Genomic DNA, 57,671 nt, shown 5'->3' on the forward strand with positions numbered 1-57,671 from the left:
TCCATTGTGGTTCGGCATTACAATAGTTGCTATTACCTCCATGAAATACAATATTTGAAGGTACGTCATCTATGCCATCTCCATCAATGCCACTGATGTCTGTGGCCCAGCCCATCAATGTGGCATCATAATTTGAGGTTGATAATTTTACTAAATTAAACATCTCGCTCATATCAAATACTGCGCCTATATCCCATGACCCAAGATCTTGATCAAAACTGTCAGCTTCTGCAAACATATTTCTCATAGTTGTAACTTTTGAAACATCCCAACTACTAATGTCTTGGTTAAAACTATCGGCTCTAAAAAATACAGCGTTCATATTAGTAACTCTTGAGACGTCCCATGAGCTTATGTCTCTATCAAATGATACCGCATCTCTGAACATCCCAAACATGGAAAATACAGCACTAACATCCCAGTTACCAATATCTCCATTAAATAGTGGTGCAGCTCTAAACATGTTGCCCATATCTGTGACAGCACTGACATCCCAATGAGAGATATAATCTCCAGTGAACGCTGTAGCCCCTCTAAACATATCCCAAGCCTCGATAACATTACTTAAATCAGGTGCATCTATGCTGGCATTTGAAATGTTAAGATTTGTACAACCTCTAAAGGCACTGGCCATGCTCGTCCATTGTATACTTCCCCATTGTTCAATTCTCAGGATTTTATCTTTATCTCCACCATTGTTAAAGAAAATTCGTGGGAAATCTCCTTTAATAGCCACTGTATAGATTCCCGGAGAACCATAATCGTGGGTAGCATCACTAGTTATATTGGTGCTTTCCGCATTAAAGGTAACGCCGTCGTAGGTCCAATCAACCTCATAGTTGTATCCAGTTCCTGTGGTTGGAATGGTAATTTCGGTAGATCCTGATGTTCCCGGGTTAACCGTATTCCAAGTCGTAACGAATACTAGATCTGTACAATCCAGACCACCATCTGTGATATCCCAAGAATATGAGGTATCCAAATTTGTCCACGCCAATTCTGCATTGCAGAATGTACTATTACCACCATCAAAGGGAATACCAGTAGGGATATCATCAATACCGTCTCCATCCAAACCACTGCTATCTGTAGCCCAAGCTATTAACATGGCATCATAATTAGTTGTCGAAAGCGTGACGCCAGTGAACATGCCTCCCATTGTCCCAACACTGCTTAAATCCCAATCACTTAAATCTTGATCAAAACTAGTGGCACCATTAAACATGTCAAGCATAGAAGCAACATTAGAGACATTCCAATTGCTGATATCCTGATTAAAACTTGTAGCACCCTCAAACATACTGGACATCACAAATACATTTGATGTATCCCAATTTCCAATGTCATGGTTAAAGGCAGTTGCACCTTTAAACATGCTAGCCATATTACCTACATTAGAGACAACCCAATCACTAACATCTTGGTTAAAGCTTATAGCATTATTAAACATGTCAATTGTTGTGTTTACATTGGATACATCCCATTCGGAGATATCACTATCAAATGATGATGCTTCCCTAAACATCCCAAACATATTAGTAACATTGGATACATCCCAATCACTTAGGTCTCCGTTGAATGCCGATGCTTGATAAAACATGTACTCCAGGTCGGTTACATTGCTAAGATCAGGTGTATCTATAGTTGGATTTGTGATGTCCAGATTACTACAACCTTGAAACGCGCTGGCCATACTTGTCCATGGATTCGTGCCCCAATTTACAATGGTCAGAATCTTTTCCCTATCTCCCGAACCATTAAAATAAATACGCGGGAATATACCTGTGATGGTTACAGTGTACTCGCCTGTACTAGCATAGGTATGTGTAATATCTTCTGTAACTCCTGTGTCAAAGCTTCCATCTCCCCAATTTATAGTGTAATTATAGGTCTCTCCACCAAAAGTAGGGATGGTAATTTCATTAGCATTTGAAACTCCAGGGTTATCTGTTTTCCAAGTGGTTACAAAGGCCTTAGAGCAGTCTAAACCGCCGTCGCTAATGCTCCATGAATATGTTGTATCCAAACTTATCCATGCGACTTCTCCATTACAATAAGTACTACCGCCGCCATTAAAGGTAATGCCTGTAGGAATGTCATCAATACCATCTCCATCTAATCCACTACTATCGGTAGCCCAACCTATTAATGTGGCATCATAGTTAGGAGTTGATAAATTAGCACCACTAAACATGTTTCCCATATCACTTACAGAGCTAATATCCCAATTGCCGATATTTTGGTCAAAGTCAAAAGCATTAACGAACATACTTCTCATATTGGCTACATTAGATACATCCCAAGTGCCAATATCCCTATTAAACGATGAAGCTCTATCAAACATCTGCCTCATTATTGTTACAGCACTTACATCCCAACCTGAAATATCGACATCAAACATTGATGCCTCACGAAACATGCCTAACATACTGGTTACAGCACTGACATCCCATAAGCTAATGTCACCATTGAATACAGGGGTATTTCTAAACATATAATCCATGTTGATAATATTACTGGTGTCCCAGCTAGACATATAATCTCCAGTAAACGAGGTGGCATCGCGGAACATATCAAATGCTAATGTAACGTTACCTAAATCTGGCGCATCGATACTCGGGTTTGTGATGTTTAGGTTTGTACATCCTCTAAATGCACTAGCCATACTAGTCCATTGTATTGCTCCCCATTGCTCAATGGTTAGAATCTTTTCTCTATCTCCTGTACCATTAAAGTAAATACGCGGGAATGTTCCGGTTATGGTTACAGTGTACTCGCCCGCACTGGCATAGGTATGCGTAATATCTCCAATAACTCCAGTGTCAATGTTTCCATCGCCCCAATCTACGCTGTAATTATAAGTCTCCCCTCCAAAGGTTGGGATGGTAATTTCATTATCATTTGAAATTCCAGGGTTTTCCGTATTCCAAGTGGTAATAAAAGCGTCAGAGCAGTTCAAACCACCATCGGTGATGGTCCAGTTGTACGTTGTATCTAAACTTATCCATTGTGGTTCTGCAATGCAATAGATGCTATTACCTCCATCAAAAGTAATACCATTAGGAATATCATCAATGCCATCCCCGTCCAAGCCACTACTATCAGTAGCCCAACCTATTAAAGTTGCGTCATAATTAGATACGGACAATCCCGTATTCAAAAACATTTGACTCATATCGGTCACGCTGGTCAAGTCCCAACCGCCAAGATTATGATCAAAGCTAAAAGCTTGGAAAAACAAATCTTTCATGTTTGTAACAGCACTAACATCCCATGAACTAATGTTTCTGTTAAATGATGTAGCCGTTCTAAAAGCACTCTGCATATTGGTTACATTGGATACATTCCATGACTCTATATCGCCATTGAATGATGTAGCAACTCTAAACATAAAGCCCATGCTAGTAATAGTACTCATGTCCCAGTGAGAAATATAGTCTCCTGTGAATGCTGTAGCATTTCTAAACATATTAAAGGTTTCGGTCACACCACTCAAATCAGGCGCATCTATACTTGCATTTGTAATATTAAGATTGCTACAACCGTAAAAAGCGTTTGCCATACTTGTCCATTGGATAGTTCCCCATTGCTGTATGGTCAGGATTTTGTCTTTATCTCCTGAACTGTTGAAATAAATACGAGGGAAAGCACCTCTAATAGCTACTGTATAAGTGCCCTGAGCACCATAATCATGGGTGATATTAGTAGTGACATTCGAATCCTCCGCATTAAAGCTTATCCCATCATAAGTCCAATCCACCTCATAGTTGTAGCCTCCTCCGGTTGTTGGAATGGTAATTTGTGTATCAGTTGAAGTTCCCGGATTATCCGTTTTCCATGTGGTTACAAAATAGTCACTTGAACTACAGGCCAAACCACCATCTGTAATGGTCCAATTATGTGTCGTATCTAGAACTGTCCAAGCATAAGCACCATGGCAATAGGTACTTGAGCCACCATTAAAGGAAACATCAGATGGAATATCATCTACACCGTCTGCATCCAATCCACTACTATCTGTAGCCCAACCTATTAATGTCGCGTCATAGTTAGGCAATGATAGTGTAGCTCCTAAAAGCATATTATTCATACTTGTTACGCTAGTCAGATCCCAATTACTGAGAGCATGATCAAAACTGGTAGCACCATTGAGCATATTTGCCATATTTACAACTGAGCTAACATCCCACGAACCAATATCTATATTAAAGGTTGACGCACCCAAAAACATACTCAGCATACTGTCTACGCTCGATACATTCCAACCGCTAATGTCGCCATTAAACGAAACTGCACCTGAGAACATATTTGCCATAGTGGTGACTTTAGACACATTCCATGAACCGATATTCTGGTTGAAGCTGGTTGCACCACCAAACATGCGAAACATACTGGTTACATTCGATACATTCCATGATCCAATATCACCATCAAATACTGATGCATTAAAAAACATATTGTCCATGTTAGTGACCTTACTTACATCCCAATGCGAAATAAAATCTCCAGTAAATGATGTGGCTTCACGAAACATATCAAAAGCATCAGTCACATTTTTCAATTCTGGTTCATCTATACTTGCATTTGTGATGTTAAGATTACTGCATCCTCTAAAGGCACCTGCCATACTAGTCCATTGAATGCCTCCCCATTGCTCTATGGTGAGAATTTTATCCTTATCACCACCATTATTAAAGAAAATACGCGGGAAGTCTCCTTTAATAGCAACCGTATACGTACCTGAAGCGCCATAATCATGCGTTATATTACTATTAACATTGGTGTCTTCTGCATTAAAGGTTACACCGTCATAGGTCCAATCTACTTCGTAATTGTAGCCTCCTCCAGTGGTTGGGATGGTAATTTCGGTAGGCCCTGAACCTCCAGGGTTATTTGTTTTCCAGGTGGTGATGAAAAAGAGACCCGAACAATCCAGTCCGTCATCTGTAATAGTCCAGTTATATCCTGTAGGTACTGACGCCATTAATAAGGTGCGCTTCGCTTCACTATCGCAAAAATTACTGTCACCCGCATCAAATACCACATTAAATGGGATATCATCAATACCATCACCTGCAACACCACTGTCATCAGTTGCCCATCCTATTAAAGTGGCATCATAATTAAAGGTTGACAATCCGGCACCTATAAACATGCTTCCCATACCTGATATGTTTGTTATGTCCCAGTTGCCCAAATTTTGATCAAAGCTGGTTGCATTAGAAAACATCAACAACATATCACCTACATTGGAGACATCCCAATTACCAATATCCTGGTCAAAACTTGGGTTATTTTGAAACATCCCAGTCATATCGAAGACGTTTGAGATATCCCAGTTACCAATGTCATAATTAAAGTTTGTGCCTCTCAACATAAACCTCATGCTTGTAACTGAGCCAACATCCCAAGAGCCAATATCCTGATTGAAACTTGAATCTGTAAACAAACTGGTCATATTGGTCACATTGGATACATCCCAAGAGCCAATATCTTGGTTAAAATTAGTAGCACCTGCAAACAATGAAAACATTGTTGTCACAGCACTTACATCCCAAGACCCAATATCTCCGTTAAAGGATGAAGCATCCCTGAACATATTGTTCACCCTGATTAAATTGCTCACATCCCAGTGTGAGATATAATCACCGGTAAAGGATGTTGCTTCACGAAACACGTCAAAGGCGTCAGTAACATTACTTAAATCGGGAGCATCTATGCCTGGGTTTGTTATATTGAGATTGCTACAACCAAAAAATGCTTTTGATATGTCTGTCCAAGGATTAGTTCCCCATTGTTCTATGGTCAAGATTTTATCCTTATCTCCTGAGTTGTTAAAATAAATACGTGGAAATAGACCTGTAATGGTCACCGTGTAGATGCCTGCATCAGTATACACATGCGTCATGTCGCCCGTTAGACCAGAATTTGATGTTGTATCGCCCCAATCTACATTATAACTATAGGTTTCGCCCAATGCTGCCGCTGTTGGTATGGTAATTGACCCTCCCGCTTCGACCTGCCAGGTGGTAATAAATTCGGTTCCTGAACAATCTACACTTAAGCCATCATCAGTAATGACCCAATCGTAACCCGAAGGTCCGGCTGCAGTTAATATGTCTCGTGCATTTTCACCATTACAGTAAACACTGCTACCAGCATTAAATGGAATGCCAGTTGGAATATCATCAATCATGTCGCCGTCAAGACCACTGCTATCTGTAGCCCATCCTATTAATATGGCGTCATAGTTTGCTATAGACAACGAAGCACCAGAAAACATGCCATTAAGAGTGGTGACATTAGTCAAATCCCAAGGACCAAGATTCTGATCAAAACTACTAGCGTTTAAGAACATAAAAGGCATATTGGTTGCAGCACTTACATCCCAAGAGCCTATGTCTTGATTAAATGAGGAAGCATCTCTAAACATACCAATCATTGAGTTTACAGAACTCACATCCCAAGAACCAATATCGCCATTAAATGCTGTAGCCCCTCTAAACATATTGTCCATATTAGTAATGCTGCTCACATTCCAATTTGAGATGTAGTCTCCAGTAAAAGACGTCGCATCGCGAAACATATCGAAGGCTTCTGTAACATTACTTAAATCAGGGTTATCTATGCTCGGGTTTGTAATATTGAGATTACTACAGCCTCTAAAGACACTAGCCATACTCGGCCACTTGACATTTCCCCATTGTTCTATAGTGAGTATCTTATCTTTATCGCCGCCACCGTTAAAAAAAACACCTGGAAACGTACCGGTAATGGTCACCGTGTATTCCCCTGGAGCTGCGTAGGTATGGGTAATATCTCCTGTGACACCAGTTGACGAAGTTGTGTCACCCCAATCTACGTTATAATTGTACGTTTCTCCAACAAAGGTTGGTATGGTAATTTCATTATTGGCAGAAGTTCCGGGATTGTCTGTTTTCCAAGTGGTGATGAATACTTCGGAACAGTCTAACCCACCATCTGTAAAGGTCCAACCGTAACCGGTTGGTGTATCTGTGTCTAACAGTATGTGTGACGATTCTCCAGCACAGTATGTACTGTTACCGCCATGAAATATGATGTTGGTGGGAATATCGTCTATGTTATCAACATCACTACCACTGGTATCTGTAGCCCAGCTTATTAAAGTAGCATCGTAATTGGCTGTTGATAATGAAGCTCCGTCAAACATCAGATCCATGTTAGTGACATTAGACAAATCCCAATTACCAAGATTTTGATCAAAGCTGGTGGCGTTAAAAAACATACCAAACATGTTTGCAACGTTTGAAACGTTCCAGCCACTTATGTCTTGGTTAAAACTGGTAGCACCACTAAACATGCCTTCCATAGTGGTTGCACCTGAAACATTCCAGCCACTAATATCGCCGTTAAATGAAGTAGCATTGCCAAACATATTCATCATATTGGATACAGCACTCACATTCCAATTAGATATATAATCTCCAGTAAACGACGTAGCACCGTTAAACATGTTTTTCATATTGGTTACAAAACTCACATCCCAATTGGAGATATAATCTCCAGTAAATGATGTAGCTCCAGCAAATGCCTCCTCCATGCTAGAGACTATAGCTAAATTGGGCGCATCTATACCAGGGTTTGTAATGTTAAGATTACTACAACCTTTAAACGCATCCTCGAAGGTTACCCATGGGGCGGTTCCCCATTGTTCAATAGTCAATATTTTGTTCTGATCTCCCCAAAAAAAGAAATTCCATTCTAAGAATAAAGCGTTTATGGCTACTGTATAGGTTCCAGGCACACCATAGTCATGGAAAGTTGGGGAAGTGTAAGGCAAGGGGTCAGGGTTAAAATTTACACCGTCATAATCCCAATCAACAAAATAGAAATTGTTGTCTCCGTTAGCAGGAATAAATATTCTAGTTGAAGTTGTTCCTCCTGGATTATCTGTTTTCCAGGTGGTGATAAATAAATTTTCGTTTTGCGCATTCAAATGAGTTAAACAAACTAATAATGCAATTAGTAAAGGGATTGTCTTTTTCATCTTATGTGTTTTTGTTATTGATTAATATCTCTTGCTCTAATTCTTTCAGTCTTTTTAGTTCTTCCTCGAGTCGCTTATTTTCAGCATACACTTGATTTTCTTTTGAACTAAAAACTAGTCTCTTAATGAATTTTATGATCTTCAAAATTTTTAGAATTAAAATGATCGTTGTTTATTACTTGATCGAAACCAAAAGTATAGTCCACTCCATGAAAAAGAAGAATTTTCATTGTGGACAAATTATGGACAAACGGCATCAATAAACTTTTAATTTATTGATAATCAAGTTTTTATAAAAATTTTTAAGAATCTTTAAAATGCTCTAAGGAAAGCATCTAAATCTGTATCTGAAGCCATATTGAGCTTCTTTCGAAGGCGATATCGACTTTTATAAACTGAAGAAATGTCTACATTTTGAAGTGTTGCGATATCATAATTATCTAAATTCAATCGAATTAGTGAGCACAGTTTGATCTCTGTTTTTGATAGATCAGGGTAACGCTTTAGTAAGGAATCGTAAAACTCATTATTCAATACATCTATTCGCTTTTGAAACTCGAAATTACTTTCCAGTACATTCTTTTTCTCTTTAATCTCTTTTTCAAGATTAACAATTGCAGCTCCTTTTTTTCGGCCTTTGGCTTCTTTAATTTCTATCATTTTGGAAATGAGATAATCATTCCACTGTTGATTCCTAGAAATGTTAGTAGCAAAATCAGTGAGATCTTTCTTCTTGTATTCAATTTCGGTTTGCAGTAATTGGTTTTTATAATTGGCTAGATTTACCTCTCTCCACTTAAATGTATAAACAAGAAAAGCCAACAACATCATTACTACTAAACCAATGTAAAACCAAACAGACTCGTAAAAAAACTGTTTTACAACCAATCCATATGATAATGAGGCTAGTACCTTGTTTCTTGTTTTGTTTAGAGCTTGTATTTCCAAATTATAGGAACCAGATTGCATGTTTAACAATCGTATTTCATGTTTATTACCAATATCGATCCAGTCCGCATTATCTAATCTGTATCGGTATAAGTAGTCAATATTTAACCTTGGTTTTAGAACTCCAAAATCGAGAACTAGGTTTTTACTTCTTGCAGGAAGTGTCAGGGTTTTAATACTGTCTAATTCTGTTCTATTTACAATGGTTTTTACTTGATTTTCATCCGTATCGTATTTTTCAATTCTCACCATTTGTAATAGGTGATTGTACTTGTCCTTATTGAACGAGGTTATTAGTGAATCTGGATGAAAATAATTTAAGCCTTTAACGGTTCCTACTAAGAAATTACCATTTTCTAGCTTAAGTGTGCTAAATCTATTGGCTTCAAAATGACTTAAGCCATCTTTAACACCAATTCTAATGGTCTTTTTGGTATCTGGGTAAAAGACAACGATTCCAGCAAATGTATTCAACCAGATTCTTTCTTTATCATCTACCAAAATACTGGCTATACTGGCTGAGAATTCATCTTCGTATAATTCTTGAAAAGATTGCGTAACAATATCAAAAGCGAAAAGCTTTCCACTTCTTGAACCTAATAAGAGTTGATTGTCTCCATATTCTAACATGGAAACCAAATAATTATCTGCTGTATTTTGGGTTGGCTGATATAGTACTGTACTAAGATTTTTAATATGCTTTAAACCTTGACTAGTAGCTGCATATGTAGAATTCTCCTTTAAAATTAAATTTTCGTATTTAAGACTATCATTTTCAACTAAAGTATTGAATTGATACGTTTCCTTATTGAATGTTTGTAATGTACCACCTACATCAGCATAAACGATGTTCTCTTCATTTTGATTCATGGCCGCCAGGTTGTCATTAGTCCGAAACTTTCGAGCTATACCTGTTTTATAATCCACCATTATTAAGTTAGCCTTGTCATTGCTCCAAAGTATATTATCAACAAAAGATATATCGCGATTTTGCCGTGGTGAAATTTTAAGCTGGTTTATTATAGGAGAATATTCACTAACTTTTAATTTTTTTAAATCAAGAATATACCATCCGTCAAAATCTGTAGCTACGAGGACCTTATCACTATCCAATTGTACCATACTTCTAATACTAAAATCGTGAAGAAAGGTTCCTACATCGTCCGTATCAAAACAGAATATTTCCAAAACATTATGATTATCTAACACAACTTCTTTAGTGAGGTCTCTTGAAGCAAAAACGTGTCCTTTAATAACGTCATTATCAAACCTATGCAACCAAATAGAACCTTCCTCTAAACTTGAGATTATTTGAAGTTGTGTACGCTTATTATCAAATTGTCTGAATAAAATATTTTCCTTTCTATCCTGAAACATGGTTTGCTCTACAAAAACATCTTCTCCACTAAACAGATTTGAATCAACTAATTCTCCTGATTGATTATTATACCTATAAATTATTGGGTCATTTGGGAAAGTCATATAAGCGGAAGATTCTTTATGAAAATGACCTTGCATGGCATTGTCCTTATAAAATGGAGAGTTGGAATCTAGTGTTTTGCTTTGCAACCTACCATCTACTTTGGTAAACAACTCTGGTTTAAAATTAAACTTGGAAATAAGAAGATCTTCTCCCAACTCCAATATACGCGCTTTACTAATGTATTCATTGGTATTCATTTTACCAACAGGGGTAAATGTATCATCCTGGTTTAAATAGTACATTAGATTACCGTTTGGGTCTTGTTGGATGAATAAGAATTTATCCTGTATGTTCCAGATTTCGTATATTGAATTATTATCTAGATCGGGCAACTTAATTTCAGAAAAAAGTAAACTTCCCGCGTCTAACTTGAATAGCTTAGCTGTACTTTGGGACTCCAATTTTACATAAAATGAATTGTTTGAAGCTTTGTGTAGAACCAAATCTGTAGTCCCCTCCAAAACCAAATCAGGTATCTCGACATTGTAAAAGGCTTCACCATTGAACCTTTGAATGATTAGATTTCTATTGTCTAATTTATAGTTGCGTGATTCTGTACTAACCCCAGATAACCACAGCCAACCATCATCATCAAAGACCATAGAACTAAGCTGATCAATGTTGTAACCGTCTTTTTCGCCTAATGTTATGTGGAAATAATCAGACTTTTTTGTGCTAATACTTTGGGCAGACACAACACCAACGGTAAGAAAACATATAATTGTGCATATGTTATATTTAAAATATTCTATTCCATATTTCATGTTGGGAAGCACACTTTGAATCTGTTCTTAAATATAAGAAATAGCTATTTATACTTACTAGGATTTTGAAGTAAATGATACAGGTACAGAACAACTATTCCAAACTATTTGCCAATACAAAAAGTAAGACTATTTATTTAATAAGACTTTAAATAAAATAAGTACATATTTGATACATCAAAAATCTAGATTAACCAAACTAACTATATATAAAACCTCCTTATCTTTATAATAAGGAGGCTGACATTGCTGTTGGTTACCCCTTTAACTGTACAACAGCATATGTGCTCGTTATAAGTATTTGAATTGAACGGGGTAATCTTGGTTTCAATTATCGCTTAATTAATCTCAACGTTTGAATTGATGCATCCTCGCCATACAATCGCATTATGTAGACCGATGTCTCCAACTCTGATATCGAAATCTCATTGAAGTCTCTTGTCACGGTCTTTATCAACTGTCCACTTAAACTATAAATCTCTACACTTTCTAATCTATTGATATCGCCTCTAACCGTTACAACATCCTTAGCCGGATTTGGATATAGGCTAAGCTCAAGAGTATTATCTATCACCTCACCTATTGAAAGTGAAGAGAAAATAAAATTATTGTTCGCTGTGTCAGTTTTACCATAATAATCCTGTGTGCCATTGCCATCATTCAGATCAGCATTGATTACATTGTCTACCACAAAACCAAATCCTGCCAACGCCAATGCTATAGGATCGTTATTCTCTAGTATTTCTATCTCACCACTAGTTGGCATGTTATCTACTATAAAGGATAGTACTGGTATCCCAACACCTGTAGTATGAGGTGTAGTCAATTCTGAACTCGGCACTGGAAGAGAGAATATCCATAGGTCTTTGGTTCCATCACCTATCCCGAAGTTGCCCTGCAATACACTTCCTGTAAGGGCTGTGTTTACTTGCCAACCTGTTCCAAAGAGTTCAGTAAAACTGCCAGCTGCTATGCTATTCCCTGATGTGATCGCTAGAGTGATTTGCATGTCTGCCATGTTAGGGTCAGAATTGTCAAAATTTGGTGTGGTCACAAAGGTGAACTCATAAGGGTTAGCCGTGTTATTGTAATCACTAACGATACCAAATTGGTAGCTCTGTGCTGTTAGTGATAGGGTCATTGCCATCAATAAAGTCTGTAATATTGTTTTCATTGTTTTTTTGTTAAAGGGGTTATATGGTTTAATCATTGTTGAGTATCTGGTTGTTTCTTTGATCCATTTCCGTATCAAAGCCTATTCGCGCTGAAGGCACCATTGCTGGTAACTGCTCTAGGATGTTATAACCGTAGAATTGTAAAATTAGGTTGATAGGATGGTTTAGCACATTGTCTCTAAGTACGTTGGCATCATTCTCTGCACCGATGATGTTCGCTCCTCCCGTGAGATTGACGTCCTCGTTGGTGTAGCCCGATACCGTAAAGCCATAGAACTGAATGATCTGGTTGATCGGATCGTTGAGGATTGCGTCTCGGATCGTATTGGCATCATTTGGTGCACCGATGATGTTCACCTTACCATCCCCGTTGGCATCACCTGCCCACATTCCTTGCACTCCCGATGGCATGCCAAAACTCGTCTGGGCATTGGTGCCAAAAGTGGCAACACTGCCATCGGTGAAGTCGACCGTTGTGGCTGTTGCGTTTAGTGCTACCACTGAGGCGCTCATAATACCCAAGTGGTTGCGGTGCTTGATGGCTATATAATAACTGCTTGGGGATTGGACGAACTCCACTGGAGAGGACCCGTCAACATCCACCACGTCTCCATCGCGCTGCAAGAGCGCCGACCTGCTGTCGATGATGGTCGTATTGGAACTTCCGTCCCTCAGCTCAAGCCAGACCCAGTCAACTATCGCATCTGGTCCTGTGGTCGTGAGCACTGATCCGTTCATGGTTAGTCCATCTCCATATGGGCTAGTTGTTGGGACATAACCAGACAGCCTTAGATCATCACGCATTAAGCTTTCCTCTCCAAGATTTGGATTAAGACTTGCGCCTTGAAGGTAAACCTGCGGACTAATCTGTATAAAATTACAATCCAAACCACCATCGGTAATCGTCCAACCATATGTCGTATCTAGACTTATTCGTGCTGCTTCCCCATTACAATACGTACTGTTTCCACCGCTAAATGCCTCACCAGTTGGGATATCATCAATGCCATCGTTAGCTATACCACTACTATCTGTAGCCCAACCAATTAAGGTGGCATCGTAATTTGCCGTGGATAGCGTGGCATTAAAAAACATATTATTAATAGAATTTATACTGGACAAGTCCCAGTTGCCAAGGTCTTGGTCAAAACTTGAGGCATTGCGAAACATATTGTTCATATTTTCTACGCCACTTACATTCCATGAACTGATATCGCCATTAAATGCGGATGCCCCCTCAAACATTAGTTGCATAGTGCTTACGTTGGATACGTCCCAGCCGTTAAGATCCTGAGTAAAACTTGTAGCACCTCTAAATAGCTCATACATGTTTGTTATGTTTCCAACATCCCAAGAGTTAATATTTCCATTAAAGGAAGTAGCATTTCTAAACATACTAGCCATGTTTGTCACATTGCTTAAATCTGGTGTATCTATATCAGGATTTATAATGTTGAGATTACTACAATCCACAAATGCCAAATCCATACTCGTCCATGGGTTGCTCCCCCATTGTTCTATGGTAAGAATCTTATTGTTATCTCCAGAAACAGCAAAGAATATTTGTGGGAACTGCCCCCTTATGGCTACCGTATATTCGCCTATAGCTCCATAATCGTGCGTTATATTGCCTGTAACATTGGTACTTTCAGCATTAAACGTAATACCATCATAGGTCCAATCGACTTCGTAATTATAGGTGCCTCCAGGAAAAGTAGGGATGGTAATTTCTGTATCGCTTGAAGCTCCTGGATTATTCGTTTGCCAGATAGTTACAAATACCACATCTGTACAATCCAAACCACCATCGAGGATGGTCCAATTATATGTTGTATCCAGACTTATCCAGGCAGCTTCGCCGTTACAATAATTACTGAAACCGCCATTAAAATCAACACCTGAAGGCACATCATCTATGCCATCATCAGCAACACCACTGCTATCTGTAGCCCAGCCTATTAAAGTGGCATCATAATTGGCTGTGGATAATGTCGCAAGAGTCAACATACCACCCATAGAAAATACATTTGAGATATCCCAATCACCTAGATTTCGGTTAAAACTAGTTCTATTAAGCATGCGCAACATAGCTGTTACATTAGATACATCCCATGCAGTAATATCTCCATTAAATGCTGAGGCCCGATAGAACATATCATTCATGGAGGTTATATTACTGGTGTCCCAGTTTGAAATGTAATTCCCTGTAAAAGATGTTGCATCTTCAAACATGTCAAATGCCAATGTAACATTACTTAGATCTGGGGCATCGATATTCGGATTGGTAATATCAAGATTACTACACCCTTTAAATGCATTAGCCATACTCATCCATTTGATGCTTCCCCATTGCTCAATTGTGAGAATTTTATCTTTATCACCTGCGCCGTTAAAATAAATTTGAGGAAAGTTACCTCTAATGGCTACCGTATATTCGCCTATAGCTCCATAATTATGCGTAACATCACCAGTTACATTAGTGCTTTCGGCATTAAAGGTAACACCGTCATAGGTCCAATCTACGTCATAGTTATATCCTGTTCCTGTGGTTGGGATGGTAATTTCTGTATTACCTGAAACTCCGGGATTATCCGTTTTCCACGAGGTAACAAATACTTCACTCCTACAATCCAGTCCGCCATCTGTAATCGTCCAGGAATGTGTGGTGTCTAGACTTGTCCAGGCTGCTTCACCAAGGCAGTATTTACTGCTACCACCATGAAAGGTAATGCCCGAAGGAATGTCATCAATACCATCGTTACCCAAACCACTGCTATCAGCAGCCCACCCCATTAAAGTGGCATCATAGTTTGCGGTAGAAAGCGTTACACCATCAAACATATTCTCCATGTTTACAACACTACTTATATCCCAATCACCGAGGTTTTGATCAAAGCTAGTAGCATTATCAAACATACCGAACATAATGGTGACATTGGATACATCCCAACCACTTATATCTTGGTTAAAACTAGTGGCACCACTAAATGTAGTGACCATAGACGTTACAGAACTGGTATTCCATCCACTAATATCGCCATTAAATAGTGAAGCACCTCTAAACATACTATCCATGTCAGTGATAGTACTGGTGTCCCAATTAGCAATATAATCCCCTGTAAAAGACGTGGCATCACGAAACATATCAAAGGCTTCAGTAACATTAGAAAGATCTGGCGCATCAATATTCGGGTTGATTATATTGAGATTGGAACAGCCATTAAACGCGTTGACCATACTGGCCCATTGATTTGTTCCCCATTGATCTATGGTTAGAATTTTATCTTTGTCACCGGAATTTGCAAAGAATATATGCGGGAATAGACCTCTTATAGCCACCGTATAAGTCCCTGGTTCACCATAATCGTGGGTAATACTGCCTGTGACATTGGAATCTTCTGCATTAAAGGTGACACCGTCATAGGTCCAATCTACTTCGTAATTATATAAGCCATCAGCAAAAGGAATGATTGGTATGCTAATCTCAGTAGGGCCTGACGATCCTGGGTTATCCGTTTTCCATGTGGTCACAAACACCTCATTAATACAATCTTGCCCACCATCGGTAATGTCCCAGGAATACGTGGTTTCCAGATTTCCTCTTGCTGTTTCACCAACACAATACTTACTATTTCCGCCATTAAAGCTGAATCCTGATGGAATATCATCAACCATATCCCCATCTACACCACTGCTATCTGTTGCCCAACCTATCAAGGTGTCGTCATAATTTGCCGTGGATAATGTAGCTCCATTAAACATGCCATTCATATCAAGAATGCTCGATAGGTCCCAATTACTGAGTTCTTGATCAAAACTGGTGGCATTTAAGAACATCCCTATCATACTTTCTATGTTACTCACATCCCACGAACCAATATCTCTATTGAACGATGATGCATCTCTAAAGGTGCCTACCGTAGAAGTTACAGCACTGACATCCCATGCTCCAATATCACCGTTAAAGGATGAAGCACCTCTGAACATGTTAATCATATCGGTGATATTACTGACGTCCCAATTGGACATGTAATCCCCCGTAAATGACGTTGCATCACGGAACATATCAAAGGCCTCGGTAACATTGGAAAGATCTGGTGCATCGATATCAGGGTTTGTGATGTTGAGGTTAGAACAACCTCTAAATGCATTTGCCATACTAGACCATTGTACACTTCCCCATTGTTCAATTCTGAGGATCTTGTCTTTATCGCCTCCATTGTTAAAAAATATACGTGGGAAGTCACCTCTAATCGCTACCGTATATTCGCCTGGAGTACCATAATCGTGGGTAATACTGCTTGTAACATTGAAATCCTCGGCATTAAAGGTGATACCGTCGTAGGTCCAATCGACATCGTAGTCATACCCGCCACCTGTAGTTGGTATGGTAATCTGTGTAAGGATTGAGGTTCCTGGATTGTCAGTTTTCCAAGTGGTTACAAATACTTCATCTACACAATCCAAACCGCCATCGGTAATGTCCCAGTCATAAACCACAATTGCCGTTAATAAATTATGAGCTTCTAGAGCAAAACAATACTTACTATTACCTCCATTAAAAGTAATCCCTGAGGGAATGTCATCTATACCGTCATTATCTACACCACTACTATCCTTTGCCCAACCTATCAAGGTGTCGTCATAATTTGCCGTAGATAATGTAGCTCCAGAAAACATGCCATTCATCTCAATAATGCTCGACAAATCCCAATTGCTAAGCTCCTGATCAAAACTAATGGCATTTAAGAACATCCCTATCATACTTTGTACGTTACCCACGTTCCATGTTCCAATATCTCTATTGAACGAGGCGGCACCATTAAATGTATTGACCATAGACGTTACAGCACTGACGTCCCATGTACCAATATCACCGTTAAATGATGATGCGCCTCTGAACATGTTAATCATGTCGGTAATATTACTAGTGTCCCAACTAGCAATATAATCTCCAGTAAACGAGGTGGCATCACGGAACATATCAAAGGCCTCGGTAACATTGGAAAGATCTGGTGCATCGATATCAGGGTTTGTAATATTAAGGTTAGAACAGCCTCTGAACGCATTTGCCATGCTTATCCACTGGGTGTTTCCCCATTGTTCAATTCTGAGAATTTTATCTTTATCGCCTCCATTATTAAAAAATATACGTGGGAAGTCACCTCTAATCGCTACTGTGTATTCGCCTGAAGCACCATAATCGTGTGTAATACTGCCAGTGACATTAGAATCCTCGGCATTAAAGGTGACACCATCGTAGGTCCAATCCACATCATAATCATAGCCGCCACCTGTAGTAGGTATGGTAATTTCCGTAGAACTTGAGGTTCCAGGGTTGTCCGTTTTCCAAGTGGTGACAAACGCTGATTCGGTGCAATTAAACCCCCCATCAGTAATGGTCCAGTCATAGGCCACAAGTGCCGTTAATAAGTTATGCTCTGGTTGGGCAAAACAATATAAGCTGTTTCCGCCATGAAAGTTAATATTCGAAGGAATATCATCTATGCCATCGTCATCTATACCACTACTATCATTAGCCCACCCTATTAAAGTGTTGTCATAATTTACCGTGGATAATGTAGCTCCATTAAACATATCAAACATATTGTTTACACTAGACAAGTCCCAATCACCAAGATCTTGATCAAAACTAGAAGCATTAAAAAACATACGTAGCATGGTGATCACATTTGAAACATCCCAACCACTGATATCCTGATTAAAACTAGTAGCATTCTCAAACATGTTGTGCATGCGTGTAACATTTGAAACATTCCAACCACTGATATCGCCATTAAATGAAGTGGCATTATTAAACATGCCTTCCATACTATCAATCGTACTTACATCCCAATTGGAAATATAATCACCTGTAAATGAGGTAGCACCTTTAAACATATTCTGCAGGCTTGTTACATTGCTTAGGTCTGGTGTATCGATATTGGGGTTGGTAATATTGAGGTTAGAACAACCTTGGAAAGCACCATCTAAAAATATCCATGGACCATCACCCCATTGCTCTATGGTCAATATCTTTTTATTATCAGTAGGAGACGAGATATTATCACCACCAAAGTCAAGATCTGCTATCACACCACTTATAGCTACTGTATAAATACCAGGAGTGCCATAATCGTGTTCAGCAAAACCAACTTGATAAAGCTCTAATTCAGGGTCAAAGGTCACACCATCATAAGTCCAATCTACAAAATAGAAATTGCTAACTCCATGAGTGGGAATTCTAATGCTCGTAGAATTTGTTACTCCTGGGTTGTCCGTTTTCCAGGTCGTAATGAATAAATTTTCGTTTTGTGCTTTTACATTTATGAAGCACAATAGTAATGTAATGAGTAAAGGGGTTGCTCGTTTCATTTTATACGTTTTTATTTTCGGTTAATAGTTGCTGTTCTAACTCTTCCAACTTTTTGAGCTCTTTTTCAAGACGCTTATTTTCAACTTGTATTTGTTTTTGATCTGAACTAAAGTCACTTGACCCAAACAGTATTCTTTTTATAATTTTTAGAATTTTCAAAGGCTCTAGTTTTAAGAATTCGAAATGATTAACTCTTCCGATTTTAATCTTCATTAAAAGTATACTAGCATGTATGAAAATGAAGAATTTTGGCTATAGACAAATTATGAACAAAACAGATATTAATATTTGCAAACATCTGTTTATCAATATTTTAAAAAATATTTTAGAAACCTTTTAAAAACGCATCTAGATCTGTATCTGAAGTCATATTGAGCTTCTTTCTAAGGCGATATCGGCTTGTGTAGACAGAAGAAATGTCTACATTTTGAAGTGTTGCAATGTCATGATTATCTAAACTAAGGCGTATTAATGAACATAACTTTAGTTCGGTTTTTGAAAGATCTGGATAGCGTTGCAATAGCGAATTATAAAACTCATTACTTAGCACATCAATGCGTTTTTGAAAGTTAATGTTACTAGCCATAACATTGTTCTTTTCTTTGATTTCTCTTTCCAGATCGACTAAAGCAGCTCCTTTTTTTCTGCCTTTAGCCTCCTTAATCTCTTCCATTTTGGATAGTAAATAATTATTCCATTGCTGATTCTGAGATATATTAATGGCAAAGTCTGATAAATCTTTTTTCTTATATTCAATTTCCGTTTTAAGGAGTTTGTTTTCCATTTTTGTCAATTCTATACGTTGCCTTTTGCGCATTATATTTTCTCTATATAATAAAATCAACAAAAAGCCTGCAACTACAGATATGGAATACATCATATAAGCAACAAAACTGAGGTACCATGGAGGTTTTATTGAAAAGGCGAATTCTCCTATTTCGCTTTCAATACCGTATATATTTTTAGCTCTTACCTTGAAAGTATAATCTCCTCCTGGTAGGTTTGTGTATTCTTTCTTGTTCTTCACAGACCAATCGGACCAATTATCGTCATAGCCTTCTAAAGCATATTGGTATTGTGTTTTTTCTGGCATATCATAGCTCGTAGACGCGTAAGAAAATGAGATGGCTTTTCGAGAATAATTATACGTATCGGGCTGTCGTATTTTTTGATCGTCTAACCAATTGCCACTATACACCAACGAATCTTCTTCTATCAATACTTGCCTTATTAAAGCATGGTATTTAGCACCGTAAGGGCGTTTAATCTTAGAATTATATGTTATTAAGCCATCGAGCTTGCCTAAGTATAATCGATCAGTGTTATGTGGGTCAGAGAATAAGCTAATAAAGGTAGTACCGATAGTTCTATTCAATTCTGGCACCTCTTGCCATGTATATTGATCGTTTTCGGGGACTAGTTTAACTATGCTATTTTCTGTAGCATTAGTATATATCCATAAGGATTTATCAATAGCTTCTCTGATAATATTAACTGTTACAGTTGTATCAGCTAATCTAGGATGAAGTCTATCGTCCAATACCAATTGTCCAGTGATGCTATCAATTTTTCGCAATCCCACACTTGTGGCAAACTCTACTTTATTATTGATATAATATAATCTGGAGCGAAATACGGTAGTAGTATCTTGTTTAGTGTAGCGCTGTTGAATTATTTGTAAAGTATCTTGACTATTAATCTGTCCTTGATCTAAAGATCCTGATTTTAAATCTGGTATTTCTAAGCGTAAGTAACCATTATTACGGGTTCCTAACCAAACGACACCTGGAGCTTCTTCTTCAATTTCTCTAATTTGTTCTTTAACTTTAGGATAAACATATATTGGCTCCCATTTGTTTTCTACTTTACGCAATATGGCAAATCCATAGCTATTGCCTCCACTTCCGATGAAAACAATATTAGGGTCAAACCGAGATGCTTTCACCTTTACAGGAACCTCCTTATCTATAATTTTCAAAGCTTCATTATTTTCAAATTCAAAAGTCCCTAGATAGGGGAATGCAGCCATAAGTTTATCTCCATTTGATTCTAATGAAAAAACATTGTCTGTTATATCAGATACTTTTTGGAAACGGGTTGAGACACTATCTGAAGCCATCTTGTAAACACCTAAATTTGAAGCTATGTATAATTCCCCTTTGTGCACCTTAAAGTCTTTCACTCTACCTTCTAATTGAGATTCTACTCCAAAACATTGTAATGGACTAGGCGTTTCTATTCTTGAAACCCCTTGGGAAGTTGCTAGCCATAATCCTCCTTGAGAATCGATGTAAGAGCCCAAAATATTGTTGCTCAACAATCCTAAAGACTTATTAATTTCTTGTAGAATTTGACCTTGTTCATTAATAATCAATAATCCTGCTTTATTGGTAGATAATGCCAAGGTACCATCAGATAATCTTTGTATATCGTATATTCGATTAGTTGCTAAAAGGTTTTCCAGTTTCTCGCTTACGATATGTCTTCTTACCGCAGTTCCATCATAAGCAAAGAAGCCATTTGATAAGGTACATATGAACAGTTCGTCACTGTTTTGAAAAGGAAGAACTCTTAAAACTTCTTTTTGAAGTATGCCTTTCCCTCCATAGATGGGTTTGGCTTCATCATTTTCAAAAGTCATTATACCTTTCCGATAAACCCAAAAGTACAAGTCATTATCAATAATTGATACACCATTGACTTCTTCCTTTGTATCTATGGATTCATAATTTAATGTAGTGGCTACACTATCACCTTCAATCTCATCGGGGTTGAAGCTTAAAATATGACCTAAGGACTGAACATAAACCCGACCTTCAAAATAATGAATACTCCAAATATCTTTTAATTCATTGGAGAGTTTTGGAAGGCTATTCGTTAGTGACATGAATTTCAATTCTCCGGTATGGTCGTTGTCCAAGTATCCAAAATCGCCTTGAGCTCCGTAGTAAATTCTACCGTTAGGATCTTTCCCCAAAGAACGTACAGTAGTTTTATTTGGTGTTTCGTATAGCCTCCATGTGATACCATCAAATGTCAACAGGCCACTACTATTGCCTACATAGATAATCCCTTTTTCATCTTGAATTATGGCCCAGTTTTGCCTATGCGCGTTATAATCTGAAGGCTCGTAATGCGTCATGTAAGGCACACCGTAAAGTCTATGGCTTGTTGAATCTTTCTGTGCAAAAAGAGAAAGACTAATAATGATAAAAAAAGTACAGACGAGTTCCTTGAGCATAGCTAATCTCATGGCCTTACTAATTATTCGCAAAACCTAGGCTAAGTTAATAAAACTTTATTCTAGAATATAGTTTCACCTCATATAACTATGTATTATTAGAGTTAAAGCAGTTGATTTTTTATTAATAATTACTTCCTTTAATTATATTTACAAAAAAAGCAATGATGAGATATAGATATACCTACCTCGCAGTATTAATGATACTACTATTTTCTGGATGTCAGTCCGATGACGACACAACTTCTCCTCCACCTACACCAGATTTAACTGAAAATATAGATGTGTATAATGCCAGTCTCGTAGAAAACAATTTGGTTTTGGCTATAGAAAATGGTGGCGAAGTATCTTACCTACTCGATAAAGCTGGAAACAGGGTAAAGGAATGGAATTTTGACAGTAGATTAGGTAATGACCTTGAGTTAATGGATGATGGCCGCCTTATTGGTATGTTTAAAGCTGAAGGTCCTGATTTTAGTTTTGGTGGTTTTGGTGGCTTATTAAAAATCTTAGATAGTGATGGCAATACGGAATGGGAATACACTTACTCTAATGCTAATGAATTAGCGCACCATGATGTAGAAATGCTTCCTAATGGAAATGTACTTTTTATTGCTTGGGAAAGAATAGGTTCGATTGCTGCTGCTGGTGAAGGTGTAAATAGTACTGTTGATATTTTTCCTGAAGTTCTCTTAGAAATAAACCCAAGTAATAATGAAATTGTTTGGCAATGGCACAGCATGGATCATATAGTTCAGGACATGTTCCCAACAGCCAATAATTTTGGTGATGTTAGTGATAATCCTCAGCTAATTGATATTAACTACAATATTGTTGAAAATGGAGACATTATGCATGCCAATGGTATTGATTACGATCCCATCAACGATCTTATTTACTTTAGTATAAATGGCTATAGTGAAGTTTGGGTTATAGATCATAGTACGACTACGGAAGAAGCTGCAACAAGTTCTGGTGGTAACTTTAACAAAGGTGGCGACTTAGTCTACAGGTTTGGTAATCCTGAAGCTTATGATAATGTTGGTACGCGCCTTTTCTATAACAATCATTTCCCTAATTTATTAGAAGGCAATGAGCCTGGAGCAGGAAATATTTTAGTCTACAATAATGGCAATGACGTTGAACAATCTACTGTTTATGAATTGGATTTACCTGAGCCACTTAGTTTGACAGCCAATGCTAATAATGAGCCTGCTATTGTATGGAGTTTTACTGATCCTGATCTATTCTTTGGTAGAATTTCTGGAGCTGTACGTTTACCTGGAGGAAATACCTTGATTGCTGAAGGTGATTTTGGTTTATGGGAAGTAACACCTCAAGGACAGGTTGCCTGGAAATACAATGGTCTTGGCACAAGTTTTTGGAGATGCTATGGTTATAGTCTAGATTCTGAAGCGATATCTAATGTAGGGCTATAAAAAAGCCTCAAGCATAAACATACTCAAGGCTTTTCATAATTGCCCGACTGGTTAATCGAAATCAAAACGTATACCAAGTGACACATTATTTTGATCTACAGATTGGTCTTTGAATATTGTGTTGAGGTCGTATTTAAGATACAAACTTGTATTGCCTACTCCAACATATCCACTAAGTCCATAGACAAAATCTGACGTGTTGTAATTGCGACGTATCTTTTGCTTTACTCTATCTCCATCTTCTTTGAACTTTAGCTTCTGCTGTGTGCCTATTCTGAATCCTGCATATCCTCCAATACCTACTTTGAATTTCTTATACGTGCTGTATCTAAAGTAAGTCTTACGCTCTATTTTACGTGAAGGCCCAAACTCCAAGTGAACAGGGAATACAAGATTAGTCACTCTAAACTCGGATTTCCTAAGATCTGTTGGAAAGGTTTCCAAAGTTGTCATGTCTCCATTTTGAACAAAATACTGATCGTCTTTTGGGTTTAGTTTATTCCATTGAAATGAGAATCCATACTTAAGGCGAAGTGCATTAGATTCTTTTAATAATCTATACTTCCAAGCCCAACCCAGTTCAACAAAACCTGAACCTCCAATTTTGTAAGGTGTATCACTTAGCCCTTTTCCTTCTATTATGGAGTTGTTGAGTCCTATGGCAAATACTAAATCGCTTGTTGTTCTTCTATCATATTTTCGAGGTTTGTTCTTAGATCGGATGCTAAACCCTGTGAATTTTCCTATGCTAACTCCTATCTGGGTAACTTCAACATTATCATCTTTGTAGTCTTCTTCATTACGTTCTAATAAAGCAATTTTATTATCTATAATTGCCAATCTATTCTCAATATTTAAAGCGCGTTTTTTTGCTAATTCCTTTTTTAGCTTGTCGGCTTCTGCTTGTGTTAACTCCCCTCTTTCTAAGCGCTCATTAACGGATTCAATCTCTGTCTTAAGGAACTCTCGTTCTTCTTTTTTGATCGTTTCTTTAAGCTCTTTCAAAGATTGAATCTTGTAATAGTTTTTTGTTTCGGTACTATCTTTTGAGACTTCTTGTGCTTCTAATTGTGTTGCGCTAAGACATAGGATTAGCAGCACTACATATTTAGTAATAGTGTTCATAATTGTTGTTTTTAATTGATGTTGAATCGGTCACTCCGAGAGCTTCAGTGACCTAATGCTATTGTTTTTGATGACCGAGGCTCTCGGAGTCATCATTTAACCTAACTTAATTATTACGCTCGGCGACTGCAGTTTTGACCGAATCGTAACTATTTTTTAAGGCGTCAAAAACCTTAGCCCTAAAGGATTGTTCTAATTCGCCTTCAACGTCTTGAAGCAATGCGTCTGCATCTACGGTTTTAGAACTCTCATTAAATATCTTGTTACTTAATAATTCTTTTTGTGCCAAATTGAGCAGCGAATCTATTTCGCGATCTGTAGCTTTCGTTCCATTGTCATTTAGTGTTGTAATTTGAGCAATGACATCTTTTACTTTTTGCTCTTCAAAACTTAACTCTGCCTTATTTAGAGCAACAACACTTTCCTCTTGTTCAGTTTCTTTCTTGGTATCATTGAATGCTACAAGCTCTTTCTTTGGTGTTTTAATGACCTGATTTGCTTTTTGTTTTGCCTTTGGTTGCTTCAGAATATTATCTGGTTTAACAGCATCTTTTTTCTCTTCAGGTATAGTGATTTCATCTTCAACGTCATTCTTCTCTACATCTTCTAAAACGATAGCTTCCTCTATTGTATCGTTAGTATCTTCGGTAGTATCTACAATTTCAGGAGTAATAGTTCCTTCTTCATTGTTAATGAACATAACGCCACTAAAAATGAGTATCGCTACACTTGCCGCTATTCCTATCCACCAATAGCCAAATCTTTTACTCGATGATTCTTGTTCATCCAATCGACCTGCTAGTTTTGACCAAGCTTCACTAGATGGCTGTATAGTTCGCTTTTCGAGCTTTTCTTTCATGTTCTCCTCAAACTTAATTGGTGCCATAACTCGTTGTATTTAATTCTTTAATTCTTTGTTGTAGCAATTGTCTTGCTTTAAATAATTGAGACTTTGAAGTCCCTTCAGAGATGTTGAGCATCTCTGCAATTTCATAATGCTTATAGCCTTCAATAGCATACATTACGAATACCATTCTATAACCTTCTGGAAGCTGATCTATAACCTCTTGTATTTGCGCCACTTCCATTTCAGATTTAATATTATTAGAAGAATCTTCGTTGACTTCAATCTCTTCTACAGAAAATTCTATATTTTTTTGTTTCCTGATGAATGAGATAGATTCTCTAATCATTATTCGTCTTATCCAACCTTCAAAACTTCCGTCTGCTTTGAATGATTTCAAACTCTTGAAAACTTTAAAAAACCCATTGAGCATTGCTTCCTCTGCTTGTTGTAAGTCTTTGATATAATATCTACAGACGCTTAGCATTTTTGGTGCATGGAGCTCATATATTATATGCTGTGCTTCGCGATTGTTTTTAATCGCTTTTTTTATAAGCTGAGCTTCGTTGTTATGCAGTTGAATAACTTTCAAAAGAGGGTTCATTTAGTCTTCTATTTATAAAGACGCAAATATTGTGCAAAGGGTTGCCTGAGGTAAAAAATTATTTTTTCCTATCTATTACATAATTAACCATGAGCTCTAAAGAAGCCTTGTACTGTGAGTCTTCGTAGCCAGAAATTAACTGTAATGCTTCGTTTTTATAAGCATTCATTTTTTCGATGGCATATTCCAAACCTCCATTTTTCTTTACAAAGGCTATGACTTCCTTTACGCGCTTTTTGTCTTTATTATGATTCTTGATAGAATTGATGAGCCACTTTTTTTCTTTTTGAGAGCATTTATTAAGAACATGGATTAGTGGTAATGTCATTTTCTGTTCTTTGATGTCTATTCCTGTTGGCTTGCCTATTTTTTCTTCTCCATAGTCAAATAAATCATCTTTAATTTGAAAAGCCATACCAATAAGCTCACCGAACTTACGCATTGTTTCTACTTCGTTACTGGCAGGTTTTACAGATGCTGCTCCCAAACTACAACAAGCTGCTATTAAGGTTGCCGTTTTCTGACGAATAATTTCATAATAGACAGGTTCAGTAATGTCCAACTGTCTTGCCTTTTCAATTTGGAGTAATTCGCCTTCACTCATTTCTCTTACTGCCACTGAGATAATTTTTAACAGATCAAAATCATTATTATCAATAGAGAGTAAGAGTCCTTTGGATAAGAGATAATCACCAATGAGGACTGCAATTTTGTTTTTCCAAAGTGCATTAATGGAGAAAAATCCGCGTCGCCTATTGCTATCATCTACGACATCATCATGAACTAAAGTAGCTGTGTGTATTAATTCTATTACTGAAGCACCTCGATAGGTTCTCTCACTCACAGTACCATTATTGAGCATTTTTGCCACCAAAAACACAAACATTGGTCGCATTTGCTTTCCTTTTCTGTTGACGATATAATGAGTGATACGATTGAGCAATGCTACTTTACTAGACATAGATAATTGGAACTTTTGCTCAAAAAGATCCATCTCAAAAGCTATAGGCTGCTTTATTTGCTCTACAATTTTCAATAAAATAGAATTAAAATCATAAGTCTAGCAAACTTAAAAAAAATAGTGCCGTTCACCTACATAATCTGTATTTTGAAGGAAATAACACACAATACATACAATAACTAACTGTATTTTAGTAGCTTTACTTGTTGTTAATTAATCTAAAAAATCTTGTTTATGAAAAAAATTACGCTATTGGTAGTTAGCTTATTAACTACTTTTTTCGCCTTAGGGCAAGAAACTATCTCCTTTGAGTCTGCAGAAAGTTATTCTCTTGGAGATATTAACACTCAAAATAATTGGTCTGTCACTGGTTGTGGACCTGGTTGTTTTGTTGCTAATCAGGATGTATCTAACGAACAATCCTCTGATGGTTCGTTTTCTCTAAAAATTGATCAAGATGGTGCATTCTCTGGTCAATCCAATCCTGTTGTAGGTGCATTCTATACATATGCAGCTGAAATACCTAATGCTTCTGCTACTTTTTCTGCTGATATGTTTATAGACACATTTGATTCTGCAAATACTTCAGATTATATATTTGGTTTAGTAAATACTACTGAAGCCGTTTTTAGAACTTACATTCGATTTACTTTTGAAGGTAATATCACAGTCTTAGTAACTGAAGGTGATGCTGTACAGCTAGTGGATACCATGCAAGATTGGACTCCGCTAACCTGGTTTAATGTTAGAATAGAAATAACAAATGATGCTGTAGAGTTTTTCATCGACGATGTTTCTATTTACTCTGGTACATTAGCAACATCTGGATCTATTGAGCAAGTGCAGTTTGCTCATGATAATTTTGCTGGTTTTGCTCATATAGACAACTTTAGAACTAATGATGAAGATTTGTCAGTTGAAAGTTTTGAAAATAACGCATTTAGTTATTTCTATAACAAAACCACTAAATCTCTAGAGTTAGACGCTTCTAGCCCATTACAGAATGTTGAGATTTATAATATACTTGGACAAAAGGTAATTAGTAACACACTAAACCAAACGTCTGAATCTATTGATTTACAACAATTAACTAACGGCGTTTATTTAGCTAGAATAGAAACTGAAAATGGTTCTAAATCCGTTAAGTTTCTGAAGCAATAAATCTAGTTTGAAAGTCATAAAAAAGGCGGCATCTAGCCGCTTTTTTATTCCTAATGGTAGACAATTTAGGTTTCTGTTAGAATAAGGTTTTGGTCTCACAATAACCTTATGAAAAACGTTAAAATAACCTAAATTAGCCCTTGTCAATCATTTTATTTTTAACTTTAAATCTATTAATCTAATTTTCAAATCAATTTTTATGAAAAAAATTACTCTATTAATCTTGGCTTTTGTAGCCTTTAATTTTAATTATGCACAAGACACCTGTGCTACTGCAACAGTAGTAACTGCAGGAACTACTACAGTCGCAGCTGTAGATGGTACTGAAGTTCCGGTTCCAGAATGTGCAGCGAATGCGGCAGACCCAGATCCAAGAACAGCTGGAGAGTGGTTTGTTTACACAGCTACTATAGACGGTATTACCAATGTAACAACTGATTTACCTCAAAATGCAGGAGGAGATACCAGAGTTCATATTTACACAGGTAGTTGTGCCGCTTTAACTTGTTTTGCTGGCAATGATGATATTGCAGCAGGCAACTATTTATCTGATGTTACATTCCCTGTACAGATGGGAACTACTTATTACATTGCTTGGGATGACCGTTGGAGTGCAGCTGGTTTTGATTTTGAATTGACAGAAACTCCTGTAGATTGCAGCACAACTAGCCCTTACACTTATAACTTTGCAGATTTCAATACTTTTGTTGGTTGCTATACTATAGAAGATGCCAATACAGACGGGACTTCTTGGGGTTATAATAACGGAAATGATTTTGATGGTGATACTGTAAATGATCCTGTTGGATTAGTATTTCCTCCAAACCCAACTGTAACTAAAGACGATTGGTTATTTACACCTGCATTTAATGGTGTTGCAAATGCTGAGTATGAAATTACTGTAGTATACAATGCTTTCGATAACCCTGTAGCTGCTGATGAGTCATTTGAAATTGTTGTTTTAGATGCTCCTTCATCTACAGCTGGTACGCAAAGTGTTATAGGTAGTTATTCTGGGATTACTCAAAGTGGAGCTGGTGTAGCAGATCTTTTACCAAATGCATATACTGATAGTGCGACATATACGCCTACGGCAGATGGTACGTTCTATTTTGCTATTCACACTACTACGCCAATGGCTACTAGTGGTATTTTCACTCTATTCAGTATTAGTGTTAATGAGACATTAAGTATTCCTGAATTTGAGGCAAATGTGTTTAAGCACAATTATGATAAAAACACTGAGTCATTATCTTTAGAATCTTCTAATCTTCCTTTGACAGGTATAGAAATTTACAGTATTCTAGGACAAAATGTGTTATCAAACACACTTTCTTCTAATGAAGAAACTGTAAACTTATCTTCTCTTACTGATGGTGTTTATTTAGCTAAAGTAAGTATTGAAGGTGGTTCTCAAACCATAAAGTTTGTTAAGCAATAAACATTCAATTATACAATAAAAAAAAAGCGGCTTAAGAGCCGCTTTTTTTATTGTGTTTTATTGGCCAATTGACCACATGCTGCATCAATATCTTTTCCTCTAGATCGCCTTATGGTAACCGTTATATTATTGGCTTCTAGTATAGATGTATACATATCTATGGCCTTAGAACTTGCTTGTTGAAACTCACCATCATCGATAGGATTATACTCTATAAGGTTTACTTTGCTTGGCGCAAACTTGCAAAATTTAATTAAGGCATCCACGTCTTTCTTAGTATCATTGATACCTTCCCACACAACATACTCATAGGTAATTCGATTCTTAGTTTTTGCATACCAATATTCCAAGGCCTCTCTTAAATCTTTCAAAGGAAATGTCGCATTAAAAGGCATAATGGATGTCCTTACCTCATCTATAGCTGAATGTAAAGACACTGCAAGTTTAAACTTTACGTTTTCATCAGCCATTTTTTTAATCATCTTTGGGACGCCAGATGTTGATACTGTAATCCGCTTTGGTGACATTCCCAATCCTTCGGGAGACGTAATTTTATCTATGGCTTTGAGTACATTGTTATAATTCATTAATGGTTCTCCCATTCCCATGAAGACAATATTACTCAATGGTCTATCGTGATACAATCTGCTTTCATTATCGATCGCAACCACCTGATCATAGATTTCATCTGGATTGAGGTTTCGCATTCGTTTAAGCCTCGCTGTAGCACAGAACCTGCAATCTAAACTGCATCCAACCTGAGAAGACACACAGGCAGTTGTTCTGGTAGGTGTAGGAATAAGAACAGACTCAACTGTTAACCCATCATGAAGTCGTACAGCATTTTTTATGGTCCCATCACTACTTCGCTGCATCTGATCAACTTTGATATGATTAATTACAAAGTTGTCTTCCAACATTTGCCTTGTAGCTTTAGAGATATTGGTCATGTCCTCAAAGCTATGTGCAGATTTCTGCCATAACCATTCGTAAACCTGATTTCCTCTAAAAGCCTTATCTCCTTGACTCTCAAAAAAATCTCGAAGCTGCTGTTTTGTAAATGCTCTTATGTCTCTTTTTTCTGCTTTCACTGTTACAAAAATAAAAAGCCTTGATTAAATCAAGGCTTTCCTTATTTTATTAATCTTATGTTAGATGATCAACATTGCATCTCCATAAGTATAGAATCTATATTTTTCTTTTACTGCTTCTTCATAAGCACGCTTGATAAAATCGTGACCAGCAAATGCAGAAACCATCATTAATAGCGTAGATTTTGGTGTATGGAAATTGGTAACCATACTATTAGCTATGCTAAAATCGTAAGGTGGAAAAATGAACTTATTTGTCCATCCGTAGAATTCATTTAGAGTTCCTTCTGAAGACACCGAACTTTCTATCGCTCTCATAGATGTTGTGCCAATAGCACAGACACGTTTCTTATTAGCAATAGCATTATTTACTATATCTGTAGCTTTTTCGTCGATAGTAACTTCTTCACTATCCATTTTGTGCTTCGATAAATCTTCTACTTCTACTGGATTGAATGTTCCAAGACCAACATGTAATGTTACTTCTGCCTTTTCTATTCCTTTAATTTCTAATCTTTTCAGTAGGTGTTTAGAAAAGTGCAATCCTGCTGTCGGAGCAGCTACAGCACCTTCGTTCTTTGCAAAAATTGTTTGGTACCGCTCTTCGTCCTGAGGTTCTACTTCTCTTTTGATATATTTTGGAAGCGGAGTTTCTCCAAGCTCATTAAGTTTATTTCTAAACTCTTTGTATGATCCATCGTATAGGAAGCGTAATGTTCTACCTCTAGAGGTTGTGTTATCTATAACCTCAGCAACTAACGAATCGTCATCTCCAAAATAGAGTTTATTTCCTATTCTTATTTTTCTAGCAGGATCAACCAACACATCCCATAATCTCTGTTCTTCATTTAATTCTCTTAATAAAAATACTTCTATCCTTGCTCCAGTTTTTTCTTTATTTCCATATAATCTAGCTGGAAACACTTTTGTGTTATTCAAGATCATTACATCACCTTCATCAAAATAATCGATAAGGTCTTTGAACTGTTTGTGTTCAATAGTTTGTTGCTCTCTATTGAGCACCATTAATCTTGCTTCATCTCTGTTTTCTGCAGGATGTTCCGCTAATAATTCTTCTGGAAGGTCAAAATTGAAGTGTGATAGTTTCATCTATTAATTTTTTTCAAGCTGCAAATATACAATCTCGAAGTAGGCCTTGTCAAGTATTTAATGAATTATTCTTTAGACTTAATGCCTATTTTTTCTAAGTCTGTCCAAAAATCGGGGTAAGATTTGGAAACAACATCATGTTCATTGATGGTTATTGGGACTCTAAGTGCCAAAGGAGCAAAAGCCATCGCCATTCTATGGTCCTTATAAGTGTCAATAGCAATATCCTCTTTTATTTTTTTTGAAGCGAATAACTGAAGGGAATCATCTGTAATATGAACTTTAGCACCTAGTTTCTCTAATTCAGTTTTTAAAGCCACTAATCGATCTGTTTCTTTTATCTTCAATGTGTGAAGCCCTGTGAGATCACATCCTATGCCGTGTCCAAAGGCAGTAACAGCTATAGTTTGCGCAATATCTGGAGCGTTAGATAAATCTAGATTGATTATGGTATCGTCGTTAACGTCTTCAATTTTATTTAATATGATGGCGTTATCAATAAACGTCGTCTCAACTCCAAATTCTTTATATATCTCTGCCAGAACTGAATCTCCTTGTAATGAGTCTTTTTTGTATGATGATAATTGCAGCTTAGTCCCAACTTTACTTAGAGCTACAATGCTATAAAAGTAAGATACCGAAGACCAATCGGATTCAATGACAAGCGTATCTGTTTCTATTTGTACTTCATTAAAAGGCTCAACCTCGATTACATTCTCTTCAAAATTTGTTTTGACTCCAATTTCATTCAATAAAGCCAATGTCATTTTGATATATGGTACTGAAGTAATCTTTCCTTTTAAAGTCAGCTTCAATCCATTATTTAGCGAAGGTGCAATAAGCAATAATGCTGATATATATTGGCTACTTACATCTGCCTTTAATTCTACTTCCTTTTCGGTTATGGATTTACCTTTTATTTTGAGTGGAGGACAGCCTTCTGTTTCTAAATATGATATCTCTGACCCAAGAGATCGAAGTGCTTCAACTAGTATCTTAATTGGTCGCTCTTTCATCCTTGAAGAACCTGTCAATATCACATCACTTTCACTACGTGTAGCAAAGTAAGCTGTCAGAAAACGCATTGCTGTCCCTGCATGGTGAATATCAACTAGACCGCTTTGATTCTTAAAAGCAGCTTGCATTAGTTGTGTATCATCAGAATTGGATAGGTTTTCAATCTGTATTGCAGGATAAAGGGCTTGTAACAATAAAGCTCTATTGGACTCACTCTTTGAACCCGTAATACTTATAGTTTGATTATTTAAAACTGAAGATTTATGAAGATGTTTTTGCATAAAATCTAATAGTCGCGTTTACTTTAGCTTTTCATTATTATGGTGTCTGTCATGGTCGCGCTTGGTCTTCTTGTCCATCTTTTTATCGAAAGCGGCTTGCAAGTCAATCCCTGTTTGATTGGCAAGACATAGCACTACAAAAACCACATCTGCTAATTCTTCTCCTAGATCTTTATCCTTATCACTTTCTTTTTCGCTTTGCTCCCCATAACGCCTGGCAATAATACGTGCTACCTCTCCTACTTCTTCTGTAAGTTGTGCCATGTTAGTGAGCTCGTTAAAATATCTCACGCCATGGTTTTGAATCCAGTCGTCAACAATCTTTTGGGCGTTTTTTATATCCACTTTATATTCTTTTTAGTACGATCTTTTCTGATATCTTTTCAATATAAGCATTAAAATATTGTCTGAATGCTGTATAGTCGTTTGCAGGAACAAAAGAGTAATTGAAATTAAACCCTATGCGCAATTGAATATAATTGCCATTCTGCATTATTGTATATTTATAATCACTGATATTGTCTTCTGAAAGTTTATAGGATACACTTTCTGGTAATGATTCTACTTCATATCCTTCTGGCAACATTATGTTTACCATATAGTTTTGAGAAAAAGGATGTACAAAGTCTATTGGGTAATCTCGGGTTTCTTCTTTAAATGGCGTTTCTTCTATGGTATAAAACAGCAATGGTGAAACGTACAATTTGTCTCCAATCTCTTCAATGAGTTCTTCCGAAGAAAAGTCGAACTTCTTTACGTAAGGCTTTGTAACTTCTTTTTCGTTTTGAACTTCGAGGTTTTCAACTACCAATTCTATGTCTCTGTCTTCGAGCTTCTCTATCTTTTCTTCTGTTGTTAATTTTAGCTCTCTCTTTCTCATATTCTGAGCATAATGGAGCGTACAATGATCTCTTATTTTACCTTCTACAGAAAGATCTGGATTGATTTTGTAATTAATAGACTTAGTTTCTACTGAAGGTGAGCTTTGTTGCAGAGAAATCCATGTAGAACTACCATTTTTTCTTATTAGTCTACCACGCCAATTCATTGCTCTTTCTGGTAACAAATTAGGGATGCAATAAGGGTCTGTTGCATCTAGTAAAATGGTTCCATTCGGGATTTCGATTACAGATACTACATAGTTAAACCCGTCTAGAGTAGCAGTAATAGGAATTCCGTTAGCTTTAGTACTTACCAAAACTGGGTTGGCGTTTAAGCCAGCATGCCTTAACATTGATGTTAGCATTAAATTGATTTCTGCTACGTTTCCACTGCCTTCTTTATAGGCTTTTTTCACACCATCGTTTACAAATTTACCTATGTAACCATTCCATTTTACCTTCGATTTTACAAAAAGAAATACTGTTGCTGCTCTTTGCATAGGATCACTAATCCCCGATAAAGCGGCATCTAATTCGCTTTCATAATACGATGCTTTTGCTAACTCACCTCCAAAACCTTCACTTCTGTAAATGGTTTTTGCAATCTTATCCCAGTTTGAAGAATAGTCGGTAATCTGGCCTCTTGGACTTTTATAAAAAGTGTACTCCCAAACCATTTTGGCTATATAGTTATTGAGGTTGTCAACGAAATTTTCTTGCTTTAATGGAGGAATATTTTCTAAGTTAATGTCAGTAATATTTTCCTTAAACTCGAAGTCTGATGAACTAAAAGATGTTTGTGTTACATATCCATCTGACCTATTTGCATTTGTGATTGTTTCTTTTCTATCTACTGTTGAGTCTACAAAATTTGGATAGAATGCTGCTTTTGGGTTTATGGTCTTTTTGAAATTAAAAAACTCAGGGATTCTTACTCTAATATCTAGTTTTTTGATTGGGACAAGGTCTTGTAAATAGATATCATCTATTACGCCGATAAATGGCGACTCCATTTCGTATTTTAACTCCACAACTGAGCCTTCTTTGACATTAGGCAATGCAAATGAGGCTTTTTTCCAATATTCATTTACTTCTTCGTCAAATATACCTTCATTCTTGAGTTTAGTTTTTTCTACCTTACCATTGTTAAGGTTATATGTATATCCTTTTATTCCAAATAACTTTGTCCTTTTGGTAGTGCTTTCATTATATAATCTTACGGAATAATTCGCTCTATCTAAGCCTTCTTTATTATATATCTTAACCCTCATCTGCACTTCTCTTACTTGTGTAAACCCTTCTTGCTTATCGAATCTATAATAAATCCTTTCGCTTTTATATAGAATTTCAGCATCGGCGTTCGGATTTATCTCCGATGCTTGAGATTCTAACTCTTGCTTAGAGACTTTTCCAAACTTAAAGTTTTGTGAATGGATACTGGTAGCGATTAATAGTAGAGCTAGGGTAAAAAATGTTCTCATGTATTGGTTAATTTACTTTTAATACGATTTTTGATTTATCTGCTTTGGCTATTGCTTTTCTAAAACTTCTGAAGTCATTATAACTAGCTGCATCAAACAATCCTTTGTTCAGTGTCAGTTCTCGCTTTACAGTAATTATATTGTCTTTTTCTTGAGCAACTTCGTATTTGTAACTTCCAAACTCGTTTGAAATTTCAACAGGTTTTGGAATTGCTTCGACAGTAGTGTTTTCCGGGATTTTTAAAGTGTAGTAATCTTTATCTGTTATACCTCTATCTATTTTAATATCGTAAATCCTGTTTTTATCTCTTGGAGGTATATAACTGAGCTTATTGAAAAAATTAGGAGAAAACAAAAATCTTCCTCCAGAATTCTTAGCGTAATTACTTGCGCTAATTTCTATTTCTTCTGAAAAACGAATCTCGTCTTTGTCATTAGATAGTTTGATGTTTTCAATTTCTAAACGGTTGATGTCTTCCCAGTAATCTTCTTTATAAACTAATTTCTGATCGGATGGTGTCTTTCTTTCAATTGAAGAATGGAAATAATAGCGTGTACCTTCAGTATTTATATTAACATGCCCTGTAATATCACCTGAGTCGGAAAGCTCAATTTCTGCCGTGGTGTGTTTTAGATTATCTGAAGCTTCGTATGTCTTGGTGTGAATAATTTTACCTCCTTCTGGTGTGATTAACAAGGCATCTCTATCATCGGTAAAGTTCGCTATATAACCAAACGGTGTTGTTTGGCTGGTACATTCTAACCATATATAATCTTCTTCATGTGGTACCGCTAAAATGACATGGTTACCTTCTGTTACCGAAAATTCTTTATCCATATTTCTAATTGATCTCCCTCCATAAATTACAGTATAGTATGCTGGAACATCGACAGCTTCTAATAAGGCTTTGGTGTAATTTGAAAGTCCTTTACAATCACCATAACCCAATCTATCTACATCTTCGGCAATAATTGGTTTCCATCCTCCTATACCTACTTGTACACTGATGTATCGGGTTTTGTCTTGTACGTATTGATATACTCTTTTCGCTTTTTCGAGATCAGAATCTGCATCGCTGACTAAGACTCTGACCTCATCAATAACTTCTTGTGGAAGATTTCTGGTATTACTAATCAATTTGTCATTCATCCATTTTCCGAAATCATTCCAATCTTTGTTGGATCCCTTTAATCCTTTCATATCAAACTCTTCTAGAGCTACCTTCATGTAAGGTACAATGCTTCTAAAATCTGGACTGTATACTTCTCGCTTTATTGCTTTTAGGTTTTCTGCAACAAACACCCAATCAGACTCCTGATTAATATTGAAGCCTTCAAAATTAGTTTGCTTACTTGCTAAATTAATTCCAGACGTGTTTATGATTTCATACTTGGAATGTTCTGTACTTACTTCATATCCTTCAAGTGGTAACCACCCTGTAATAAATGCGGTCATCGAATACTCAACCTGACTGGTATACTCTACTGTATATGGATAAGAAACTGCTGTATATTCTAAATATTTTACTCGATTGTCTGAGTACATCGTACCTCCATCTACGGCACTTACATCTCTAAAATCATTTTTCTTAATACGTTTTATTTGCTTACCGTTCTTGTCAAAAATCTTTACTTCTAGCTTTTTGATTTTACGTGTGTCATTATAAAGTTCTGCTGCATCAATGTAGCGCTCACCTTTAGAATTTAAAACCGTAACGACTCTTGTAATATCCTTGACCATTTTGTTGTAAGCACTTATCGTAATGGTAGTTCTAGACTCCCTAATTACAGCATTAGCATCTTCAGTAAGGCTTTCATCTATGGCTAGGCTTGAATAATCAGTAGTTTGTGAAAAACTAAAACAAAAAAACAGTAGTAATGTGTAGGTTATATAGGATTTTTTCATTGTTTAATCGGTTGCAAGACAAATCTATAATAATTCAAAATACTATCTTTTAAAAAATAGTAAAGAATTCTATTCTTTGTTTTTGGAGTCAATAATTATGGTTACTGGGCCATCATTCAATAAATCCACTTTCATATCTGCGCCAAACTCACCTGTTTGAATGGATTTTCCTAAATCTGTTTCCATTTGTTTCACAAATGCCTCATATAAAGGAATTGCTACATCTGGTTTTGCTGCCTTAATATAGCTAGGTCTATTTCCTTTTTTTGTACTGGCATGAAGTGTAAATTGGCTCACGACTATAATATCTCCATTGTTGTTTAATATAGAGTTATTCATAACGCCGTTATCATCATTAAAGACACGTAGGTTTACAATCTTATTGCTTAGCCAGTTGATATCCTCTTGTGCATCATCATCTATGATGCCTAGCAATACCAAAAGTCCTTGGTTTATTTTGGCTACAACTTCGTTATTGATCGTTACTGAAGCATGTTTTACTCTTTGTATTACTACCTTCATGCCTTAGTCATTATCATAATTATCTGTTCTGTAATGCTCATCTTCTCCTTCTAAAATCTGAATATAACTTCTGTAGCGAGAATAGGCAATCTCATCATTTTCCAAAGCCTCTTTTACAGCACATTTGGGTTCTTTTAAGTGTAAACAATTATTGAACTTACAGTCTTGTTTTAATCTGAAAAACTCTGGAAAATAATCTCCAACTTCTTCCTGGTCCATATCTACAACACCAAAACCTTTAATTCCTGGCGTGTCTATGATTTTGGCATCAAAACTTAAGTCGAACATTTCGGCAAAAGTTGTGGTGTGCTGACCTTGCTTATGTTGCTCAGAAATCTCCTTAGTTTTAAGATCTAACTGAGGTTCTATTTTATTGACTAAAGTAGATTTTCCAACTCCAGAATGCCCAGAAAACATTGATACCTTACCAGACATCATCTCTTTTACCTTATCGATATTTTTGCCTGTTTTTGCTGAAATCTCTATACAATCGTATCCTATCTTCTTATACAAACTCGACAGATACTTTACTTCAAACATCGTATCCTCGTTATAGGTATCTTCTTTATTGAACAACAATACAGCTTTAATAGAATACGCTTCTGCGGTAACCAAAAATCGATCTATAAAACTTGGAAATGTTGGTGGATTATCTATAGTCACCAACAGGAATACCTGATCTATGTTGGCTGCAATAATGTGCGTTTGCTTAGACAGATTTACCGACTTACGCACTATATAATTGCGCCGCTCATGAATTTGGTTAATAATTCCTGTAACCTGATCATTCTTAGATTCGAGCTCAAAAGTAACCTGATCGCCTACTGCAATGGGATTAGTGCTTTTTATTCCTTTGATTCGGAATTTGCCCTTAATCCTGCACTCATAAGTTTTACCGTTTGGTGTCCTAACGATATACCAGCTTCCTGTTGATTTGTAGACGGTTCCTGTCATTAGTTACAAAGATGTAAATAATATACAAAACAACGCCATATTATAGCAAGAAGTCGTTAATCGTTGATAATCTTCTCTTGGTGATTGATCGATTCCTGGTGAATGGCTTTAAACACTCTCAAGATAAATTCCTCACTCAAGTTCTTCTCTTCGCCTTGTAATATCATCTTGCCCAAAATCTCATTCCAACGTTTTGTTTGCAGTACTGCAACATTGTGCGCCTTTTTAAGCGATCCGATTTCATCAGCAACTTTCATACGTTTTCCAAGCATTTCTATAAGCTGATGGTCAACCACATCGATTTGAGTTCTTAGTGTATTAATCTTGTTCTTGAATTCTGCTGCTTCTCCAACTTCTTTTCTAATACGAAGATCTTTTGTCATTTGTATCAACGTATCTGGTGTGATTTGTTGCTTAGCATCACTCCACGCTTTGTCTGGATTATGGTGTGTCTCTACCATAAATCCGTCATAATTAAGGTCTAATGCTGTTTGACACAAGTCGAAAATGATATCTCTCCTACCAGCAATATGAGAAGGGTCCAAAATTAATGGTAAGTCTGGAAATCTATTTTGAAGATCAATCGCTAATTGCCATTCTGGATTGTTTCTGTAACGGGTTTTCTCATAGGTTGAAAACCCTCTATGAATAACACCCAAGTTTTTGATGTCAGCTGTATAAAAACGTTCTACTGCACCTAGCCATAATGCTAAATCTGGGTTAACTGGGTTTTTAATCAGTACAGGTTTATCAGTACCTTCTAAAGCATCCGCAATTTCCTGCACAATAAATGGGCTTACTGTTGTACGCGCACCAATCCAAAGAATATCGACATCGTGTTGTAATGCTAAATCTACATGATTGGCATTAGCTACTTCAGTAGTAATCAACATACCCGTTTCTTGCTTTGCTTTTTGAAGCCACTTAAGACCCAAAGCGCCTACACCTTCAAAATTGCCTGGTCTGGTTCTAGGTTTCCAGATACCTGCTCTAAGCACTGTAGCATCACTGTCTTTTAGTTGATGTGCTATATTTAAAACTTGCTCTTCTGTTTCTGCACTACATGGCCCCGCGATAACTAATGGGTGCTCCAACCCAAAATTGTCTAACCATGTTCTTAATTCTTTCTTGTTTTCCATAGTATTTGAGTAATCTCTTCTTTTAAACTTTTATAATACCTTCCAATATGTCTCTAATATGATTAATTGCTTTCATTTCGTCGTAAACACCATCAAAATCTCCTGATTCCATAAGTGCTTTAAACGCTTTGAGGTTTTCGATATATTCTTCTAATGTCTCAATGACATTGGTTTTATTTTGCCTAAAAATTGGTGTCCACATATCAGGCGAACTTTTTGCCAAACGCACAGTACTTTCAAAACCACTGCCAGCCATATCGAAGATGTCGCGTTCATTCTTTTCTTTTTCAATCACAGTTTTTCCTAGCATAAAGGAACTAATGTGCGATAAATGTGATACATAAGCGATATGCTTATCATGGGCTTTTGGATTCATATATCGAATTCGCATGCCTATAGTTGAAAACAGATTCAAGGCTTGCTCTTGAAGCTTGAAAGCGGTTTCTTCAACTTCACAAATAATATTGGTCTTACCTTCATATAGGCCATTGAATGCTGCCGAAGGTCCAGAAAATTCTGTTCCAGCGATTGGGTGGGTTGCTAAGAAATTGCGTCGCTTGGGATGTTGTTTTACTTTCAGACAGATATCTTCCTTCGTTGAACCAACATCAACAACCAAAGCATCATCCCTTACCTCGTCTAATATCTTCGGAAGTAACTCCACAGTGGCATCTACAGGAATTGCAATAATCACTAGGTCTGCATTTCCTAAATCCGAATAATCTGTCTTATGATCAATGATGTTTCGCTGTAAAGCTTCATCTAGATGATCTGAATTCTGATCAATCCCGTGAATCACTTTTTCTGGAAAATGCTTCTTGATGTCTAAAGCAAAGCTTCCGCCTATTAATCCAACTCCTATTATATATATATTCTTCATAATTCTAACTTACTCTTGCAATCGCTTCTTCTATATCTTCAACTGTTGCACACAATGATATTCTTATGTAACCTTCTCCATTGCTTCCAAAAATGGTTCCTGGTGCAATAAAAATGGAATGTTCTTTCAGCAATAAATCTATAAACTCTTCAGCTTTAGTAAATGGTGGCAACTTTGCCCAAACAAACAATCCTGAAGCATCTTCGCTATAGGTACAGTTTAACGCTTCGGCTAGTTTCCAAACCAATTCTCGGCGTTTTTGATACACACTATTCAAACTGATATACCAAAGTTCTGAACATTGCAACGCTTCAATAGCGCCTTTCTGAACACCATAGAACATTCCAGAATCCATATTGCTTTTTACCTTGAGAATTTCTTTGATATAATCTGAATGTCCTAGAACCATACCAACACGCCAACCTGCCATATTAAAGGTCTTGCTTAGGGAGTTTAATTCTAAACAATGCTGCTTAGCATCTTTGTAGTTTAGTATGCTTCGTGGACTATCGTTGAGTATAAAACTATACGGATTGTCGTTGACAACGAGTATGTCGTTTCGTTTGGCAAATGCTATGATATCATCATAAGATTTATGTGTTGCTTTTGCTCCTGTTGGCATGTGTGGATAGCTAATCCACATGAGCTTGACTTTGCTCAAATCTTGCTTTTCTAGTTCTGAAAGGTTTGGCAACCAATTGGTCTCATCGGTTAAATCGTAATACATTGGTTCTGCTCCGACCAGTTTTGTTACCGAACTGTATGTTGGATATCCAGGATTTGGAATCAGCACTTTATCACCTTCATTGAGAAACGCCATAGAGATATGCATAATGCCTTCTTTACTTCCCATTAAGGGTAAGATTTCAGAAACTGGACTCAATGCCACCTCGAATTGTTCTCTATAAAAATAGGCTATGGCTTCTCTGAGTTCTGGCAGGCCTTGATAGCTTTGATACTTATGCGCTGTTGGATCTGTAAGGCTTTCTGTCAATGCCTTAACGACCTTATAAGGTGGTTCCAGGTCTGGGCTTCCTATACCAAGGTTAATGATAGGTTTCCCATGTGCCTTAAGGATAGCTACCTCTCTCAATTTTTTAGAGAAGTAATATTCTTTTACGGTATGTAGTCTATCTGCTGGACCGATCATTTTTTAGCATTTTTATATTCTCCCAATATCTTTATTTCTACAGCCATAATCTCCATGATTGCAATTGCTTTTTGGTAATCTCTATAGTCTTCAAAAGTAACATCTACAAAAAAGGCGTACTTCCAAGGCGTATTAATTTTTGGTAAGGATTGAATCTTCGTCAGGTTCAATTTACAATCACTCATCACATTTAGTATAGCAGCCAAGCTTCCTCTTTTGTGATCTAATTCAAACTTTAAGGATGCTTTGTTAATTTCAGACTCAGAGATTTCGTGATTTTCTCGTTTTACGATTACAAATCGTGTTTCGTTGTGCTTTATGGTCTGAATACTTTCTGCCAATATATTGAGATTGAAAATCTCTGCCGCCAAATCACTAGCTATTGCAGCTACACCACTCAATTGATTATCGGATATACGCTTGGCTACTTCGGCAGTATCTTTATCTTCAATTAGCTTGATTTGCGGATGTCCTTTAAAGAATTCCTTGCATTGTAACAATGCCATCGGATGCGAGTACACTTCCTTTACATCTTCAATGCTCTGACCATTTAGCGTCATCAAATGGTGTTGCACATTAAGGTAATGCTCTCCAACGACATGCAAGTTATGATCATCAATCAAAGCATAGTTAGGAATTATAGATCCTGCAATAGAATTCTCAATAGCCATAATAACGGCGTCGGTTTGCTTTTGCAATAAACTATCCACCGCTTTATCGAAAGACAAGCATTCCTTTACCTCAATATTGTTTCCAAAGTAAGCCTTAGAAACTATGTGATGAAATGATCCTTTTACGCCTTGTATTGCTACTGAATTAATCATGTAATTGTAATCAAAAAAAAAGTCCCGATTTAAAACCGAGACCTTCATCAATATTATATACTTAACTAGCACATACACGGTCTCGTTTCTCTACTAAAGAAATAAAACCAGTTATAATATGTGTGAGCTAATGTCATGTTTTCGTTTTTGTTATGGCTAAAGTAACTAATTAATTAAAAAATCAAAATGTTAGAGAACAATTTTTTGTTTAGTTCGTTGATTTAATACTTATTTTTACGACAAAGTGAATTTTTTATGTCTATAGACGTCTCTAACATTACCAAAACTTATGGAGAGCAGAAGGCTCTGAATGATGTATCGTTTAAAGTTAGTAATCCTGAAATTGTTGGTTTTCTTGGTCCAAATGGCGCCGGAAAATCGACCATGATGAAGATTTTAACGACTTACCTCAATGCTTCTGATGGTAGCGCTTCGGTAAATGGTTTTGATGTGGTTTCAAAAAAGAAGGAAGTACAACAGAGTGTTGGGTATTTGCCTGAACATAATCCATTGTACTTGGATATGTACGTTAGAGAATATCTTCAGTTTAATGCCAATGTCTATAAGGTTGAAAAATCTCGTATCGAGGATATTATTGAACTCACTGGTCTAACTCCTGAAGCGCATAAAAAGATTGGTCAATTGTCTAAAGGATATAGACAACGTGTTGGTTTAGCCAATGCTTTATTACACGATCCTGAAGTTCTTATCCTAGATGAACCTACTACTGGTCTTGACCCGAATCAATTGGTCGATATTCGTAATCTTATAAAGACAATTGGCAAAGAGAAAACCGTGTTTTTATCGACGCACATCATGCAAGAGGTAGAAGCCATGTGCGATCGTGTCATCATAATCAATAAAGGTGAAATTGTTGCCGACAAAACACTTTCTGACCTGAGACAGGGACAAGAACAGGTTGTTATCGTGGAGTTTGACTATCGTGTTGAGGATGCTTTCTTATTGAAGCTTCCTAAAGTGAAATCTGTAAAGAACACTCAAGATTTTATTTACGAGATTACATTTTCTACAGATGAAGACATGCGTTCTCATGTGTTTGACTTTGCGCATGACAACGAGCTGAAGATTCTTCAACTTAATCAAAAGAATGCTAGCTTGGAGAGTTTGTTTAGGGATCTGACGAGTTAATAATTATATTTAATTATGGCGGAAATTTTACCAGGCATCTTTAAGTTAATAGGCGCGAGTTTGAAATGGTGCTTCTATTTAGGAAAAAAAAGCTATAAGGATATTTTAAAGGAAGAATGGAATACGCGACTTGGTTTTTTTCTCATAGTAATCATATTAGTAATAATTTTTGACTCCCCTTCTATTGAAAAATAAGTTTCCCTGTATACTGTTGATCGATATCGACAACAGCAGGTTGATTTACAGATATAAGGTCTCCTGTACCTCTTAGAATTCCTGTTAGGGATTGTTGTGGGTTTACAATCATATCATTGCTCCCGCGATGGTCTATAATTACCTCTTCAGCAATCAGTTCTGCACCTTCAAACCGTCCCGAACCTGAAGCGAAGAAGATATGTAATGTTTCCGTAGCACCATCAATATATTGACTAGATAGGTTGTTTGTAACAACTCGCAACTCTTCAAGATTAACAGATAATCTAAAATCTCCTGTTGTATAACTACCTGGTGCATTAAAGTCTTCTGACAGCAGACTTAAGCTTGTAAAATTAAGAACGCCATCGGATCGAATCTCGTATTGTGTTGAGCTTCTAATTTCAGTAATATCTGGAGCAGACACATATACTTTTGTAGAAACATAATCTCTTACATAGTTGCACGTATTATCGTCGGTTAATATCAACTGATTACCAGAAACTCTTGCAGACACGTCGCTAATAAGGTTTTCGCCGGCTTCAATAACTACAGAAAAATCAGTGTCTTGTTTGAGGATTAGCTCTACACCTCTATTCACCAAAATCCTGGAGAACGCAGAGACATCAACCCGCTCTTGAACAATATCGCCAGATGCTTGAATGCAATCGTTAGCATTTTCGCTGCTGCAAGCAAAAAATAGTGTAATTACTAATATGTATAAACCTTTCTTCATAATAGATTCTGCATCGTACTTCGACTTCGCTCAATGTTCGTGCAGAATGACATTTTATTTATAATCTAATTCCAACTCCAAATTCTACTGCTTCAGCTTTAGCACCATGAGATTTTAAAGTCATAGCCCCAAACCATTTCTTTCCGAAATAGCGTTTTAGCCCAACTCTAAAGTACGTCCTCCCTTCAAAATCATAAGGATAATAGACATAGTATCCTAACTGTGTTAATACAGAAAACTTATTAATAAATAGCTCGTGTCCTGCAAAAACGCCTACACGTTTAAAGTCTTCATCTCCTGATATATTTTCTTCGGGAAAGGCAATAGATTTAAACCTAATCAGTTCCTTTAGAAAGTTAGAAAAGAATACCTCTGCACCTAACTGAATTGCACTTTTATGACTCAATCGCTTATCTGCATAAGCTGACACTATATAAAACGGAAACTGCCCACTGTCAATAATATCACTCTCATTGATTCCACTTCTAAAGACAACATTGTATCGTATTGGCTCAGTATACTTTTCGTCCGTTAAGGTATCGATATATTCTAGGTCTTCATCTTCAAAATTATAGTTGAGTCCTACATTAAATGTAATAGAATTGACACTGGTATTTGGTGCTTTCACATTTGCATTGGAATAATGGATTAATGATAATCCTGCTTGTATTCCGAAGTTATCAATGATGCGTTCTTTCTTATAATTGAGCATCAGAAAGGTGCTGCTTAGAAATTTTGAACCAAAGGCAATGTTTTTGAAGTTCTCCTCTTTGTCATAAGGATTGGTTGTGTAAGCTAGTCCTTGCCCAATGCGCATCATGAGGTTACGCTTGAAAAAATAGAAGTTGAAATGTGCGTAGAGTCCATAATTGTTCCCTAGCACACTATTTTTGAGGTTTTGATAGCTAAACGACACTCCATAATCGGGATAGTTGTAGCGTTGCTGCCAATCTTCTTCGCCAAATGTTTTTTGATTCCAACTTAATATGAAGCCTTCAGGATGTCCTTGTATGAGATGAAGAATGTCATCATTATGCAATGCGATATTCCCTTTGAAATAATTGAGATCGAGATACGAACGTGAAGATTTTTCTTCTTGAGCGTATCCTATCAGAGTCGCAAATACAAATGCAAAAAGTAGCTTTACCTTCATCGCAGTTTTTGGAATGATGCCAAAGGTAAAAGAATAATTGAAATCTGAATTAACTTAGTCTTTGTAAAGCACTTTCTAACAGTTCAAAAATCGTTGCGATGTCTTCTTTTTTAGCAGTTCCTACGGATAATCTAAACCAATTAGAACTCGTTGAAGCTCCAAACGCATAGAATGGGACTACTGCCAGCTTCGCTTCTTTGAGAAGGTATGAAGTGACTTCTTTTATATCTGATAAAACGTTTCCTTGAGGTGTTGTTTTTCCAACTAAATCGAATTGAACTGTAAGATACAACGCGGCTTCTGGCTCGATAGCATCTACTGAAAAGCCTTTGCTCTTTAATTGTTGAAAGCCCTCGTAAAATGTAACTAAGCGATCACTCAATTCTGATTTAATCCAACCAAGATATTCTGAAACTTCTTCGTCTTGTCCAAGATAATTAGCAGTCGCAATTTGTTCTGCCTTAGGTGACCAAGCACCAATATGGCTCAACATAGCTTTCATTTTTGCAATAACATGCTTTGGTCCAAAAGCCCAACCTACTCGTACTCCTGTTGACGCAAATGCTTTTGAAATACCATCAACAAAAATGGTATAATCGCGCATTTCTGAAACTAATTCAACCGGATTATAATGCACAGTTTCACCATAAGTGAGCTGCCAATAAATCTGATCGTAAAGCACATATAGAGGCTTAATACCTAATGCGTTTCTTCTATTATTTTCAGCAACAACAAGATTGCAAATGTCTAAAAGCGCTTGTTTACTAAAGGTAGTTCCTGTTGGGTTTAGTGGAGAGCATAAGGCTAATAAACTAATATCCTGAACATGTGGAGCGATATCCTCTGCTGTTGGCATAAACTTATGCTCTGGTTTGGTCTCAACTACAACAGCATTGTTTCTAGCTAAATAGGTGTAAGCGTCATTATTCCATGATGGAACTGGATACAGCACACTGTCATTAACATCCAAAACGGTTTGATAAATGGCATAAATTAAAGGCCTAGCACCTCCTGAAATCAAAATCTCATCAGCTTCATAATCCAATCCCAAGCGTTGCGACAGGTAGCTAGATACTGTATTTCGCAATTCTTGCATACCATTTGCCGCAGGATAGTTGGTATGATTAGACTCATACGCTTCTAAAATTTGTGATTTTAATGCATTTGGAATTGGAAAAATACTTGGATCGAAATCTCCAATCGTTTGATTGTAGATGGTTTCTCCTTGTGCTTTTAGGGCATTTACTTCTCCAGCAATTTTAATGATTTCAGAGCCTTTTAAGCCTTCTGCTAATGATGATGTTTTCATAATGAGGGGTATGGCAAAACTGCCATTCTAATTTTTTGCAAAAATACTATTTCTCAAGCATTTTTTGATATAGAAATCAAAATACATTTGAAGCAACCGCTTTGATATTATCCGACTTCCCCATGGAGTAATAATGTAGCAACGGAACACCTTGTTTAATAAGCTCTTTGCTTTGTGCAATACACCATTCTATGCCTACTTCTCTAACTTCTTTGTTGTCTTTGCATTTTACAATACTCATAATTAAATCATCTGGTAAATCTACTTTAAATCGGTATGGAATAAGGTTGAGTTGTTTTTTTGTAGCTATAGGTTTCAACCCTGGAATGATTGGCACTGTAATATTTTCTTTTCGGCACTTGTCTACAAATTCGAAATACTTCGTGTTGTCAAAAAACATTTGCGTAACAATATAATCTGCACCTTCTTTAATTTTCTTTTTCAAAAAATGAATATCACTATCAAAACTTGGTGCCTCAATATGTTTTTCAGGATAGCCAGCGACACCTATACAAAAATTGGTTGCTGATGTATTTTGAAGTTCTTCTTCTAAATAATTTCCATTATTTAATGCGCTTATTTGTGACACCAATTCGCTTGCATAGGCATGTCCTTCTTTTTCTGGTGTAAAATAGGCTTCACTTTTTACAGGGTCACCTCGTAAGGCCATTACATTATCTATGCCTAAAAAATCTAGATCAATTAGAAAATTTTCGGTGTCTTCTTTGGTAAATCCTCCACACAAAATATGAGGAATAGCATCAACTCCATATTTATTCTGAATCGCCGCACAAATACCTACTGTACCAGGTCTCTTCTTAACGACTTGTTTTTTTAATAGGCCATTTTCTAGTTCTTTATAAACATATTCTTCCCTATGATACGTGACATCAATAAAAGGAGGTTTAAATTCCATTAAAGGGTCTATGTTATTAAATATAGAATCGATATGCTCTCCTTTGAGTGGTGGTAATATTTCAAAGGAAAACATCGTTTTGCCATTAGCCTTTTTGATATGTTCTGTTACTTTCATAAAATTTATTTTGCCATGATATAAGCTGCTGTCAATGCTAGTGTGGCTAGAACAATAATCTGCAAAACAAACTTTATTTCTAATTTGTATTTTTTCATTTTCTGTTGATTTTTCACAGTCTAATTTCCAGCTTTAAGATGCGTTATCAGTGATTTTTCTTATAAATAATTGTTATGTTTCTATTAGGTTAGGGTTTAGCCATTTTTTGGCTTCTTCTATTGTGATGTCTCTTCGCGATGCATAGTCGTTTAATTGGTCTTCTGTGATTTTTCCTAGTCCAAAGTATTTCGCTTCAGCATTAGCAAAATAATATCCAGACACGCTCGCAGCAGGCCACATCGCCAGACTTTCGGTCAACTTTACACCAATTGCCTCTTCTACATTGAGCAATTCCCAAATGGTATTTTTCTCTAAATGGTCTGGGCAAGCAGGATAGCCAGGAGCTGGTCGAATCCCTTTGTATTCTTCCTTGATTAGTTCTTCGTTAGATAAGCGTTCTTTTGAGGCATAACCCCAATGTTTTACTCTGACTTGTTCGTGCAAGTATTCTGCAAACGCTTCTGCTAAACGGTCTGCTAAAGCTTTAACCATAATTGAATTATAATCATCATTATTAGCTTCATATTCCTTTGCTAATTCATCTGTTCCGAAGCCAGCAGACACACAAAAGCATCCTATGTAATCTTCTTTTTCTGATGTTTTTGGTGCAATAAAATCCGCTAATGCAAAATTTGGGACGCCTTCCCTTTTCTTTAATTGTTGCCTTAGTGTTAAGAAGGTATTTTGCAGCCCTCCTTTTTCGTCATAAACTTCTATATCATCATCATTACTATTGGCAGGAAACAAACCAAAAACAGCTCTTCCTTTAAACAATTTTTTATCTAATATCTCTTGAAGCAGTTCTTTCGCGTCTTCATATAATTCTGAAGCTTGTTGCCCAACGATGTTATCTTTCAAAATGTCGGGGAACTTGCCGTGCAAATCCCATGATCGGAAAAATGGACTCCAATCTATATAGTTTACCAGATTAGATAATTCAAAGTCTTCAATAACTTGAACACCTAATTGGTTTGGTTTTACAATTTCTGTAGTATTCCAATCGATATTGAACTTTCGCTTTCTAGCTTCTTCAATGGATCGATATTCTTTTTGCTTACTTCTGCTTAAAAATTGCTCTCTAAACTTATCATACTCCTGTCTCAATTGAGTTTTAAAAACCTTATTGTTTTCTTGAAGTAAATTACCAACAACTGTTACTGCTCTTGATGCATCATTTACATGTACCACTGTATTCTGATACTTTGGAGCTATTTTAACCGCAGTATGTGCGCGAGACGTTGTAGCACCTCCAATTAATAATGGAATATCCATCTGTTGTTTATCCATCTCTTTTGCTAGATACACCATTTCGTCCAGTGAAGGCGTGATTAAGCCACTAAGCCCTATAACATCAACACCTTCTTTTTTTGCTGCTTCAATGATTTTTTCTGGAGGTACCATGACGCCTAAGTCCACAATCTCATAATTATTGCAACCCAAAACTACAGATACAATATTTTTCCCGATATCGTGCACATCGCCTTTTACTGTTGCCATTAGTATTTTACCTGCACTCTGTGCTGTGCCATCTTTTTCAGCTTCAATAAATGGTTGCAGATAAGCTACTGCTTTTTTCATGACCCTTGCAGATTTCACGACTTGTGGTAAGAACATTTTTCCGCTTCCAAATAAATCGCCAACGACATTCATCCCGTTCATAAGATGTCCTTCGATGACTTCAATAGGTTTTGTAACTGATTGTCTTGCAGCTTCGACATCTGCTTCTATAAAGGTGTCTATTCCTTTTACAAGGCTATGTGTGATTCGCTCTTGTAAGTCTAGCGAACGCCATTCCAAAACTTTTTCCTTGGTTTGCTTTTTAGCATTTATGGTTTCAGCAAATTCCAATAAACGTTCGGTTGCATCGTCTCGTCTATCTAATAATACATCTTCTACATGCTCCAATAAATCCTTTGGAATATCATCGTACACTTCTAACATCGTTGGGTTGACGATTCCCATATTCATACCATGCTGAATGGCATGATATAAAAATGCTGAATGCATCGCTTCTCTAACTGCATTGTTTCCTCTAAATGAAAACGACACATTACTCACACCTCCTGAAACATTTGCGTGTGGAAGGTTTTCTCGTATCCATTTAGTCGCTTTAAAAAAGTCTACTGCATTTTTACGATGTTCTTCCATACCTGTAGCGACAGGGAAGATATTAGGATCAAAAATGATATCTTCTGGTGAAAATCCTACCTTATTAATTAATACATCATAAGAACGTTTACATATCTCTATACGACGTTCATAAGTATCTGCCTGCCCTAACTCATCAAAAGCCATAACTATCGTGGCCGCACCATAGCGTCTTATAAGCTTTGCCTGTCGAATAAATTCATCTTCACCTTCTTTTAGGGAAATGGAATTCACAACACATTTCCCTTGTGCGACTTGCAAACCTGCTTCAATGATTTCCCACTTAGAACTATCTATCATGATCGGAATACGAGCAATATCTGGTTCTGATGCAATAAGATTCAAAAAGGTAGTCATGGCTTTTACACCATCGAGCATTCCTTCATCCATGTTTACATCCAATATCTGTGCTCCACCTTCAACCTGATCTCTAGCGACCTCTATGGCTTCTTCATAATTCTCTTCCTTTATAAGACGTAAGAACTTACGAGAGCCCGTAACATTGGTTCGTTCTCCAACATTAATAAAATTACTCTCTGGTGTTATTACCAAAGGCTCGAGTCCACTTAATTTCAGGTATTTAGTTCTGTGTTCACTCATAGATTCAGTTTTCAATTAAGCTTGTATTGGCAATTTTTCTTGGCTTATATTTTTCTGCAACTTCTGCTATGGCTCTGATATGTTCTGGACTGGTACCACAACAACCTCCAATAATATTTATTAAGCCATCTTTTAAATAATCTTCAATAAGTGCTTGCATAGCTTTTGGCGACTGATCATATTCTCCAAAAGCATTGGGTAAGCCAGCATTAGGGTGTGCTGAAGTAAAAAACTCTGTTCCTCTCGCCAAACGTTTAAGGTAAGGATGCAATTGCTCTGCTCCTAGCGCGCAGTTAAACCCAACAGATAATAATGGAATATGTGATATTGAAATCAGAAACGCTTCTACGGTTTGTCCAGATAACGTTCTCCCAGAAGCATCAGTTATGGTGCCTGAAACCATTACTGGCACATCAATATTTCTCTCATCTTTCACATCTTCAATAGCAAATAATGCAGCCTTGGCATTTAGGGTATCGAAAATAGTTTCAACCAATAGTATATCCACACCTCCATCTAATAATGCTTCAACCTGAAGTTTATAGGCTTCTTTTAGCGCTTCAAAAGTTATGGCTCTATATTCTGGTCTATTGACATCTGGTGATAGACTTGCTGTTTTATTAGTTGGACCAATACTTCCTGCAACATATCTGGGTTTTTCTGGGGTTTTAATTTTGAATTCGTTTACGACTTCTTTAGCAATCTTTGCGGATTCGTAATTAAGTTCATAGACCAATTCTTCCATTTCGTAATCGGCCATTGCTATGGTTGTTCCTGAAAACGTATTGGTTTCAATAATGTCTGCACCAGCTTCAAGATATTTTCTATGCACCTCTTTGATGGCTTCGGGTTGCGTAATGGATAGCAGGTCATTGTTCCCTTTTAATGGAATTGGGAAATCCTTAAAGCGTTCACCTCGAAAATCTTCTTCAGAAAAATTGTACTGCTGCAGCATGGTTCCCATGGCTCCATCCAATACTAAAATGCGTTTTTCTATGTCTTTATATATCGTGTTCATATTTAATTTAGACTATGTGATACTTTTAATACATCAGCAAATAACCCTCTAGCTGTTACAGATTTCCCTGCGCCTGCGCCTTGAATAATCAAAGGGGTATTGCCGTACGATTCTGTGTAAACTTCGAAAATTGAATCTGCATCTTTCAACTGTCCCAAAGCCGAAAACTTGTCTACTGTAGTAAGCTTCACTTCCATTTTTTTGGTTTGGGTATCTAGCTCAGCTACGTAACGCAATACGCGGTTATTCTTGATGCTCTTCTTTAATAATAAAAATGGTTCGTCCAACTCTCGCTTCCTTGTATTGAATTGATGCAGAGTTGTTTTTCCGTTGAGTTTTTTTGGCACTAATGATTGTACTTCAACATCATTGAACTCACTTTCAATATTTAATTCTCTGGCTAAAATCAATAGCTTTCTTGCGACATCCTTTCCTGATAAGTCCTCTCTAGCATCTGGTTCTGTTAATCCAATTTTAGACGCATTATTAAGCACTTTTGAAAACGGTAAGTCCTCACTTGAAAACGCATTGAATATATAGCTCAAGGAACCTGAAAAGACACCTCTTATCTTTTGGATTTTGTCTCCAGATAGATAAAGATTTTTTATGGTGTCAATAATTGGCAATCCTGCACCTACATTGGTTTCATATAGAAATTCTTTATTATACTTTTTCAAAGCTTGACGCAACTCTTTATAAAACTCATAATGCAAGGTGTTTGCGATCTTATTTGCAGACACAATATGAAATCCATTCTGGATCAGTGGAATGTAATATCTCACTAAGTCCTCACTAGCTGTTGCATCTATAGCAATTAAGTTTTCATAGCGTTGCGCGTTTACATACTTAATGATATCGGAAACTTGATATGGAAACGATGCTGTTTTAAAATTAGCTTCCCAAGCATCTGAAACACCATCTTCATTGAAAAAAGCGTACTGAGAATTTGTAATTGCGACTAGGTTAACTTGTAACTGTTGTTGTTGTTGTAAATCCTTTTTTGCAGCAATAATCTGTTGTACGAACGTGCTGCCTACATTGCCAATGCCAAATACTACGATATTGATATTCTTATGACTCGACATAACGTTTCTTTTTAAGTTCAGCTACTGTGATAAATGCCTGATTTAAATCATTAATTAGGTCTTCAGCGTTTTCAATGCCACAGGAAAGGCGGATTAAAGAGTCTTTGATTCCTGCTTGTAATCGGCGTTCTCTAGGAATAGACGCATGTGTCATTTGAGGCGGGTGACACAATAAACTTTTAACACCTCCTAAGCTTTCTGCTAGCTTAAAATACTGCGTGTTTGTGACAAAATCATTAGCAGTATCTTGGGTATCATCTTTTAATGTGAAGGATACAACACCTCCAAACAATCCGTTTTGTTGCTGTTTAGCAATAGCATGATTTTTATGAGATACTAATCCAGGATAATACACTTGGTCAACAGCGGGATGGTTGATCAAAAAGGCTGCTACTGTAAATGCATTTTCGCATTGTTTTTTATAGCGAATATCAAGTGTTTCTATTCCTCGTAGCGTTAAAAAACAATCCCATGGTCCTAAAACGGCACCCGAAGCATTTTGTACAAACTTTAGCTGCTGCGAAAGTTCTTCTGTACTTGTAATCACCAGACCAGCCACCAAATCGGAATGACCTCCTATATATTTTGTCCCGCTATGTATAATGATGTCTGCACCTAGCGCAATAGGTTTTTGGGCAATTGGACTTGCAAAGGTGTTATCTACCACCAATAAAGCATTAACGCTTTTTGCGATGATGCTAATGGTTTTAATATCTGAAACTTTTAGAGTTGGGTTGGTTGGGGATTCTATCCAAATCAACTTGGTTTTGCTACTGACTTTGTTAGCAATATTAGAAGCATCTGTAGTATCTACATAATGCACTTTTATTCCTAACTTTTCATATACATGTGTAAACAATCGGTAAGCACCTCCGTAAATATCATCTACAGCAATGATTTCGTCTCCAGATTTGAGAAGTTTCAATACAGCATCGATTGCTGCTAAACCGGTTGAAAATGCGAAAGCGGAATGACCTCCTTCGAGTTGCGCTACGACATCTTCTAAAGCCTTTCTGGTTGGATTATTGCTTCTTGCATAATCGTAACCTTTGTTAACTCCAGGTGCGTCTTGTATAAAAGTTGACGTTTGGTACACAGGTACCGAAATTGCTCCAGTTAATGGATCACTTGGAATTGAATGAATAATTTTTGTTGCACTCATTTTTCTAATTTTTTTGAGTTAATAAATAATTAAACCAAAAGTCAAAATGCGCCTGTTACAGCGTACTTAATAGAAAAATGTTATAAAGAATAATACCTCAACTACCGGAAGTAATTGGGTCTTGTTATCTATCCTTTGGCATTTCTCGATTACACTCGAAATGACAAATTGGTAGAATTTAGCACCTTCTTTGTATAGAACAAAGGGTTGCTAAGGCTTCTCAGGGTCTATTCCCTCCACCTTTCTTGATAACATCTCAGTAAGTTTTTGAACTTTATTGTGTACAAATATTGCGTAAGAAAAATGTAAAAACCAAATAACTGTTCAAAAAAATTAATTTCTGACTTCAAAAAGTTTAATTTTTTTACATTTGCATGATAATTTTTGGAGGATAAATTTGACTGATTGCAACCTCAATAAAAAATGCTAAAGGCAGTGTAAACTTCCTTTTGGTCTTTCGTCAAAACCCCTATTTAGAAAATAAAATTTTATGCCTTATTTATTTACATCTGAAAGTGTTTCAGAAGGACATCCAGACAAAGTAGCTGACCAGATTAGTGATGCGTTGATTGATCATTTTTTGGCTTTTGACCCTGAATCTAAGGTCGCTTGTGAAACTTTGGTAACTACAGGACAAGTAGTTTTAGCTGGAGAAGTAAAATCCAATACTTATCTCGATGTGCAAAAAATTGCAAGAGATACCATCAACAAAATTGGTTACACTAAAAGTGAGTATATGTTTGATGGAAATTCGTGTGGTGTATTTTCTGCTATCCACGAGCAGTCTGAAGACATTAATCGTGGTGTAGACAGAGCTAGTAAGGAAGAACAAGGTGCTGGAGATCAAGGAATGATGTTTGGTTACGCCACCAACGAAACTGATAACTATATGCCTTTGGCTTTAGATCTTTCGCATCTTATACTTAAAGAATTAGCCGCACTTAGGCGTGAAAACAAGGATATTACTTACTTAAGACCCGATTCTAAAAGTCAGGTGACTATTGAGTATAGTGACGATAATGTACCACAGCGCATCGATGCTATTGTGGTTTCTACACAACATGACGATTTTGGTTCTGATGAAGCTATGCTAGAAAAGATTCGTGAAGACATCAAAAATATTCTTATCCCTAGAGTTGTTTCAAAATTACCAGACCACATTAAGACCTTATTTAATGATGATATCAAATATCACATTAACCCTACAGGGAAGTTTGTGATTGGTGGACCTCATGGTGATACTGGTTTAACTGGGCGTAAAATCATTGTAGACACTTACGGTGGAAAAGGTGCTCATGGTGGTGGTGCATTTTCAGGCAAAGATCCAAGTAAAGTAGACCGTAGTGCAGCTTATGCTACTAGACATATTGCTAAAAACTTAGTTGCCGCAGGTGTTTGTGATGAAGTTTTGGTACAGGTAAGTTATGCCATCGGTGTTGTAGAGCCAACATCAATCTTCATTGACACTTACGGAACATGCCCTTTTAACATGACTGATGGTGAAATCGCTGAGAAAGTAAACGCCATTTTTGATATGAGACCTTCTGCAATTGAGTCTAGATTAAAATTGCGTCAACCTATGTACAGCGAAACTGCAGCTTACGGACATATGGGGAGACCAAGTGAGACGGTTTCAAAAACTTTCACACAACCAAATGGTGCTGCTAAGACCATGGATGTAGAATTATTCACTTGGGAGAAATTAGACCATGTAGATAAGGTTAAAGAAGCTTTTGGGCTTTAATAACCTAGCCTTTTCAATAAAAAACAATCCCTTGCAAGTCTTTATTTGCAAGGGATTTTCTGTTTCAACTACTTTATTTTTAAAAACTTACGCAACCTTTTTAGAGTTTTACCATCTCATAAGAAAGCAACCATATCAATAATGAAAAACTTCCACTCAACCTTAGTTATATTTCTCTTGTTATGTTTTTTAGTATCTTGTGATAACGACGATAGTCCTTCAAACACTAATAACGGAGGGAATAATCAAAACACTGAAGCGTTCTCACAGAACTTCGGCAACGAAATTTCCAGATCCTTTTTAGGTACTGTTATCGACAAAAACAAAAACCCTATAGAAGGGGTTACCATTAGCATTGGTAATGATATAGAAATTACAGATATCAACGGGGTTTTCATTATCAACAATGCAACAATCAATGAACGCTTTGCTTATATAAGAGCTGAAAAAGATGGATATATTCACGGATCTAGAGCTGTCGTACCAAGTGAAGGCACCAATAAAGTAACCATTATGCTTTTAGAGGAAACTGTTGTTGGCACTACGTCTAGTGGCACTTCAGAAACAATAAGCATGGGCAATGGTGCTTCAGTAGCTTTAGAAGGAGATTATACGAAAGATGATGGCACAAGCTATGAAGGCAATGTAGATGTAATTATGCATTTCCTTGACCCTATAGATGAAGATATGCAGTCCCAAATGCCAGGCATGCTATATGCTGCGAACAGCAATAATGAAGAACGTATGCTGCAAACTTTTGGAATGTTAGCCATAGAGCTTAGAGGAGCTGGTGGTGAAGACCTCAACTTAGCTGATGGTTCTGAAGCCGAAATCACAGTCCCTTTAGATCCAAGTTTGGTGGCTAATGCGCCTTCTACCATTCCACTTTGGTCTTTTGATGAAGTAAATGGCTACTGGAAAGAAGAAGGGCAAGCTAATTTAGTTGATAATAGCTATGTTGGTACTGTAACACATTTTAGCTTTTGGAATTGTGATATCCCAGCTGAAGCGGTGAACTTATGTATTACAGTTCAAGATGTTAATGACAATCTTGTGAATAATTTAAAAGCTATAATAACTAGCACTAATTATGGTTCCACTAGTGGCTATAGCAATGCTTCCGGAGAGGTCTGTGGTTTGGTTCCTGCAAACGAAACACTAGATTTAAGCTTATTCACGACCATATGTGATACTACAGAAGTATTTTCGGGTAGTATTGGCCCTTTTTCTAGCGATTCTGAAATACTAGTCAATTCTTTACAATTAGACGATCTAATCACTGAAGCTGTAGTCGGTAGTTTTAACGATTGCGATGGACAATCTATAGAAAACGGGTATGTTGTCCTTACCTATGATGAACAAGACTTTTATCAAGAGGTTGATGATGGAAATTTTGAAATCAATATTATAAGATGT

General features: G+C 36.8%; 36 protein-coding genes and 1 riboswitch (1 of these 37 running past the window's edge). Of the genes, 6 read left to right on the forward strand and 30 right to left on the reverse strand.

Annotated elements, in window-relative coordinates; genetic code table 11:
• From NCE97_RS12310 to NCE97_RS12335, 6 genes are all read right to left on the reverse strand, one after another.
• The coding region (locus NCE97_RS12310) for a BspA family leucine-rich repeat surface protein (RefSeq protein ID WP_353779572.1) at positions 1-8,029 on the reverse strand (8,029 nt) is incomplete at its 3' end.
• 312 nt (positions 8,030-8,341) lie between these two features.
• The gene (locus tag NCE97_RS12315) at positions 8,342-11,224 is read right to left on the reverse strand and encodes a ligand-binding sensor domain-containing protein (protein ID WP_353779573.1); all 2,883 of its coding nucleotides are present in this window, start codon (positions 11,222-11,224) and stop codon (positions 8,342-8,344) included.
• A gap of 331 nt (positions 11,225-11,555) precedes the next feature.
• On the reverse strand, positions 11,556-12,398 hold the full coding sequence (locus NCE97_RS12320; protein WP_353779574.1) for a T9SS type A sorting domain-containing protein: 843 nt from the start codon (positions 12,396-12,398) through the stop codon (positions 11,556-11,558).
• 28 nt (positions 12,399-12,426) lie between these two features.
• On the reverse strand, positions 12,427-18,774 hold the full coding sequence (locus NCE97_RS12325) for a BspA family leucine-rich repeat surface protein (RefSeq protein ID WP_353779575.1): 6,348 nt from the start codon (positions 18,772-18,774) through the stop codon (positions 12,427-12,429).
• Position 18,775: 1 nt separating this feature from the next.
• Positions 18,776-18,988, reverse strand: coding sequence for a hypothetical protein (locus NCE97_RS12330; protein ID WP_353779576.1), 213 nt, complete (start codon positions 18,986-18,988; stop codon positions 18,776-18,778).
• 112 nt (positions 18,989-19,100) lie between these two features.
• Positions 19,101-22,028 (reverse strand): triple tyrosine motif-containing protein, encoded by a 2,928-nt coding sequence (locus NCE97_RS12335; RefSeq protein ID WP_353779577.1) that lies wholly within the window; start codon positions 22,026-22,028, stop codon positions 19,101-19,103.
• 152 nt (positions 22,029-22,180) lie between these two features.
• Here NCE97_RS12335 and NCE97_RS12340 point away from each other — a divergent pair, with 152 nt between their 5' ends.
• The gene (locus tag NCE97_RS12340) at positions 22,181-23,455 is read left to right on the forward strand and encodes an aryl-sulfate sulfotransferase (protein WP_353779578.1); all 1,275 of its coding nucleotides are present in this window, start codon (positions 22,181-22,183) and stop codon (positions 23,453-23,455) included.
• 51 nt (positions 23,456-23,506) lie between these two features.
• On the opposite strand, the gene NCE97_RS12345 is transcribed toward NCE97_RS12340, so the two are convergent.
• The 4 genes from NCE97_RS12345 to NCE97_RS12360 form a co-directional block, all read right to left on the reverse strand.
• Positions 23,507-24,580: a coiled-coil domain-containing protein gene (locus NCE97_RS12345; protein ID WP_353779579.1), complete on the reverse strand. Its 1,074-nt coding sequence runs from the start codon at positions 24,578-24,580 to the stop codon at positions 23,507-23,509.
• A gap of 106 nt (positions 24,581-24,686) precedes the next feature.
• Positions 24,687-25,466: a hypothetical protein gene (locus tag NCE97_RS12350; RefSeq protein WP_353779580.1), complete on the reverse strand. Its 780-nt coding sequence runs from the start codon at positions 25,464-25,466 to the stop codon at positions 24,687-24,689.
• Complete coding sequence (locus NCE97_RS12355) at positions 25,453-26,016, reverse strand: RNA polymerase sigma factor (protein WP_353779581.1); 564 nt, start codon at positions 26,014-26,016, stop codon at positions 25,453-25,455. Before NCE97_RS12355 ends, NCE97_RS12350 begins: the two co-directional genes overlap by 14 nt.
• 70 nt (positions 26,017-26,086) lie before the next feature.
• Positions 26,087-27,064 (reverse strand): polyprenyl synthetase family protein, encoded by a 978-nt coding sequence (locus NCE97_RS12360; RefSeq protein WP_353779582.1) that lies wholly within the window; start codon positions 27,062-27,064, stop codon positions 26,087-26,089.
• Between the two features lie 159 nt (positions 27,065-27,223).
• On the opposite strand from NCE97_RS12360, the gene NCE97_RS12365 reads away from it, so the two are divergent.
• Positions 27,224-28,150 carry a T9SS type A sorting domain-containing protein gene (locus NCE97_RS12365; RefSeq protein WP_353779583.1) on the forward strand — a complete coding sequence of 309 codons (927 nt, stop codon included), beginning with the start codon at positions 27,224-27,226 and terminating at the stop codon, positions 28,148-28,150.
• A 199-nt stretch (positions 28,151-28,349) separates the two neighbouring features.
• Positions 28,350-29,591 carry a T9SS type A sorting domain-containing protein gene (locus NCE97_RS12370; protein WP_353779584.1) on the forward strand — a complete coding sequence of 414 codons (1,242 nt, stop codon included), beginning with the start codon at positions 28,350-28,352 and terminating at the stop codon, positions 29,589-29,591.
• 47 nt (positions 29,592-29,638) lie between these two features.
• Here the strand turns inward: NCE97_RS12370 and rlmN are convergent, their stop codons facing one another.
• The 12 genes from rlmN to NCE97_RS12430 form a co-directional block, all read right to left on the reverse strand.
• Positions 29,639-30,682: a dual-specificity RNA methyltransferase RlmN gene (gene rlmN, locus NCE97_RS12375; protein WP_353779585.1), complete on the reverse strand. Its 1,044-nt coding sequence runs from the start codon at positions 30,680-30,682 to the stop codon at positions 29,639-29,641.
• A 60-nt stretch (positions 30,683-30,742) separates the two neighbouring features.
• A complete protein-coding gene (gene queA, locus NCE97_RS12380) occupies positions 30,743-31,792 on the reverse strand; it encodes a tRNA preQ1(34) S-adenosylmethionine ribosyltransferase-isomerase QueA (protein ID WP_353779586.1) in 1,050 nt (349 codons plus the stop codon).
• Positions 31,793-31,857: 65 nt separating this feature from the next.
• Positions 31,858-33,090: a 3-phosphoshikimate 1-carboxyvinyltransferase gene (locus NCE97_RS12385; protein ID WP_353779587.1), complete on the reverse strand. Its 1,233-nt coding sequence runs from the start codon at positions 33,088-33,090 to the stop codon at positions 31,858-31,860.
• Positions 33,091-33,108: 18 nt separating this feature from the next.
• Positions 33,109-33,435, reverse strand: a complete 327-nt coding sequence (locus NCE97_RS12390) for a nucleotide pyrophosphohydrolase (protein ID WP_353779588.1) — start codon at positions 33,433-33,435, stop codon at positions 33,109-33,111.
• Position 33,436: 1 nt separating this feature from the next.
• On the reverse strand, positions 33,437-35,452 hold the full coding sequence (locus NCE97_RS12395; protein WP_353779589.1) for a DUF3857 domain-containing protein: 2,016 nt from the start codon (positions 35,450-35,452) through the stop codon (positions 33,437-33,439).
• 7 nt (positions 35,453-35,459) lie between these two features.
• Entirely contained in the window at positions 35,460-37,358 is a 1,899-nt protein-coding gene (locus NCE97_RS12400) for a DUF3858 domain-containing protein (RefSeq protein ID WP_353779590.1), read from the reverse strand.
• Positions 37,359-37,427: 69 nt separating this feature from the next.
• On the reverse strand, positions 37,428-37,880 hold the full coding sequence (gene dtd, locus NCE97_RS12405; RefSeq protein ID WP_353779591.1) for a D-aminoacyl-tRNA deacylase: 453 nt from the start codon (positions 37,878-37,880) through the stop codon (positions 37,428-37,430).
• Between the two features lie 3 nt (positions 37,881-37,883).
• Positions 37,884-38,834: a ribosome small subunit-dependent GTPase A gene (gene rsgA / locus NCE97_RS12410; protein WP_353779592.1), complete on the reverse strand. Its 951-nt coding sequence runs from the start codon at positions 38,832-38,834 to the stop codon at positions 37,884-37,886.
• Between the two features lie 56 nt (positions 38,835-38,890).
• Positions 38,891-39,973, reverse strand: coding sequence for a chorismate mutase (locus tag NCE97_RS12415; RefSeq protein ID WP_353779593.1), 1,083 nt, complete (start codon positions 39,971-39,973; stop codon positions 38,891-38,893).
• Between the two features lie 22 nt (positions 39,974-39,995).
• Positions 39,996-40,853, reverse strand: coding sequence for a prephenate dehydrogenase (locus NCE97_RS12420; protein WP_353779594.1), 858 nt, complete (start codon positions 40,851-40,853; stop codon positions 39,996-39,998).
• Positions 40,854-40,857: 4 nt separating this feature from the next.
• Positions 40,858-42,003 carry a pyridoxal phosphate-dependent aminotransferase gene (locus NCE97_RS12425; RefSeq protein WP_353779595.1) on the reverse strand — a complete coding sequence of 382 codons (1,146 nt, stop codon included), beginning with the start codon at positions 42,001-42,003 and terminating at the stop codon, positions 40,858-40,860.
• Positions 42,000-42,827: a prephenate dehydratase gene (locus tag NCE97_RS12430; protein ID WP_353779596.1), complete on the reverse strand. Its 828-nt coding sequence runs from the start codon at positions 42,825-42,827 to the stop codon at positions 42,000-42,002. Before NCE97_RS12430 ends, NCE97_RS12425 begins: the two co-directional genes overlap by 4 nt.
• A 255-nt stretch (positions 42,828-43,082) precedes the next feature.
• Here NCE97_RS12430 and gldA point away from each other — a divergent pair, with 255 nt between their 5' ends.
• Positions 43,083-43,976: a gliding motility-associated ABC transporter ATP-binding subunit GldA gene (gene gldA / locus NCE97_RS12435; RefSeq protein ID WP_353779597.1), complete on the forward strand. Its 894-nt coding sequence runs from the start codon at positions 43,083-43,085 to the stop codon at positions 43,974-43,976.
• A gap of 181 nt (positions 43,977-44,157) precedes the next feature.
• On the opposite strand, the gene NCE97_RS12440 is transcribed toward gldA, so the two are convergent.
• The 8 genes from NCE97_RS12440 to NCE97_RS12475 form a co-directional block, all read right to left on the reverse strand.
• On the reverse strand, positions 44,158-44,904 hold the full coding sequence (locus tag NCE97_RS12440; RefSeq protein ID WP_353779598.1) for a head GIN domain-containing protein: 747 nt from the start codon (positions 44,902-44,904) through the stop codon (positions 44,158-44,160).
• A gap of 58 nt (positions 44,905-44,962) precedes the next feature.
• On the reverse strand, positions 44,963-46,057 hold the full coding sequence (locus NCE97_RS12445; protein WP_353779599.1) for an acyloxyacyl hydrolase: 1,095 nt from the start codon (positions 46,055-46,057) through the stop codon (positions 44,963-44,965).
• 49 nt (positions 46,058-46,106) lie between these two features.
• Positions 46,107-47,366 (reverse strand): pyridoxal phosphate-dependent aminotransferase, encoded by a 1,260-nt coding sequence (locus tag NCE97_RS12450; protein ID WP_353779600.1) that lies wholly within the window; start codon positions 47,364-47,366, stop codon positions 46,107-46,109.
• A gap of 76 nt (positions 47,367-47,442) precedes the next feature.
• Positions 47,443-48,399, reverse strand: coding sequence for a methylenetetrahydrofolate reductase [NAD(P)H] (metF, locus tag NCE97_RS12455; RefSeq protein WP_353779601.1), 957 nt, complete (start codon positions 48,397-48,399; stop codon positions 47,443-47,445).
• Positions 48,400-48,570: 171 nt separating this feature from the next.
• Complete coding sequence (metH, locus tag NCE97_RS12460; protein WP_353779602.1) at positions 48,571-51,246, reverse strand: methionine synthase; 2,676 nt, start codon at positions 51,244-51,246, stop codon at positions 48,571-48,573.
• Between the two features lie 4 nt (positions 51,247-51,250).
• Positions 51,251-52,264, reverse strand: a complete 1,014-nt coding sequence (locus NCE97_RS12465) for a homocysteine S-methyltransferase family protein (protein ID WP_353779603.1) — start codon at positions 52,262-52,264, stop codon at positions 51,251-51,253.
• Between the two features lie 2 nt (positions 52,265-52,266).
• Positions 52,267-53,349 (reverse strand): homoserine dehydrogenase family protein, encoded by a 1,083-nt coding sequence (locus NCE97_RS12470; RefSeq protein ID WP_353779604.1) that lies wholly within the window; start codon positions 53,347-53,349, stop codon positions 52,267-52,269.
• Positions 53,336-54,511, reverse strand: a complete 1,176-nt coding sequence (locus NCE97_RS12475; RefSeq protein ID WP_353779605.1) for a trans-sulfuration enzyme family protein — start codon at positions 54,509-54,511, stop codon at positions 53,336-53,338. Before NCE97_RS12475 ends, NCE97_RS12470 begins: the two co-directional genes overlap by 14 nt.
• Before the next feature lie 121 nt (positions 54,512-54,632).
• Positions 54,633-54,766, reverse strand: a riboswitch (SAM riboswitch).
• A 235-nt stretch (positions 54,767-55,001) separates the two neighbouring features.
• Between NCE97_RS12475 and metK the strand changes: the two genes are divergently transcribed.
• The gene (gene metK, locus NCE97_RS12480; RefSeq protein WP_353779606.1) at positions 55,002-56,255 is read left to right on the forward strand and encodes a methionine adenosyltransferase; all 1,254 of its coding nucleotides are present in this window, start codon (positions 55,002-55,004) and stop codon (positions 56,253-56,255) included.
• A gap of 141 nt (positions 56,256-56,396) precedes the next feature.
• On the forward strand, positions 56,397-57,671 hold the 5' portion of the coding sequence (locus NCE97_RS12485; RefSeq protein ID WP_353779607.1) for a peptidase associated/transthyretin-like domain-containing protein. The gene runs 546 nt beyond the window's last position; only the first 1,275 of its 1,821 coding nucleotides appear in the window; its start codon is at positions 56,397-56,399; its stop codon lies beyond the right edge, outside the window.

Source organism: Winogradskyella sp. 3972H.M.0a.05 (assembly GCF_040493455.1).
Lineage (GTDB): Bacteria > Bacteroidota > Bacteroidia > Flavobacteriales > Flavobacteriaceae > Microcosmobacter.

What these genes read in the sequence shown, in the direction of transcription:
- NCE97_RS12315 (WP_353779573.1), bottom strand. Translation starts at nt 11,224, where the DNA reads ATGAAATATGGAATAGAATATTTTAAATATAACATATGCACAATTATA.
- NCE97_RS12320 (WP_353779574.1), bottom strand. Translation starts at nt 12,398, where the DNA reads ATGAAAACAATATTACAGACTTTATTGATGGCAATGACCCTATCACTA.
- NCE97_RS12325 (WP_353779575.1), bottom strand. Translation starts at nt 18,774, where the DNA reads ATGAAACGAGCAACCCCTTTACTCATTACATTACTATTGTGCTTCATA.
- NCE97_RS12330 (WP_353779576.1), bottom strand. Translation starts at nt 18,988, where the DNA reads ATGAAGATTAAAATCGGAAGAGTTAATCATTTCGAATTCTTAAAACTA.
- NCE97_RS12335 (WP_353779577.1), bottom strand. Translation starts at nt 22,028, where the DNA reads ATGAGATTAGCTATGCTCAAGGAACTCGTCTGTACTTTTTTTATCATT.
- NCE97_RS12340 (WP_353779578.1), top strand. Translation starts at nt 22,181, where the DNA reads ATGATGAGATATAGATATACCTACCTCGCAGTATTAATGATACTACTA.
- NCE97_RS12345 (WP_353779579.1), bottom strand. Translation starts at nt 24,580, where the DNA reads ATGAACACTATTACTAAATATGTAGTGCTGCTAATCCTATGTCTTAGC.
- NCE97_RS12350 (WP_353779580.1), bottom strand. Translation starts at nt 25,466, where the DNA reads ATGGCACCAATTAAGTTTGAGGAGAACATGAAAGAAAAGCTCGAAAAG.
- NCE97_RS12365 (WP_353779583.1), top strand. Translation starts at nt 27,224, where the DNA reads ATGAAAAAAATTACGCTATTGGTAGTTAGCTTATTAACTACTTTTTTC.
- NCE97_RS12370 (WP_353779584.1), top strand. Translation starts at nt 28,350, where the DNA reads ATGAAAAAAATTACTCTATTAATCTTGGCTTTTGTAGCCTTTAATTTT.
- queA (WP_353779586.1), bottom strand. Translation starts at nt 31,792, where the DNA reads ATGAAACTATCACACTTCAATTTTGACCTTCCAGAAGAATTATTAGCG.
- NCE97_RS12385 (WP_353779587.1), bottom strand. Translation starts at nt 33,090, where the DNA reads ATGCAAAAACATCTTCATAAATCTTCAGTTTTAAATAATCAAACTATA.
- NCE97_RS12395 (WP_353779589.1), bottom strand. Translation starts at nt 35,452, where the DNA reads ATGAGAACATTTTTTACCCTAGCTCTACTATTAATCGCTACCAGTATC.
- NCE97_RS12400 (WP_353779590.1), bottom strand. Translation starts at nt 37,358, where the DNA reads ATGAAAAAATCCTATATAACCTACACATTACTACTGTTTTTTTGTTTT.
- dtd (WP_353779591.1), bottom strand. Translation starts at nt 37,880, where the DNA reads ATGAAGGTAGTAATACAAAGAGTAAAACATGCTTCAGTAACGATCAAT.
- rsgA (WP_353779592.1), bottom strand. Translation starts at nt 38,834, where the DNA reads ATGACAGGAACCGTCTACAAATCAACAGGAAGCTGGTATATCGTTAGG.
- NCE97_RS12415 (WP_353779593.1), bottom strand. Translation starts at nt 39,973, where the DNA reads ATGGAAAACAAGAAAGAATTAAGAACATGGTTAGACAATTTTGGGTTG.
- NCE97_RS12420 (WP_353779594.1), bottom strand. Translation starts at nt 40,853, where the DNA reads ATGAAGAATATATATATAATAGGAGTTGGATTAATAGGCGGAAGCTTT.
- NCE97_RS12425 (WP_353779595.1), bottom strand. Translation starts at nt 42,003, where the DNA reads ATGATCGGTCCAGCAGATAGACTACATACCGTAAAAGAATATTACTTC.
- NCE97_RS12430 (WP_353779596.1), bottom strand. Translation starts at nt 42,827, where the DNA reads ATGATTAATTCAGTAGCAATACAAGGCGTAAAAGGATCATTTCATCAC.
- gldA (WP_353779597.1), top strand. Translation starts at nt 43,083, where the DNA reads ATGTCTATAGACGTCTCTAACATTACCAAAACTTATGGAGAGCAGAAG.
- NCE97_RS12440 (WP_353779598.1), bottom strand. Translation starts at nt 44,904, where the DNA reads ATGAAGAAAGGTTTATACATATTAGTAATTACACTATTTTTTGCTTGC.
- NCE97_RS12445 (WP_353779599.1), bottom strand. Translation starts at nt 46,057, where the DNA reads ATGAAGGTAAAGCTACTTTTTGCATTTGTATTTGCGACTCTGATAGGA.
- NCE97_RS12450 (WP_353779600.1), bottom strand. Translation starts at nt 47,366, where the DNA reads ATGAAAACATCATCATTAGCAGAAGGCTTAAAAGGCTCTGAAATCATT.
- metF (WP_353779601.1), bottom strand. Translation starts at nt 48,399, where the DNA reads ATGAAAGTAACAGAACATATCAAAAAGGCTAATGGCAAAACGATGTTT.
- metH (WP_353779602.1), bottom strand. Translation starts at nt 51,246, where the DNA reads ATGAGTGAACACAGAACTAAATACCTGAAATTAAGTGGACTCGAGCCT.
- NCE97_RS12465 (WP_353779603.1), bottom strand. Translation starts at nt 52,264, where the DNA reads ATGAACACGATATATAAAGACATAGAAAAACGCATTTTAGTATTGGAT.
- NCE97_RS12470 (WP_353779604.1), bottom strand. Translation starts at nt 53,349, where the DNA reads ATGTCGAGTCATAAGAATATCAATATCGTAGTATTTGGCATTGGCAAT.
- NCE97_RS12475 (WP_353779605.1), bottom strand. Translation starts at nt 54,511, where the DNA reads ATGAGTGCAACAAAAATTATTCATTCAATTCCAAGTGATCCATTAACT.
- metK (WP_353779606.1), top strand. Translation starts at nt 55,002, where the DNA reads ATGCCTTATTTATTTACATCTGAAAGTGTTTCAGAAGGACATCCAGAC.